Below are 57,671 nucleotides of genomic sequence, written 5' to 3' on the forward strand. Positions count from 1 at the left end.
CCCCTCGCCCCTCGCCCCTCGCCCCAAGCGAAGCAACAGCGCCCGCGGTGAGCCGGCGGACCGCTGGCCGGCGTTTCACCGTTCAGCCACAGCCCGCCGTGTGACAGGAGACGCCCCCCTCGGGCGCTGGGTGCCCAACGCGGGCGAAGAAGAGATGGTGACGAGCGACCCCAGCAATCGTTGTCGCGGCTGACGATTGACTGCGCCGATACAGCGTCGGCAGAGTACTGGCGTGGACCTGCGGGGGATCGACCTCAATCTGTTGCTCGCGCTGGACGCCCTGCTCAACGAGCGCAACGTGACCCGAGCGGCTCAGCGCCTCTCGATCGGACAGTCGGCAATGAGCGCCTCGCTGGCGCGCCTCCGCAGGCACTTCGACGACAGACTGCTCGTCCTCGAGGGCAAGGCCCTGCTGCCGACACCGATGGCCGAAGCGCTCCAGCCTCTCGTCCGGGAAGCAGTGCGGGCCGTGCACACCGTGTTCGACCGTCCCCGCGGGTTCGACGCCTCAGTTGACCGCCGGTCGTTCACGGTGCTCGCCAGCGATTATGCGACCTTGATCCTCCTGCGCCCGCTCATTGCACGGCTCGCACAGGAGGCGCCGCTACAGCGCATCAACGTCCGTCCGATCCAGATGGACTACGTCGGCCAGGTGCGCGATGGGGACGCCGACCTGTTCATCCTGCCCGCGGAGCTGGCCGACCCCCGGCTGCCCTACCCGCACCGTCACCTGTTCACCGATCGATACGTCCTCGTGGCGGACGCCGGCAACAAGGCGGTCGGCGCTGCGGTCACCCGCGAGCAGTTCTCCGACCTGCCCTACATCGCCTTCGACGCCGGCCCGCACCCGTCCTTCGCCGACTCGCAGCTGGAGGCGCTGGACGTGGCCAGGCGGGTGGAGATGACCACGCAGAGCCTGGTGATCATGCCGCTGCTCGTGGTGGGCACGCCGCTCGTCGCCCTGGCGCACGAGCGGCTGGTGCTCCATCTGACGGATCAGGTCGCCCTCAAGGTCGTCGAACCGCCGGTCCCACTGCGGCCCCTTCGGGAGACGCTGTTCTGGCACGCTCGACAGACGGAGGACCCGGGTCACCTCTGGCTCCGCGAGCAGATCACCGAGCAGGCGACGCAGCTGGACGTCGACGCCGTTCCTCACTAGCGGATCGGCCTGTCGCTGCCCGCCCTACACCCGCCTTCAGCCAGATGCGGTCATTCTGCGGACCACGGGCCCGACCGGATCCGAGTTCCTCGCCGATCCGATCGACGTGATCGATGCGGAGCATTGACACCAATCGCTGTTGTCACTGACTGGCTGTGGCTAGCGTCACGCTCGCGTCCTCGGGGCTCGTATCGGTCCCGCCTTCACTGAGTTCTTGGAGTTGCCCCATGCCTGTCGACATCGATGTCGCCATCGTCGGATTCGGTCCCGGAGGCGAGGTCCTCGCTTCGCTGCTGGGCCAGGCCGGGCACCGCGTCGTCGTATTCGACAAGTTCCCGGCGCCTTACGGCCTCCCGCGGATGAGCACGTTGGACGGGGAGATCGCCCGGGTCTTCCAGCACACCAGCGATCCTGTGAAGGCGATGGCGGGCACCATCCCGCAGCCGGCGTACTTCTTCTACGGCGCCGACGGCGACCTGGCCCTCGACGTCGACTGGCGGTTCGACATCGGCGGCCACCCGGCCCGTCTGAGCCTGCACCAGCCCAACATCGAGGCCGCCATGCAGGAGCGGATCGACACCTCCCCGTCCGTCGAGGTCCGCTGGGGTACCGAGGTGACCGCGTTGGAGGACCTCGGCGACGCGGTGCGCGTGACCACTCGCACCTCAGCGGGAGCGGGGGAAGCTCCCGTGGAGCGGGAGGTCGTCGCCTCGTACGTGGTGGGCATGGACGGCGCGTCGAGCTTCGTGCGAGAGGCCCTCGGCATCGAGCTCGAGGTGCTCCGCAAGCACGACGACGTCTGGTTCATGACCGACTTCGACATCATCGACCCCGATCTCGAGCCGCCGCTGACGACGCTGTACATGCTCCCGGAGGGTCCCTACTTCTGGGGTCCCAACGGGGAAAACCGGTGCCGGACCGACGTGCGCCACATGGGCGAGGTCGATCCCGGCGAGCTGATGGACCACGAGCACGGCTACCAGTGGCTGGAGGAGCACATCGGCGTCTCCCGGGACCGCGTGCAGATCACCAGGCGGGTGCTCTACCGGTTCCGCTCCCAATACGCCACGTCTTGGCGACGCGGCCGCATCTTCATCGGCGGCGACGCCGCCCACGCGATGACCCCCTTCATGGGCGAGGGGTCGTGCATGGCGATGCGCGACAGCGTCAACCTGGCCTGGAAGCTCGACCTGGTGCTGAGCGGCCGCGCCCGCCCCGAGCTGCTGGACACCTACCAGGCCGAGCGTCTCCCGCAGGCCATCGCGGTCGTGGAGGGGTCGCTGATGGCGTGGTCGCTGATGGTCGAGGAGGACCCCGAGAAGGCCGCCGGACGGGACGCCTTCCTCCGCTCGGGCCAGGCACCAGGCCCCGTGGTCCCACCGCTGGCGAGCGGGGTCCTGCACCGCGGCCCCGACGGTTCCATCGCCGTCCCAACCGGCACGGTGAGCCCCCAGGGCCGCGTCCGGCTCGGCGGTCAGGAGGACCTGCTGGACAGCATCGTGGGCTTCGGGTTCCAGCTGGTCAGCAGCCAGCCGCTGGACGACGCCCTCACCGAGCGGCAGCGGCAGCGGCTGGCCGAGCTCAGTGTCAAGGTCGTCGTCCTGGGCGAGGGCGACGGTCAGGCGCTGGACCTGGACGGCACCTACAGCCGGTTCTTCGCCGAGCACGGCGTGACCGCCTTCCTCGCCCGGCCGGACTTCGCCATCTACGGGCTGGCCGACGGGCCGCAGGCAACCGCCGCCCTGGTCGACGAGCTTTTCGAGCAGCTGTCCGGGGCCCCGGCCGCGGCTGCGGTCTGATCTCGCGGCCGTCCGCGTCGTCCGACCACCCCACCCTGAACTGAGCCGGCCGGTCGTCCCGACTGGCAGCACCGAGAGGAAGAGCCCACATGACGGAGCCCATCACCGACGCGGTGGCGCACGCAGTCGCCCGGGACCAGATCACCGCGATCCTGCACCGCTACGCCAACATGGCCGTGGAGCAGGCGGACTTCGCCGGCATGGCCGTCCTGTTCACCGCCGACGGGCAGTTCGTCCTGCCCAACGGCACGCCAGTGGCCGCGACCGAGATCGAGAAGGTCGTCGCCGGCGAGGAGCCCACCTTCATCCGCCACCACATCACCACAATCCAGATCGACTTCACCAGCGAGACCACGGCGACGACGGACAGCTTCTTCATCGCCTACACCGATGTGGCCCAGCCCGACCACTGGGGACGCTGGCGGGACGCCTTCCGTCGTGAGGACGACGGTCGCTGGCTGCTGACCAGCAAACACCCCGTCGTCGAGGGGTTCCACCCACAAGGCTGGTTGGCGAGGGTGCTCCTCCCCACGATGCAGACCGAGGAGTGACCGGACCCATCCCGCCCTCCGACGGCCGCCGGGAGGACGAACAGTGAACGACTACCAGGTCTCCGTGACGGCCGGCCTGGCCTACGCCGAGGTGGACGGCCGGGTCCTGCTCGCCGACCTGTACCGGCCGGCGACTCAGGAACCGCCGCCGGTCGTGGTGTTCGTCCACGGAGGCGGCTGGGCGGTCGGGTCACGGTCCGACTTCGCCGAGACCCGTCTCGCCCCGCTGGCCGCGCATGGTGTGGCGGTGCTGTCCATCGACTACCGCCTCGTCGACGTGGCGCACTTCCCGGCACAACTGCACGACGTCAAAGCGGCCGTGCGCTGGCTGCGGGCGTCGGCACGAGATCTCGACGTGGATGCCGAGCACATGGGCATCTGGGGCGCTTCCGCCGGCGCGGTCCTGGCCTCCCTGGTCGGGCTCACGGCCGGCCAGCCCGAGCTAGAAGGGTCCGTCGGCGACGAGCACGCGCACTCGAGCGCCGTGCAGGCCGTCGTGGCCTGGTTCGGCCTCAGTGACCTCAGCGCAACGACGACTCGCAGTCCGTTGGAGGCCCAGCTGCTGCCACCCGGACCGGAAGCTGGGTTCCTCGGCGTCGTCTCCCTCGCGGAGGTGCCCGACGTCCGGGACCTCGCCCGCCAGGCGAGCCCTGTGACCTGGGTGTCCGAGGCAGCTCCCCCGTTCCTGATCGCCCACGGGGACCGCGATCGGATGGTGGCCCCCTCGGAGAGCCGGGCTCTGCACGACGCCCTCGTCCGCGTAGGCGCTCACTCCTCCCTGCTGGTCGTCGGCGGCGCCGGGCACGAGGACCCGGCCTTCGACTCGTCGGCCAGCCTCGCCCTGACTGCCGGGTTCCTGCTCGGCACATTCCGGTCGGTCGCCCGATGAGGGTCGTCGGCATCCGGCGGGACGGCGGCGCGGTCGAGGTCGGTGCGCTGTCCGACGACGGCGCGCAGGTCGCCGTCCTGGCCTCGCTGGAGGACTTCTGGGCCGACGCCGCCGGGCACCTGGCGGCCGAGCCGGCCGGGGAGACCCTCGCCGCGGCCACGGTGGAGCTCGTGCCGCCGGTGCTGCCCGGTGCCCGGGTGGTCTGCATCGGGCTGAACTACCTCAAGCACGTCGCGGAGGGCTCCTTCGCCGAGTCCGGGGTCCCGCCCTACCCGACGCTGTTCGCCCGATGGGCACAGTCGCTGACCGTGGACGGCGCGCAGGTGCCGGTGCCCGCCGATGAGGACGGCCTGGACTGGGAGGGCGAGGTGGTGGCCTACGTCGGCTCGACGCTGGTGGACGCCACCCCGGACGAGGCGCTGGCCGCCGTCGTCGGCTACTCCACCTTCAACGACCTCACCGCGCGGCGGGCGCAGAAGCTCACGTCGCAGTGGATCCTCGGCAAGAACGGCGACCGGAGCGGCCCGCTCGGCCCGCTGGTGCCCGCCGCCGAGGTCGGCGACCTGCGCGACGGGCTGCGCGTGCAGACCCGGGTCAACGGCGAGACCGTGCAGGACGGGGACACCTCCGAGATGGTCTATACCGTCGGCGACACCCTCTCCCTCATCTCCCGCACGTTCACGCTGCGCACCGGCGACCTGCTGGCCACCGGCACCCCGTCCGGGGTCGGCTACGCCCGCACACCCCCGTGGCTGATGCAGCCCGGCGACGTCGTCGAGGTCGAGGTGGAGAAGCTGGGCGTGCTGACCAACACCGTCGTCGACAGTGGGGCCCGTCGTGTCCGGTGAGTTCCGGCAGTACCTGTTCCCGCACGACCACCAGCGGCTGGCCGACGTCCGCGGGCTCGACGCCTACGCCTACCGGGAGCACGCCCGCACGCCGGGCACGTTCACCGGCGGGCTGGTCGAGGGCTGGACACCGCTCTACCTGGCGCCGTTCCGCGGCGTCACCGAGGACGGCACCCTGCGCCAGGGCCTGTACCCGCTCACCCCCGCCGAGCCCGGCGAGGAGGCACCAGTGGCCGCCATGGTCACCGCGGCGCAGGACCTGCTCGCCGCCCTGTCCCCGGAGGACCGCGGCCGGATCAGCTTTCCCGTGGACGCCCCCGAGTGGCAGACCTGGGCCAACCCCGAGTTCATGCAGTTCGACACCGGGCTGCGGCTGGAGTTCCAGCCGGCCGTTGTCCAGCAGAAGGCGTTGGCCCTGATCCGGGCGTCGTTGTCGCCGGAGGGCTACGAGCTCACGCACGCGATGATGGCGATCAACGGCTTCCTCGGCGAGGCCGTCGGGCTGGAGACGGTGCTCAACGAGTTCAGCTACAACATCGCCCTCTACGGCGATCCCGACCTGCGGGCGCCGTGGGGCTGGCAGCTGTTCGGCCACCACGCCGCGGTCAACTGCCTCGTCGTCGAAGGCCGGATGCAGCTCTCCCCGGTCTTCCTCGGCGCCGAACCCGACGAGATCGACACCGGCCCACACGCCGGCCTCACCGCCCCGTTCACCGACCGCATCGACGTCGGCCTCGCCCTCATGGCCACCCTCCCAGCCGACCAGCGCCAAGCAGCCACCGTCTACGAGCAGATGGTCGACCCGGCCATGCCCCCGGGCCGGGTGCACCCCGGCGACGAGCGGCACCTGGCCGGCGCCTTCCAGGACAACCGCATCATCCCGGTCGAGGGCATCCCCGTCACCGCCATGCCGGCCCAGGCGCAACACCTGGCGCTGGCCATCGCCGAGACCTTCGTCCGGCTGCTGCCCGCCGGCCCGCGCGCCGCCCGGCTGCGGGAGATCCAGGCCCACCTGCCCGAGACCACGTTCAGCTGGATCGGCGGACACGCCCCCGGCGACGTCTTCTACTACCGCCTCCAATCACCGGTGCTCATCGCCGAACTCGACCACCACTGCGGCGTCTTCCTCGACTACCGCGCCCCCAAGCCCTTCCACATCCACACGGTCCTCCGGACACCGCACGGCAACGACTACGGCCGCGCCTGGGTCCAGCAGTCACAGGACGCGAACCGGCTTCAGGGGAACCGCTCCTCTACCGCCTGATCGGCCGACCGCGGGGCGCCGCGACATCACACCCGCAGGGCACTACCCACCCAGCCCGCCACAGGGGGCTGCGCCGCATGTCCTACGGTCGGCCGATTGCGTGCCGTACGGATCACCCGCTTCGGCGGCCCGAGGTCATGGACGTCGTCGACCGTGTCCCTGACGGGCTTTCCTTAATGTGCCGCCGTGCACGTCGAGCCGGGACCTGCGGGGAGGGGCTGAGGGTGGGCCGCCGGGCTCGACGAAGTCGACCGGGCAGCGACGCAGCAGGCGGCCTCGACCGCCTACACCTCGACCTTCGCAGACTGGGTCGACCCGCTGCGCCAGGCACCCGAGGGTGACGTCCCGCTGAGTGGTGGATGTAGTCCTCACCGTGTTGGTCAGCGGTGTGGTGACTATGACGCGACCAGGGCCGGCTGCGCCACCTCCTTGGTCGGGGTCTCGGTCCGCTGGAGCAGGATGGAGCCTTCGGAGAGGTAGCGGCGGTCGGAGACCTGCCATTCGTCGTGCGCTTCGACCAGCACCGCGCCGGCCAGCCGGAGCAGGGCGGCGGGGTTGGGGAAGACACCCACGACGTCGGTGCAGCGTTTGATCTCCTTGTTCAACCGCTCCAGCGGGTTGGTCGACCAGATCTTCTTCCAGTGCGCGACCGGGAAGCCGGTAAAGGCCAGCAGGTCCTCGGCTGCATCCCGAAGCATGGCCTCGACGGCTGGGAACTGGCGGCCGAGCATGCCGGCGATGACGTCGAGCTGGGAGCGCACGTGTTGGGCGTCGGGCTGGGCGAAGATCGTCCGGATCGCGGCGGCGACCATCTCGGCGTTGCCCTTCGGGACGCGGGCCAGCACGTTGCGCATGAAGTGCACCCGGCAGATGAGCGCTGCCAGGCCGCGCCCAGGAAGACGGCGGCGATGGCGGCCTTGAGCCCGGTGTGGGCGTCGGAGATGACCAGCTGGGTACCGGTGAGCCCGCGGGCCTTCAGCGAGCGCAGGAACGCGGTCCAGAAGGCGCCGTCCTCGGAGTCGCCGACGGGCGAAGCCGAGGACCTCCCGGTGCCCGTCGGCGGCCACGCCGGTGGCGATGACCACGGCCTGGGAGATCACTCGCCGGTCGACCCGGGCCTTGCAGTAGTTGGCGTCGAGGAAAAACGCCCGGCCCGGCAATATGGTTGCATAATACATCCGTTCCGGCCGGTCGGCTCGCCAAGTTGCAGTCCGGGCGCGGCGTACTCCGTCGTCACCGACAAGCCGGGCACCGGCGGGGTGGAAGGGTGCACAGCCGCTCCACGGCGCACCACGACGCGTCGGTGGCTTCCGCGGTGGCTCGCAGCCCGACCAAGGTGACCTCATGCCGATGCGGCCCCCATCCGCGTGGCGGGTATCGAGGCGTTCACGGCCAGCCGAGGCGCCCTTGCGCCGTGCAAAGCGACAACCATCGAGCTGACGCTCTCCTCGCTCTCCCCCGACCTGCTGGCCCAACCGCGCTCGCGGACCTGCCGCAATTGCGCCAGCAGGTTCGTGCGGCTGCCGACCGAGTGGGCGGTGAGCTGCACGAGTGGCTCTTCCGGGTAGAGCGCCACCACCCCCTCGTGAGCCCGGCGAGCAGCGCCTTGCCGGTGGACGTGCAGTGCGCCGGCATGATCTTGCCCAGCCGGCTCGCGACGCGGAGGGCATGACCGCTCTCGATCGAGTCGATGACGTGCACATCGGCCCCTCGATGCGGCCGATGTGCACCATCGCCATCAAGTCCCGATTCGGCTGCTCCAGCGCCGGGGCGCGCGAGACCGCGCACGTCCATGCCCCTGAGCATCCCGAACGCGACCCCGTGCAACGTCGGACCGGGCACGTAGGTCCGCGTGGACTCCTCCTGCCGCACATGGCCGCCCCTGACCGACCCGGTTCGTCCGCCAGAGGCGGCGCTGCCCCACAGCGCCTGCGTGGGCTGCAGTCGCGACCCGCCGCTGACCCGGTCGCGTGCTGCTGGTCAGGCCGTGCCGCAGCCGGACGCCGTCCGGGCGACGACCGGACGCGGGACAGGCGAGGTCCCTCGAGGGTGGTACGTCCCGGCTCAAGTCACGCGTTGACCTCAGTGCCTGGTACGGGTTCGTGGGTCCGGCTCCACTGACCAGGACTGCCGCCGGAGACGGTCAGCGCGACCGTGGTTCCGGCGGCAGCATGAGATCCGACACCTGTTCGAGGACAGCGAGCAGCTTCGTCTCCGGGTGGGCGAGCCAGTGGCCGTGCGCAGCGACGATGGCTGCGGGCACCGAGTGACCGATCACGCGGGCGAAGAGCTCCATGGTCGGGTGCCGCGCCAGGGCGAACTCGGTGGCGACCCGCTGCCACGGCGCGAGCGTCACCACGAACGAGTGGGCCTGCAACGCCGGTACCGAGCGGACGACCTGGGCCCGCTGCAGGGCCCATTCACGGTCCTCCGGCTCACGGCGGAACGCCTCGATCACCGCTCCGGCCATCGCCTCACGACACGGCTGCTCGGCCGGCGCGCGGTCGAGTGAGTCGCGGAACCGCCGCAGCTCGTCCGGCGCCTCGAGGAAGAGCACATCGGACTTGCTCGCGAAGTAGCGGAAGAACGTGCGCCGGCTGATACCGGCCGCCGTGGCGATGGCGTCGATGCTCGTCTGCTCGAACCCGACCTCGATGAACAACCGCTGGGCCACCGCAGCGAGCTCGTGCGCGCTCGTGGCTGCGGGCCGTCCCGAGCGGACTGCATCGGCTGATCGCACCCGCCCATCGTCCCGCACGGCGGTCCTCGCGTTCACCGAAGACCCGTCCCGAACACGGAGCGGCCGGTCCCGTCAGACGAGAGGACTCGTCCGACGGGGCCCGCCGTCGCCTCGTCGCCGGTCAGATCTTCGTGGCGCCGTGGTCGACGGTCAGCTGCGTGCCGGTGATGGTGCGCGCGTCGTCGGAGGCGAGGAACAGCACGGCGTTGGCGATGTCCTCCGGGCTGGAGATGGGCGGGTCGAACAGGTACTGCCCCATCGCCGCCGGGTAGGAAGGATTGTCCGCGAAGGTCTTCTGCCCGTCGGCTCCCATCTCGCCCATGGCGGTGCTGACGCCCCACGGGTGCACGGTGTTGACCCGGATCCGGTAGGGAGCCAGCTCGATGGCCGCACTGTTGGCCAGCCCGACGACCCCGTGCTTGGCGGCGCTGTAGTGAGACTGCCCGGGAAGTGACTTGATGCCGGCGACCGAGCTGGTGCAGATGATCGAGCCGCCGTTGCCCGCCTCGATCATCGCCGGAGCCGCCGCACGCAGGGTGTTGAAGACACCGGTGAGGTTTATGTCGATCATGTCCCGCCAGCGCTCGGCCGTCATCTCCCAGAACCGTCCCCACGAGACGATGCCGGCGTTGGCCACGACAACGTCCAGCCGGCCCAGCTCGGCGACGCCGCGGGCGACGAGCTGCTCCAGCGCCGGCAGGTCACGGACGTCGGCCTGCGCCCACACGGCGCGCCGGTCCAGCGCCTCGACCTGCCGCACCGTCTCGGCGAGCTCCTCCGCGGTGGCCGCCGCGTAGTCGGTCTCGGTGGGCTTGTCGCAGATGTCCACCAGGATCAGGTCCGCACCCTCCGCGGCCATGCGAACCGCATGCGCCCGCCCTTGCCCCCGGGCGGCTCCGGTGATGAAGGCGACCTTGCCTGTCAGTCGTGCCATGAGCGTCTCGTTGTTCTCGTCTCGGTGTGCACGTCGCCGGTCAGCGGCGGGCAGTTTGGGTGCTGCGCTCGACCGGCACGGCCTCGACGGGGGCCTGCGGCCCGTTGGTGCCCAGCCGGCGCTCGAACCCGGGTGGGACGACCAGGTCACCGCGGGTGAACTGGTCGATCGAGGTGTGACCCAGGCCGATCATCGCCGAGCCCAGGCCGTCACGGAGCAGGTCCAGCACGTTGCCCACACCTGCCTCACCGTTGGCGGCCAGACCCCACAGGTACGCCCGGCCGATCATGACGGCCTTGGCACCCAGCGCGAGGGCCTTGGCGACGTCCCCGCCACGGCGGATCCCGCCGTCCAGGAGCACCTCGACCTGGTCGCCGACCGCCTCGGCCACCGCCGGGAGTGCCCGAATCGCCGCCGGCGTGCCGTCGAGGTTGTTGCCACCGTGGTTGGACACCGAGATCGCGGTGACACCGGCGTCGACGGCGCGACGGGCGTCGTCGACCCGCATGACGCCCTTGAGCATGAACGGCTTGTCATCCCCCCACAGCTCGCGCAGCCAGGCGACGTCCTCCCAGGTCGGCATGGGTGACTGCATCCACTGCCCGTAGGCCTCGAAGAAGGTGGGGGCCTTGTCGCCGGGGGTCGCGACCATGTTGGGCACTGTCAGGTCGGGGATCTTCCCGGTCTTCGCGAAGTCCCACAGCCAGCGTGGCTTGAGCGCCACCTGCGGGGCGTAGCGGCGCACCGCCTCCAGGTTGATCCGCTCGGGGATGAACGGGCTGCCCCAGTCCCGGCCGTAGGAGAACGACCAGTCCAGCGTGGCGATCAGGCCCGCGGCGCCGGCCCGGCGGGCCCGCTCGACCTTGGCGGCCATCACGTCGCGGTCACCGACCCAGTAGAGCTGGAAGAACGTCTTGGGGTTGGCCGCGATGACCTCCTCCATCGGCTTGCTCGCCATCGACGACAGTCCGATCGCCGTGCCGCGGGACGCGGCGGCCCGGGCGACGGCGACCTCACCGTCGGGGTTGACAGCCTGGACGCCGGTCGGGCTGATCAGCACCGGCAGCGAGATGTCCTGCCCCATGACGGTGGTCGCCATCTGCTTGTCGTTGGCCAGACCGGCGGTGTGCGGGGCGAAGCCGAGCTCGGCGAAGGCGGCGATGTTGTCATCGACGGTGAGCCCCCGCTCGGACCCAGCCACCAGCGCGCCATAGACCCCCTTGGGCAATCGCTTCTGGGCCCTGCGCTGCGCCTCAGCCACCGACTCGAACCACGGGTTCGCCATCTGTCACGACCTTCTTCCTTTGTTGCAACGCGTCTGCCGCTCGAGTGCAGTCGCCGGTGACGCGGCCTCGAGCAGCGCCGGTCCCGTACGGGTGGGCGAGCGCCTCGATGGTTGGTAGTTGCATTGTGGCACTCAGTGTCAATATTGTTCCGGGTGACGCAGGCCGCGGATGAGGAGACAACGTGCCCGAGACGACGCAGGACGAGACCCGCACCGAGACCCCGGCCGCCGCCGAGGAGGTGCTGGTCGAGGAGTCCCTGGTCGAGGAGGTCTCGATCGACGGCATGTGCGGGGTGTACTGATCGACGGCTCCCCCGCTTCCGCGGTCGGGCAGCCGGTCGCGGGGGCGGTGACGGTCCCGCCCGGCCCCGTGTCTCCCGATGCGGCCGCGCCCTTCGACCCGTCCGTGCCGTGGCGGAAGTCGCCGTCGGCGGCGCTGCGGCCGGAGCCGTTCGGTGCGCTCGTCTACCACTTCGGGAACCGGAAGCTGTCGTTCCTGAAGTCGAAGCCGCTGGTCGCGGTGGTGACGGCCCTGGAGGCGCACCCCGACGTGCCGAGCACCCTGGCCGCCTGCGAGGTGCCGGAGGCACAGCACCGGGCCTACGTCACCGCGCTGGCCACGCTCGCCCGCTCGCAGATGATCCAACGCCGCACCGAGGAGTCCGCGTGACCGCCGTCCTGCCGTCCCGCCCTGCCGAGCGCCCCACGGGCGGGAAGCTGATCGACCAGTTCGAGTACGGCCTGGACGCACCGATCTGCTTGACCTGGGAGCTCACCTACGCCTGCAACCTGGCCTGCGTGCACTGCCTGTCCTCCTCCGGCCGGCGTGACCCGCGGGAGCTGTCCACCGCCGAGGCCGAGGCGGTGATCGACGAGCTGCAGCGGATGCAGGTCTTCTACGTCAACGTCGGGGGCGGCGAGCCGACCGTGCGGCCGGACTTCTGGCACCTGCTGGACTACGCCATCGGCCACGACGTCGGGGTCAAGTTCTCCACCAACGGCATCAAGCTGGACCGCGCCCGGGCCCAGCAGCTGGCCCGCACCGACTACGTCGACGTGCAGATCTCCCTGGACGGCGCGACCGCCGAGGTCAACGACGCCGTCCGCGGCACCGGCTCGTTCGCCACCGCCACCCGGGCGCTGGAGAACCTGGCCGAGGCCGGGATGAAGGACTTCAAGGTCTCCGTCGTGGTCACCCGGGAGAACGCCGGGCAACTCGATGAGTTCAAGGCGCTCACCGACCGCTACGGCGCGCAGCTGCGGATCACCCGGTTCCGCCCGTCGGGCCGCGGCGCCGACGTTTGGGACCGGCTGCACCCCACCCAGGCGCAGCAGCGCGAGCTGTACGCCTGGCTGCTGGCCAACGGCGACCAGGTGCTCACCGGCGACTCGTTCTTCCACCTGTCCGCCCTCGGCGAGGCCCTGCCCGGGCTGAACCTGTGCGGCGCCGGCCGGGTGGTCTGCCTGATCGACCCGGTCGGGGACGTCTACGCCTGCCCGTTCGCCATCCACGAGCAGTTCCTGGCCGGCAACGTGCGCTCCCCGGGCGGCTTCCAGCAGGTCTGGCAGCACAGCGAGCTGTTCGCCGACCTGCGCAACCCGCAGACCGGCGGCGCGTGCACGAAGTGCGCCCACTTCGACGCCTGCCGCGGTGGCTGCATGGCGGCCAAGTTCTTCACCGGCCTGCCGCTGGACGGCCCGGACCCGGAGTGCGTGCAGGGCTACGGCGAGACCGCGCTGGCCGCCCGCGACCTGGAGCTGGCCACCCCGAGGAGCCACCTGGACCACTCGCACAAGGGCCCGGTCCGCGGCCAGCCGACGATGCTCGGGCTGCCGAGCATCCCGGCCAAGCTCTGCGACGAGTCCCCGCTGGCGGGCGCCGGCCTCCGCTGACAGCGCAGCGAGCCGTCACCACCGCTTCATCACTGCCCCATCACCGCTCCTCAGGAGGACACCGTGAACAGACTGCAGGACAAGTCCATGCTCATCACCGGCGCAGGATCCGGCCTCGGCCGCGAAGTCGCCCTCCTCGCGGCCGCCGAGGGTGCACGGGTGGTCGTCACCGACAAGGTCGAGGCCCGCATCCAGCCCGTCGTCGACGCGATCACCGCGGCCGGTGGGCAGGCCACCGGTTTCCGCGTCGACGTGACCGACGAGAGCCAGGTCGAGGCGGGCGTCGCGCACACCGTGGCGACCTTCGGGCGCCTCGACGTGGCGTTCGCGAACGCCGGTGTCACCGTTCCCGGACAGGGCACCGTGCCACTGGAGGACACCACGCTGGAGAGCTGGAACGAGGTCAACGGCGTCAACCTCGTCGGCGTCTTCCTCACCATCAAGCACGCCGCTCGCGCGATGAAGACCACCGGCGGCGGCAGCATCGTCGTCACGTCCTCCGCCGCCTCGCTGGTCTCCTACCCTGGATTCGGGATCTACGCCGCGGGCAAGGCGGGGGTCAACGGTCTCGTGCGTGCCGCCGCCTTCGACCTGGGGAAGTACGGCATCCGGACGAACGCCGTCTGCCCGACCCACGGGATGTCGGTGAACTTCGGGCTCGACCCGGAGGCGCCCGTCGTCGGCCAGTCCTACGAGGAGGCCGCCGGCGACTGGGACCCCACGCATGCGGTCATGCCGCTCCGGCTGCCGTTCCCGCCGTCCCTGCGGCACAACGCCTGGCCGGTGATCTTCCTGGCCAGCGACGAGTCGCAGTACATGTCGGGAACCTCCTTCGCCACGGCCGACGGCGGTCAGCACGCTCGGGTCTCCATCCCCTTCCCCGAGAACTGGGGACTGGACCAGCAGGCAGAGGCCAGCCTCGCCGACGTGGTCGACTAGCCCCACCTGACCGAGCTGGTTCCCTCAGCGTGGGCCCAGCTGGAGGGGCCGACGATCAGGCCCCCCTCGGGTGCCTGATCGTCGGCTTCTCAGACCGAGAGCCGCTGCATGGTCTGATGGTGACGTCCGTCTCTGCCAGAAGGGACCCGACGATCGCCGTCCTGCAGATGGACCTGGCCCCGGTAGCCAGCCGCACCGCCCACCAGATGTGGCCGCACGACTCCACGGTCGACGGCTACCGCGAACTCGTCGACCGCCTCCTCCGAGAGCCGGCCCGTGAAGACGTCCTCCGCGCGGGCCCGGAAGCGGCGCCGCCCGCGCTGATGCCACAGACCGCTACCAAGAGGACCACTCATGAGCAACAACCCCTTGACGATCGTCACCGGCGGCGGCACTGGCATGGGGCGTGATGTCGCCCTGGACCAGGCGGGACTCGGTCATGACGTGCTCCTCGTGGGGCGCAGACCCGATCCGCTGGAGCAGACCAAGACCCTGGCCAACGATCCGGCACGCCTGTCCGTGGTGGTCGCCGACGCCTCGACCCCTGAGGGTGCGGCCGCCATCGTCGCAGCCGTGCAGGCCCGGCCGGTGCGCGCGATCGTCGCCGCCGCCGGTGGGCAGGGCGACTTCAAGAACACGGGCACCGATCCGTCCGAGGTGGACTCGGCCTGGAGCGATGCGTTGCGCAAGAACCTGTTCAGTGCGGTGCTGCCGATCGAGGCGTTGCTACCGCTCCTGCTGGACGGGGCCGGCCGCATCGTCCTGATCGGGTCCACCGCGGGGCTGGACGGGCAGGGCGGGCCGTACGCCACGGCCAAGGCCGCGTTGGCCGGGTACGGCAGAGACCTCGCTGTGCGACTCGGCCGACGGGGCATCACCGCGAACACGCTCGCGCCCGGGTTCGTCGCCAGCACCGGGTTCTTCGAGGCCGGTGGCTTCGGCGACAGCGCCCCGATGATCGACCGGGCGGCGTCGCAGACCCTCCTGGGTCGGGTCGGCCAGCCCCGTGACGTCACCGCCTGCGCCCGATGGCTGCTCGGCGAGGACGGCGGCTGGATCACCGGCCAGACCATCACCATCAACGGCGGCACCGTCATGGTCCGCTAGTGCGGCGTGTGACCTCCGGTGGAGTCCCGGGCCTACGGCGCGCAGGCCAACTCCGAGTCGTCGTCGCCGGCGGTCACGGCCGGCCGGGTGGTCTGATCCTGCGTCAGCTGCTCGGCGCCGGCCACGACGTCACCGGCCTCGTCCGCCGCCCCGAACACGTGTCCCGCCTGCAGGCGATGGGGGCCACCGGTGTGCAGATGGACCTCACCCGCGCCACGCCTGCTGAGCTGACACGAGTCCTGCACGGAGCCGACGCGATGGTCTTCGCCGCGGGGAGCTCCTACGACAGCACCGCGAAGGAGTCGATCGCGATCAACCTCGACGCGGCCGTCGCGTCCATCGACGCCGCGGTCGAGGCCCGCCTCACCCACGTCGCGATGATCTCCGCGCATCGGGTGGACGAGGACTTCGGCGACGACCAGACCATGACCTACCTGCGGGCCAAGCGTGCCGCCGACGCCCACCTCCGCAGCCAGACGCGGCTGCGCTGGACCATCGTGCGTCCCGATGCGCTGTCCGATGAAGAGCCCACCGGCCACGTGCAGGTCGGGGAGCTGGTACCAGAAGGGCTCCTCCCCCGCGCCGACCTCGCCACCGTCGTCACCGCTGCCCTCACCCGTCCCGGCGCCAACGCGCAGTTCGAGGTCATCGGTGGTTCCACGCCGATCGAGGAAGCTGTGCTCGAGGCCACCCGGGGGCTCTGACGCCGGCCGCGGCGTCGAGGACCCAGTGGTTGGCGGTGCTGACGACGACCAGGGTGGTGATCACCGGGTAACCGAGGCCGAGCACGCGCTGCCAGCGGCGGCGCGCCAGGCCGACAGCACCAGCGCGCACCACAACGCCCAGCCAACGTGCATCGATGGCATGGCCGCGCGGTCGTGACCAGGGCAGCAGCACCGGCGCTCCCGGATCCGTGATCGGACCACCACCCGACATCCGAGGTGGCCAGCAGCGCGTCGGTGTACCCCGACATCAGCCGCGGTGGTGCGGTGGGGTACGAGACGTAATCGATCAGCGCCAGCGCCGTCGCCAGCATCAGTGCCCGGCGCGCCCGCTGGTAGCTCGCCGGCGCGCGCCGGTAGAGCAGGACCAGGACGATCGCCGTCATCACGTAGTGCAGGGTGGCGTACCAGTAGGAAGTCGCCACTGCGAGCCAGCGGACGCTGTCGACCGCGACGTTGACGACGGTCGCCCAGTTCAGCCCCAGGTGCAGCTCGATGCCGAGGTTTCCCGAGGCGTGCCGCGTCGCCACCGAGAGGTCGTCGTCGGCCACCAGTCGGATGAGGCTGTAGGCGACGAAGAACACGGCGACCAGGAAAGCTCGAGAACGGGTGACGGGCGCTCGGCCACCCCGCCGGCCGACCGTGGCCGGACTTGCACGCTCGGCCGCGGGCCGGCGACCGGCCGGTGGCTGTCCGAGGGGCGCCGCGGCTCGTGGACGACGGACATGGGAGGACTCTTGCTGCTGAGCGGCAACGAGGCGGACTGCCGGCCGGCACGGCGGAGGCCCCGCCGGCCGGCCGGCGGTGCCGTCAGGCGGGGACCGGGTCCCGACGCACCTCGTCGGTGTCGGGATCGAGCAGCTTGGTGAGCTGCTCCCCCTCGACGTCGACGTTGGGCAGGGCCTTGTCCAGCCAGCGGGGCAGCCACCAGGCGGAGCGGCCGAGCAGCGAGAGCACCGCAGGGACGATCGTCATCCGCACCAGGAAGGCGTCGACCGCGACGCCGAACGCCAACGCGAAGCCCATCGTCTTGATGATCGGCTCATCGGAGAGGACGAAGCCGGCGAAGACGCTGATCATGATGAGCGCGGCCGCCGTCACCACCCGGGTCCCGTGCTTCATCCCGCCGACGATCGCGTCGTTCGGTGTGGCCCCGTGCACGTACTCCTCACGCATCCGGGTGACCAGGAAGACCTCGTAGTCCATGGCCAGGCCGAACAGCACGCCGATCAGGAAGATCGGCAGGATGCTGATGATGGGCCCGGTCGACTCCACTCCCAGCAGGTCGTTGAGCCAGCCCCACTGGAAGATGGCGACCACCGCACCGAAGGTCGCGATGACGCTGAGCAGGAAGCCCAGGGTCGCCTTCAACGGCACCAGGATGCTGCGGAACACGAGCACCAGCAGCACGAACGCCAGGCCCACGACCACGAGCAGGTAGGGCAGCATCGCCCCGTTCAGCTTCTCGGCGACGTCCAGGGTGATCGCGGTGACGCCGGTGACGGCCAGCGTCACCCCGGTGTCCGCGCGGAGTCCGGGCGCCAGGTCCCGCATCGCCGACACCAGGTCCTTGGTCTCGTCCGAGCCCGGCCCGCTGGCGGGCACGACGGTGAGCAGCGCCGTGTCGCCGGCCTGGTTGACCGTCGGCGGCGCGACGGCTGCGACGTCGTCGAGACCCTCGATCTGGGACTGGAGCCGGGCGGCGGCCGCAGCGGTGCTGGTGTCGGCGTTGCCCTCGACGACGACGAGCAGAGGCCCGTTGAACCCGGCGCCGAAGCCCTCGCTCAACTGGTCGTAGGCCTTGCGCTGAGTGGTGTCAGGCGAGGCCGTGCTGTCGTCGGGCAGCCCCAGCTTCAGGTCGAGGGCCGGAACGGCCACGGCCAGCAGCGCCCCGACGGCGAGCAAGAGGGCGAGAAGGCGGTGCCGGACGACGCCGCGACCCCACCGCCCGCCCATCGGCGTCGACTGCTCTTCCTCGCGCTGCAACCGACCGCGGGCCCGCTTTCCCAGGATGCGGGGTCCGACGAAGCCGAGGAGAGCAGGCAGGAAGGTCAAGGCGATGACGACCGCCAACGCCACGGTGCCGGCCGCGGCCAGGCCCATCGCCGTGAGGAAGGGGATGTTGACCACGGCCAGCGCGACCAGCGCGATGATCACGGTGAGCCCGGCGAAGACCACGGCGGATCCTGCGGTGCCGGTCGCACGTCCGGCCGCCTCCTCGGGTTCGCGCCCGGCGAGGAGCTCGTGCCGGTACCGCGAGACGATGAACAGCGCGTAGTCGATGCCGACGGCCAGCCCCAGCATCGTGGCCAGGGCCGAGGTGCTGGAGCTCAGCTCGAAGAAGCCGGTGGCGATGGCGATGCCCGCGAGGCCCATGCCGACCCCGATGACGGCCGTCAGCAGCGGCAGTCCGGCGGCCACCAACGACCCGAAGGTCACGGCCAGGACGACAGCGGCCAGCAGAACTCCGAGGACCTCCTCGGCGCCCTGCTCGGGCAGGCCCACGGTGGCGTCGCCGCCAAACTCGGCTTGGATCCCGGCGGTCTCGACGCTGCGGCCGGCTTCGGTCAGCGCCTCCCGGTCGGCGTCGGTGACGTCGATCGCCTCGACGTCGTAGCTCACCGAGGCGTAGGCGGTCTGCCCGTCCTGGGAGACCCCCTGCGCCTGGTACGGATCGGTCACCGCGGTCACGTGGTCGAGCTGCGAGAGCTGGGCGACGGCGCTCTCGATCGCCTGCCGGTTGGCGCCATCGGTGAGGGTCTCGTCACCGTCGACGGTGAAGACGACCCGCGCGCTGGCGTTGTCGGCTGCGATGCCGAGCTTGTCCGAGACCACGTCCAGCGCCTTGATCGACTCGACGCCGGGGATGGTGAAGGCGTTGGACGTAGGCCCGGACAGCGTCGCTGCGCCGACGCCGAAGAGCACGAGCAGGGCGAGCCAGATGCCCGCCACGAGCCGGCGGCGCCGGAAGGCGAACCTCCCGAGCTTGTACAGCTGTATTGCCACTAGTGCGATCTCCTCCGTGGAGCTGCGGTCGTCGGTCTCAGCACAGTGGTGCTGTGACCGCGCCGGAGCGAGGCGGGAACCTAGCCGATCGGCTAGTTGCGTACTCAGTGGTAGATTAGGACATCGCTAGCCGATCGGCTAGGAACTTCGGTCGATTTCTCGCAACGTGACGGAGATCGCGACCGCCCGACCCGCACGAGCTGCCGGGGCGTCGAGAGGGGAGCCGAGTGACCACGACGGGGACCGATCGGCGACCGCCGAGCGCCAGCAGGGCACGAGTCGAGGAAGCGGCGCTGCAGCTCTTCGCGCAGGACGGCGTGAGCGGCACGTCCCTGCAGATGATCGCCGACGCGATGGGTGTCACCAAGGCGGCGGTGTACTGGCACTACCGGTCGAAGGACGAGCTCGTGCTGGGCGTGCTGCGACCCGTCCTCGAAGCGCTCGACGTCATCGCGGCCGATGCCGCGTCCCCGCGCGGTCGTCGCGCGCGAGTGGAGACCATCCTCACCGGCATCGTCGACCTGTTCATCAGCAACCGCCGCCGGCTCACCATGGTCCTGGCGGACGCGACCGTGCGACAGTTGCTGGCCGAGCACCCACCGCTGACCAGCTCCGTCGACCGGGTGATTGACCTGATGAGCAGCGGGCCCGGCGACTCCGGCTCCCGCACCGCTGCGGTGATGTTCCTGGCGGGGTTGCAAGGTGCGGCAGCCGACCCGATCTGCACCGGCCTGGGCGACGAGGTGCTGCGGGCTCATCTCCTCGATTGCGGTCGACGGCTGCTGCACGTACGCCGTCCGTCGGACTGAGTCCGACGTCCCGCCAGGGCGGGCGCAGGCCACACACCGAGCCAGTCGCGGGGTCGGCCACCAGCGGGGAACTCGGCCGGCACTCCGGCGTTCGCCTCCACGCGACGGCGAGCTCTCGCCGGTCAGGTCCTCGAGCGCGGTGAACGCCCGCCGCAAGACCTCGTGCTCGACCGGGCGGCTGGCCGCGATCCTAGGTGTGGGGGCGTGCACCATCGGCGCCGTGATCGCGACCGCCGATACGAACACGAACACCCGACAGCCCGCAGCACGGACGTGGAGAAGCTCGACCGCTCTACCTACGGAAGCGGCTGGCGGGTCCACGGCCACGCGAGCACGGCGCGCAGAGTCAGTCGAGGGCGAGGTGACGGTGGATCTCGGCGGCCACGGCCTGCATGCCGGCGGCGTTGGGGTGGAACGACGCCGGAAGGCGGTGGAGCGGCTCCAGGCCGAACACCCAGGGGTCCGGTGCGCCGAGCGCGTGGTCGACGCTGAGCGCCGAGACACGGACCAGTTCGGCGCCGCTCTGCTCGGCGGCGGTTTCGAAGGCTGCGTCCAGCTGTGCCTTGATGCCCCGCAGGGCAGCCAGCTGCTCGGTCGTCAGAGGAACCGAGCGCCCGGGTGCGGTGTCCGGGCCGATGACGGCCAGGTAGTCGACCAGGAGGATCCGGGCCCGCGGCGCTCGAGCGCGAACGTCCTGCACCACCCGCACCAGACCTGTCACGGGAGCGTCCACGGCGGCGGGTGCAACGACCGGCACGCTCGGGCCGGCGAGCACCGCGCCCACTGGCCACGCCCGCAGACGCCCGTGCAGCCGTCCGGCTATAGCCAGCCGCAGCAAGGTCCCGATGTAGTTCATGTCGTTGCCGCCGGCCGTGACGGTGACCAGGTCGGCATCGGCCGGGACACCGTTCACCTGCGGCGGGAACGTCTTGCCCCGCAGGGTGCGCTGAGCCTGCGACGCGATCGTCGCTGTCGTTGCCCCGGACACGGTCAGGTCCGTCAGCCGCCCACCGAGGCGGTCGGCGAGCTGATGCGCGTAATTGGCCCCCGAACGCATGGCCGCCTTCTCGACCACCGGAAGCAACCCCGGGCCGGCCGCGTACGAGCTGCCCAGGGCCACCAGGTGCACGGGAGGCACTCCGTCGATCACCGCGTGATCCCCTCGAACTCTCGGACGTAGCTCAGGTGTTCCGCAGTCGGGGAACGTCGGGGAACAGTCTGCCCTGCGACTCGGATGCTCTCCTCCGGGCACGGCTAGCTGTACTGACCCGCAGCGTTGTTGACGCGGTTGATGGGTGAGCGTCCGCCGATGCCGAGGTGGGGTCGGTTCAGGTTGTAGTGGTCCAGCCAGGTCGGCAAGAGGGCTGCGCGGTCGTCGTTGCTGGCGAAGGGCCGGGAGTAGGCCCACTCGGCGCCGAGGGTGCGGTTGAAGCGTTCGACTTTGCCGTTGGTCCAGGGGGAATGGGGGCGGATGAACTTCTGGCGGGCTCCAATCGCTGCAGTTGCGGCGGTGAAGTCGCGGGACCTGCGGTAGTTCATGGCGTTGTCGGTGATGACCCGCTCGATGGTGATGCCGTGGCTGGCGTAGAAGGCGGCGGCGCGGGTGAGGAAGCCGGCGCAGGTGGCGCCCTTCTCATCGCCCAGGATCTCGGCGTAGGCCAGCCGGGAGTGGTCATCGACGGCGGCGTGGACGAAGTCATAGCCGATCGGCGCCTTCTTGTGCCGGTGGTCGGCGGTGGCCGCCCGCCCACGAGCGCGCCAGCCGCCGCCGTCAGGAATGCGGCCGAGCTTCTTCACATCGACGTGGACCAGTGAGCCGGGCCGGTCGTGTTCGTAGCGGTTGGCCCTGCGCCGGCTGGCGCGGATGACCTGCCCGGTCACCGGATCGCAGGCGGCCAGTGGCGGTGTCTGGTGGCGGGCCAGGACGCGTCCGACCGTGGAGGCCGGCACGTGCAGGTGCGCTGCGATCGCGACCGGCCCACGGCGGGACAAGTGCCGGGAGATCCTGATGCGGGTCTCGGTGCAGGCCGGGGTGCGACGGGGGTGGCTGCGGGCGTGGCTGGGCCGGTCGAGCAGGCCGGCCTTGCCTTCGGCCTGCCACCTGCCCCACCACGTGTAGGCGCACGCCCGGGAGACGCCCATCTCCGCGGCCACGTGCGCCGGCGGGCGACCGGTAGCGATCCGCCGGACCATGATCAACCGTCCGGCGGGAGTCAGGCGGGCATTAGCGTGGGACACGAGCGACCTCCGCGGTCGGGATGGATGCCGTCAGACAGCTCCACCCGACCCGGAGGTCGCTCCTACGTCAACAACGGTCCTGGTCAGTACAGCTAGCCGACAGCGACTGTGGTGACCTTCGCCCGGCGAGTGGTTGAAGGGGCGTCGGCACGTCGTAGCCCCGTGGTCCTTAATTCGATCGGCCGTCCTGCCCTACGCGGAGGTCGACGACTGGCCTCTGCTCGCCGATCTGTACCGCCCGGCGACCGAGGGGCCGCCGCCGGTCGACCATCATCGGGGCGGGAACAAGCGCTCCAGCACTTCGCCCGTAACGACTGACGTCCTCCTTCCTCGAAGTGGAGCGGCCCATACCGAGGGGAGGCAGCGGACCCGTCCCTACGCTGAGCCGGTGGACGATCAACGTCGCGGAGAGCCACTGACGGCACGTCGACGCCAGGCGACCCAGCTGGAGCTCTCCGACGTGGCTGCACGGCTGTTCGTCGAAAGGGGCTTCGCAGCGGTCACGGTGCAGGACATCGCCGCGGCCACCGGCGTATCTCCCCGGACGTTCCACCGCTACTTCCCGTCGAAGGCGGACGTGGTCCACCCCGGTCTGTACGAGGGCATGCGCATCTTCCTGCGGCGGGTCGAGGCGATCGCCCCGGAGACCCCCCTGGTCGAGGGCCTCGTCGACGCCCTCGACGCGATGGTCGAAGAGCCTAGGACGGCCTGGGACGACCAGCTTCGCGAACTGGCCGTCTCCCTCCCTGCACTCCGTCCCGCGTGGCTTCGTGTCCATGAGGAGTGCGCAGGCGACCTCCAGCCGCTGCTGGCGCAACGGATCGGCCTCCAGCACGACCCCGTGGTCGCGCGGTATGTCAGTTTCAGCGTTGTGACCGCCTGCAGACTGGGCATGGAGAGCTGGATGGCATCAAGAGCAGGCTCTCGGCGGCCACACCTGGAGCGGTGCCTGCAGCTGCTCACTCTGCCGGTGCTGCCGACTCCTTGACTCGATGCAGCAGAGACGCCCACCTCGCCTACTCGACGTGTCTGTTTCTGTCATTACGGCAGAAACTGACACCACCCTGATACGTTCGGGTGACGGCCATCACGACGGTTTGCCCGGGCTGCCGAGACGCCCGGCCGCTTCGTGTTCCCGTGGGAGGTCACAGAGATGGACAGGGTCAGCGGGAAGGTCGCCTTCATCACCGGCGCAGGGCAAGGCCAGGGGCGTGCGCACGCCGTCCGCCTGGCGGAAGAGGGTGCCGACATCATCGCGACCGACATCTGCGCTCCTTACCCGGAGCGAGTGCGGTACAACGCGGCGACTCAGGACGACCTCGCGGAGACCCAGCGACTGGTCGAGGCGCTGGACCGGCGGTGCGTCACCGCGGTGGCCGACGTCCGCGACCGGGCGAGCCTCCAGGCCGCTGTCGACGCCGGCATCCGAGAGCTCGGCCGACTGGACATCGTCATCGGCAATGCGGGGGTGATCACCTTCCACCCCGACTCCTTAGAGATCGCCGACGACGTCTACGACCTCATCGTGGACACCAACCTGCGGGGTGTATGGAACACGATCCAGGTGACCGCGCCGGTGCTCAAGTTGCAGGGGCACGGTGGGTCGATCATCCTGACCAGCTCGGCAGCCGGGCTGCGTGGTCAGACGCATTACGCGCACTATGCGGCCGCCAAGCACGGCGTGGTCGGGCTGATGCGCTCCTTCGCCAACGAGCTCGGCGAGTTCGGCATCCGGGTGAACACCGTCCACCCCACCGGGGTGGCCAGCCCTGGCATGGGTTCGAGCTCCGACACCTCAGAGATCTACAACGCCAGCCGCTTCTTCCCGCTCGCCGGCTTGAACGTCCTGCCCGACTTCGACGCCCCTCCCGGGACGCCGTTCAGCCCCATCCCGGCCCTGGCCGAGCGGGAGATCTCCCAAGCCGTGCTGTTCCTGGCCTCCGACGAGTCGCGCTACATCACCGGAGTGACCCTGCCGGTCGACGCCGGCAACACCAACAAGCCCTGACGCTTCCCGGTCGGCCGAGCTGGCGTCGCACCGGTACGCCGGCTCGGCCTCACCGAGCTGAACGTCCTCCCTCGCAGGCCCGGGCGCAATCACTCGCGGAGGGCGAACCGGTGATCGCGCCCGCTCCAGCCATCGCCGCCCACGCTCGAGACGCCTGGCGCAGTCGCCCGTCCTGGACCTGCCGGCCAGGCGGCGCGGTCGTCGTGAAGGCGACCGCGCCGCCGAGCGTCAGTCGAGCCTGAGGGCGCGTAACTATGGGTGGCTTAATGGTGGTCAAAAAGGTGGTCAAAGTCCCTGAAATAACAGTCGGGGCCGTCCCGGATTTCCCCGAAGACGGCCCCTGACCTGCATTTTCTCACTGTCGGGCTGACAGGATTTGAACCTGCGACCCCTTGACCCCCAGTCAAGTGCGCTACCAAGCTGCGCTACAGCCCGAGCTCCGAGCGCCTCGCGGCACTCGAACGCTGCCCGGGAAGATTACCGCACGGCTGTCGGCGACCCGGCGGGGCCTACTTCTTCAGGTCGCGGGCCTTGGACTCCCGCACCTTGACCGACACGTCGATCGGGGTGCCGTGGAAGCCGAACTGCTCGCGCAGCTTGCGCTCCAGGAACCGTCGGTACCCGGCCTCCAGGAAGCCGGTGGAGAAGACCACGAACCGCGGCGGCCGGATGTCCGCCTGGGTCACGTACTTGATCTTCGGGGCGCGCCCACCGCGGGCCGGCGGCGGCGTCTCCTGCACCAGCGCCCGGATGAACGTGTTCAGCTCGGCCGTCGGCACCCGGGTCTCCCAGCCGGCCAGCGCCGTCTTCAGGTGGTCGGCCAGCTTGTTCACCCCGCGGCCGGTCAGCGCCGAGATGTTGACCCGGCTGGCCCACTTCACCCGGGCCAGGTCGCGGTCGATCTCCTTCTCCAGCTGGGCGTGCCGGTCCTCGTCGAGGGTGTCCCACTTGTTGAAGGCGACGACCAGCGCGCGGCCGGCCTCGATCACCTGGGTGATCACCCGCTGGTCCTGCTCGCTGATCACCTCGTCGGCGGCGAGCAGCACGACCGCGACCTCGGCGGCCTCGATCGCGGCCTCGGTCCGCAGGCTCGCGTAGTACTCGGTGCCGCTGGCGGTGTTCACCCGGCGGCGCAGGCCGGCGGTGTCGACGAACCGCCACTCCTCCCCGCCGATCGTCACGATCGAGTCGACCGGGTCCACGGTGGTGCCGGCGACGGAGTCGACGACCGAGCGCTCCTCCTTGCTCAGCCGGTTGATCAGGCTGGACTTGCCCACGTTGGGCCGCCCGACCAGCGCGACCCGGCGCGGGCCGCCGACCTCCTGGGTCTCCCGCGGCGCCTCCGGCATCGCGTCGAGCACCAGGTCCAGCAGGTCACCGCTCCCCCGGCCGTGCAGCGCGCTGACCGGGTAGGGCTCCCCCAGCCCCAGCGACCAGAGCTCGGCGGCGCCGGCCTCGCTGCGCTCGTCGTCGACCTTGTTGGCCACCAGGATCACCGGGCGGTCGCTGCGCCGGAGCACCCGCGCGGCGGCCAGGTCGGTCTCGGTCGCCCCCACGGAGGCATCCACGACCAGCACGATCACGTCCGCGGTCTTCATCGCGTACTCGGCCTGCCGGGCGATCGAGGCGGCCATGCCGGTCGCCTTGGGCTCCCAGCCACCGGTGTCGACGACGGTGAAGTTCTTGCCGTTCCACAGCGCCTGGTACGGGATGCGGTCCCGGGTGACCCCGGGGACGTCCTGCACGACGGCGGCGCGGCGGCCGATGAAGCGGTTGACCAGGGTCGACTTGCCGACGTTCGGCCGGCCGACGACGGCCACCACCGGCAACGGACCGGTGGGCTCGTCGAGGTCGGGGAAGTCGTTGTCGGTCATGCGGGCTCTCCTACTGCTGTGCGGGCCAGGTCGAGCACGCGCTCGACGACGGCCTCACGGTCCAGCCCGGTGCTGTCGACGACCACGGCGTCGGCAGCAGGGCGCAGCGGGCTGTCGGCCCGGCTGCTGTCGTACTCGTCCCGGCGGCGCAGGTCGGCGGCGATCTGCGCGATCCGGGCGGGGTCGGTGACCCCGAGCTGCCCGGCGCGGCGGTCGGCGCGCGCCTCGGGAGCGGCGGTCAGGTAGACCTTGAGGGTGGCGTCGGGCAGCACGACGGTGCCGATGTCCCGGCCCTCCACCACGACGGCGTCCGCGGCGGCGACCAGGGCGCGCTGCCGGTCCACCAGCAGCCGGCGCACGGCCGGGACGGCGCTCACCGGCGAGACCGCGCGGGTCACCTCGGTCCCGCGGATCCGCTCGGCCACGTCCACCCCGTCCACGGTCACCGTCTCTGCGTCGGCCGCCGTCCCGACCCGGATGTCGGCGGCGGAGACGGCGCGGGCGATGCCCTCCGGGTCATCGAGATCGACCCCGGCGTCCAGGACGGCGACGGTGGCGGCGCGGTACATCGCGCCGGTGTCCAGGTAGGCCGCACCCAGCCGGGTCGCGACCGCCCGCGCCACGCTGGACTTGCCCGTACCCGACGGGCCGTCGAGGGTCACCTGCCCCACGAAGGCGCTCACTGGGCGATGTCGCGGCGCAGGGCCACCGCGCCGCGCAGGTACACGTGCTGCACGTCGGCGCGGGCCCGGGGGGTGTCGACGTGCGCCATCAGCCGCAGCACCCGCGGCAACGCGTGCGGCACCGCGATCTCGGTGGCGCACATCAGCGGGACGTCGCCCAGCCCCAGCTCCCGCGCGGCGAGCGCCGGGAACTCCGACACCAGGTCGGGGGTGGCGGTGAACAGGATGCTGATCAGGTCCGCCGGGTCGAGCTCGTTGCGCTCCAGGACGGTGCTGACGAGCTCGCGCGTGGCGTCCAGCACCTCGTCGCGGTCGTCGGCGGCCACCTGTGTCGCTCCCCGGATGGCTCGGACGGCCACAGCACTCTCCTCGATCGACGCGGTGCGCGGGTCGCCGTGCACCTCGGCCGAGTCTACGGAGGCCCCGCCACCTGCCCCGCCGAGCGCCGGAGGGCCAGCGGCACCGCGGTGAGGCCGGCCGCCGCCGCGGCGACCGTCCAGCCCACCGCCGTCCCGGAGAACGGCCCGTACGAGCCGGCCGAGGCGACCAGCACCAGGACGGCGACCCCGATCGCCGTGCCCAGCTGGGCCCCGGTGTTCACGATGCCCGAGGCGCTGCCCTGGATCCCCGGCGGCACCGAGGTGCCGATCTGGTTGGCCGCCACCGAGGCGATGCCGAGGCCGACCCCCAGCACCACGCCCCCGGCCACGATCCCCGCCCTGCTCCCCGCGCTCGCGGCCAGCAGCAGGTCCCCGACTGCGATGAGCACCAGGCCGATGGCGGCGACCCGGCGCAGCGAGGTGCGGGCCGCCAGCGGGCGGGCCAGCGCGGAGCCCGGGACGACCGCGGCACTGATCGACATCAGCACCAGCCCGGCCTGCAGCGGGCTCGCGCCGAGCTCGTCCTGCAGCACCAGGGTGGCCAGCACCGCCGCCGACGTGGTGGTGGCGGTGTTCACGAACGACACCGCCGTCCCGGTGCGCAGGCCCGCCGACCGGGCCGCCGGTGCCGGGACGAGCGGGGCTGCGGCCCGGCGCTGCTGCGCCGCGAACAGCGCACCGACGCCCAGTCCGGCCAGCACCAGCGCCGCCCCGGCGGCCCGGCTCGCGGGGCGCTCCAGCAGCGAGGCACCGGCCACCACGCCGGTGGCCGCGGCCACCAGCAGCACCGCACCGGCGCCGTCCAGCGATCGGCCGGCGTCCCGGGGCGGCGGCGCGGGCAGCGCCCGGACGGCGACGGCGAGCAGCAGGACGCCGACCGGCACGGTCCCCCAGAAGACCGAACGCCAGCCCAGGGCGTCCGTGAGCGCGCCACCGACCAGGAAACCGGTCGACCCCGCCGCGGCACCCGCCGCGCTCCACCAGGCCAGCGCGGTGGTCCGTTCCGGCCCCTCGGCGCTGACGTGCAGGAGCAGCGCCAGCGCCGAGGGCACCGAGACGGCGGCCGCGGCCCCCTGCACCGCCCGCACCCCGACGACCTGGACGACGTCGGCGGCCAGGCCCCCGGCGAGCCCGGCCACGGTGAAGGCGACCAGCCCGGCGAGCAGCACCCGGCGCGGGCCGTACCGGTCGCCGAGCCGCCCGCCGAGCACCAGCAGGCCGCCGAAGGCCGTCGGGTAGGCGATGGCGATCGGCCCGGCGGCGGAGGCGGGGGCGTCGAGGTCGGCGAGGACCGCCGGGATGGCGGTCGTCGCGCTGGTGACGACCAGCACGTCGACGAACTGCACCAGGCACAGCGAGGCGACGACTCCCCTGTGCACGCCGCGGACGCTAACCCGCCGGGACGACAGTTCTGCGTCAGCGACAGGGACGGGGACTCATCCCGCCTGCGGCGCCGTGAGGTCGCGGACCTCGGCGTAGCGCGCGCGGACGTGCGGCACCGGGTCCGCCTCGTAGGTCTCGGTGCTGGTCGCCGGCCAGACCGGCGGCGTGTCCCCGCCGGCCAGCACCCAGGCGGCCTGCCGGGCGGCGCCGTCGGCGACGTACTCCCCCGGCGGCGGCACCAGCACCGGCACGCCGAGGACGGCGGGCGCCAGCCTCCGGACCGCCTCGGACCGGGCGCCGCCGCCGACCAGGAACACCCGGCGGACCGGGTTGCCCAGCGCGGCGATCGCCTTGAGCCCGTCGGCCAGCCCGCAGAGCAGCCCCTCGACCGCCGCGCGCGCCAGGTACGCGGGCTCGGCGGTGGTCAGTGTCAGCCCGTGCACCGCACCGGTGGAGTGCGGGCGGTCCGGGGTCCGCTCGCCCTCGAGGTAGGGCACCAGGACCAGGCCGCCCGACCCGGCCGGCGCGGACAGCGCCAGCCGGGACAGCTCGTCGTGGTCCACGCCCAGCAGCCGGGCGGTCGCGTCCAGCACGCGGGCGGCGTTGAGCGTGACGGCCAGCGGCAGGAAGTTGCCGGTGGCGTCGGCGAACCCGGCGACCGTGCCGGACGGGTCGGCGCTCGGCGTGGTGGAGACCGTCGAGACGACCCCGGAGGTGCCGATCGAGACGACGACGTCACCGGGTTCGGCGTTGATGCCGAGCGCGGCGGCGGCGTTGTCCCCGGTGCCCGGGCCCAGCACCGCACCCCCACCGGCCACCATCCCGGCCTGCTCGGCCGGGCCGAGCACCCGGGGCAGCACCGGCGTGCTGCCGAAGGCGCGCTCCAGCAGGTCGGGCCGGTACTCCCCGGTGATCGGCGACCAGTAGCCGGTGCCGCTGGCGTCGCCGCGGTCGGTGACCAGTGCGTCTAGGCTCTCCCGGCCACCCGCCCCTCCACCCCCGCGATGCCCGGCCAGCTGCCAGGTCAGCCAGTCGTGCGGCAGGCAGACCGCCGCCGTCCGGGCCGCGTTGGCCGGCTCGTGCTCGGCCAGCCAGCGCAGCTTGGTCACGGTGAACGAGGCGACCGGCACCAGGCCGACGGCGTCGGCCCAGGCCTGCCCGCCGCCCAACTCTGCGGTCAGGTCGGTCGCGGCTTGCGCGGAGCGGGTGTCGTTCCACAGCAGCGCCGGCCGCACGACCGCGCCGTCGTCGTCCAGGCAGACCATCCCGTGCTGCTGTCCGCCGACGGCGACGGCGGCGACGTCGGCGAGGCCCCCGGCCTCGCCGATCGCCGTCTCCAGTGCCGACGCCCAGGCGGCCGGGTCGACCTCCGTGCCGTCCGGGTGCGGCGCGCGCCCCTCCCGGACCAGGGCGCCGGTCTCGGCGTCCCGGACGACGACCTTGCACGACTGGGTCGACGAGTCGACCCCGGCCACCAGCGTCATGTCAGCGCGCGCCGAGCAGGTGCTCGACCATCAGCTGGTCGACCCGCACGACACCGGCACCGCGCTTGGCGACGGTCTCGGCGTCGAAGTCCTCGAGGGCCGAGCGGTCGGCCAGCAGGTCCTCGAAAGTCTCACCCTCGCCCAGGGTGGGCTGACGCAGCTCGGGCACCCGGGCCGCGGCCAGCGCCTCCTGCACCTCCGGGTCGGCGCGGAACGCCGCGGCGCGCTCCTTGAGCAGCAGGTAGGTGTGCATGTTCGCCGCGGCCGAGCGCCAGACGCCGTCCATGTCCTCGGTGCGCATCGGCTTGTAGTCGAAGTGCCGGGGGCCGTCATAGCTGGGGCCACCGTCCGGGCCGCCGTTCTCCAGCAGGTCGACGGTGGAGAAGGCCTGCAGCAGGTCGCCGTGGCCGAACACCAGGTCCTGGTCGAACTTCGGGCCGTGCTGGCCGTTGAGGTCGATGTGGAACAGCTTGCCCAGCCAGATCGCCTCGGCGATGCCGTGGGTGTAGTTCAGGTTCGACATCTGCTCGTGCCCGGTCTCGGGGTTGATCCCCACGAGGTCCTTGTGCTGCAGCTTGGAGATGAAGGCGATCGCGTGCCCGATGGTGGGCAGGAAGATGTCGCCGCGGGGCTCGTTGGGCTTGGGCTCCAAGGCGAAGCGCAGGCCGTAGCCGCGGTCCTCGGAGTAGGCGGCCAGGGTGTCGATCGCCTCGGCGTAGCGGTCCAGGGAGGCGATGAGGTCCTTGGCGGTGTCGACCTCGGTGCCCTCGCGGCCGCCCCACAGCACGTAGGTCTTGGCCCCCAGCTCGGCGGCCAGGTCCATGTTCCGCATGACCTTGCGCATCGCGAAGCGGCGCACGTCGCGGTCGTTGGCGGTCAGGCCGCCCTCCTTGAACACCGGGTGGGTGAACAGGTTCGTCGTCACCATCGGGACGACCAGGCCGGTCTCGTCCAGCGCGGTGCGGAAGCGCTTGATGCGCTCGTCGCGGGCGGTGGTGTCGCTGCCGAAGGGGATCACGTCGTCGTCGTGGAAGGTGACGCCGTAGGCGCCCATCTCCGCGAGCTTGTGCACGGACTCGACCACGTCGACCTCGGGACGGGTGGCGTCACCGAACGGGTCGCGGGCGGTCCAGCCGACCGTCCACAGGCCGAAGCTGAACTTGTCCTCGGGGGTCGGCTGCAGGGTGCTCATCAGTGAGTTCCTCTCGCGGGGTGCTGGGGGTGCGGGCGGGGAGCAGGAGTGCGTCGCCCACCCGGGCGATCTTTTGTTCTGTCTCGAAACATAATGCAGGGAGCGGCTAACCTCAACCCGTGACGCAGCGACTGGCCGGGGCGCCGAGCAGTGCCCGGCAGTCCACCGTCCGGACGGCGAACCTGGCCCTGGTGCTCCGCACGGTGTGCGCTGCCGCCGGGCCGCTGTCCCGCGCCGACGTCGCCGCCGTCACCGGGGTGACCCGGGCGACGGCGGCCCGGCTGGTCGACGAGCTGGTGGCCGGTGGCCTGCTCGACGAGGTGGAGCGCGAGGTGCTCCCCCGCCGCGGCCGCCCGGCCACCCCGCTGGTCCCCGGGGCCCGCTTCGCCGCGCTGGGGCTGCAGGCCGACGCCGGGCTGCTCGCCGCCCGGGTCGTCGACCTCCGCGGCCGGGTGGTCGCCGAGCGGGTCGAGCCCGGCGACTTCCGGGGCACCGACCCGGCGGCGACGATGGCCGCCCTCGGCGCACTGGCCGCGGACGTCCTCGCCGGCCTGCCGGCCGACTCCTGCCTGGTCGGGGCCGGCCTGGCCCTGCCCGGGGTGGTGGACGCCGATGCCGGCGTGCTGCTGCGCGCGCCCAACCTCGGCTGGTCCGACCTCTCCCCGGCGGGCCTGCTCGCGCCGTTCCTCCCGGCCGGCCAGGACGTCGTCCCCGGCAACGAGGCCGACCTCGCCGCCCGCACCGTCGCCGAGGAGGCGCCGGGCCGGGCCGGGCCGTACCGCGACTTCGTGTACCTGTCCGGCCAGATCGGCATCGGTGGCGCCGTCGTCCTCGGCGGCCGGGTCACCGGCAGCTCCGGCTGGGCCGGCGAGGTGGGCCACGTGTGCGTCGACCCCGACGGCCCGGCCTGCAGCTGCGGCTCCACCGGGTGCCTGGAGCTCTACGCCGGCCGGCACGCGCTGCTCCGCGCCGCCGGGCTGCCGCTGGACGCCCCGCCCGGCGACCTCGTCCGGCTGGCCGCCGCCGGCGACCCGGCGGCGGTCGCAGCGCTGGACACCGGCGCGTGGGCCCTCGGCGTGGCACTCGCCGGGGTGGTGAACGTGGTGGGCATCCCGACCGTCGTGCTCGGCGGGCACCTGGCCGAGCTGGCCGACCTGCTCGGCCCCGCGCTGGAGGAGCACCTCGCCCGCCGCGTGCTCTCCGCCCGGTGGCGCCGGCCGCGGGTGGCCAGCGTCCCGGGCCCTCCGGCGGCCGGGGCCAGCGGCGCGGCCCTGCAGGCGCTCGGCGACGTCCTCGCCGACCCGGTGCGGTGGCTCGGCTGACCCGGGAACGCGGGCACAGCGACGGCTTCGTCAGGCGCCGGTCGCGCCGTCGAGGCGCTCGCGCAGCAGGCCGGCGTGCCCGGCGTGCCGGGCTTACTCGGCGATCATGTGGCTGGAGACCCAGCGCAGCGTGACCTGCCCGCCCATGAACGGGCTGGTCTCGTCCAGGCCGCGCGTCGCGGTGGCGGTCCGGCTGTGTCGGTGAGCCCGTCGAACTTGCCGATCAGAGTGGCCCGGTAGAAGTCGAGCCAGCTCAGGCCCTCCTGCAGGGGCCCGCCGCGAGCTTGCGAGCGGTGGGGGCAGGAGGGCCCTTCTTCACAGCCCTACGAGTCTTCACAGCCCTACGAGCTCGTGCAGGGCGCCGACCTCCGAGCGGGTCAGCTTCCGGATCGTCCCGGTGCGCATCCGGGCCAGCTCGATCGGGCCGACGGCGGTGCGGGTGAGCCGGGTGACCGGCAGCCCGACCTCGGCGAGCAGTCGCCGGACGATGTGCTTGCGCCCCTCGTGCAGGACGATCTCCACGACCGACTGCCCGGCGTGGGTGTCCACCAGGTCGAACGAGTCGACGGCGACCGGGCCGTCCTCGAGCTCGACGCCGTTGCGGAGCCGGCGCCCGAGGTCCCGCGGCACCGAGCCGCTGACCTGCGCGAGGTAGGTCTTCTTGACCTCGTAGGAGGGGTGCGCCAGCCGGTGGGCGAGCTCGCCGTCGGTGGTGAGCAGCAGCAGGCCCTCGGTGTCCTGGTCCAGCCGGCCGACGTGCACCAGGCCGGCGGCGAGGTCGCCCATCATGTCGCCGACGGTGGGCCGGTTGCGGTCGTCGCTCATCGCGGTGATGACGCCGAACGGCTTGTTCATCGCATAGGTGATCTTGTCGTTCCTGATGTCGATGCGACGGCCGTCGATCGCGATGACGGCGGTGTCCGGGTCGACGCGCATGCCCTGGACGGTGACGACCTTGCCGTTCACGCTGATCCGACCCTCGTCGATCATGTCCTCGCACACGCGGCGGGAGCCGACGCCGGCCCGGGCCAACACCTTCTGCAGCCGCTCCCCCGGGCGGTCGTCGTCGGGCTTGGTGGCCTCGGCGTCGCGGGGGTGCGACGGCGCGAGCTCCATGTCCTCGGACCAACCCTCGCCGCCCTCGGTGGTGGACTCGTCGTCAGGGAAGGTGTTCATCCCCGCCATTCTCCCACCTCCCCGCTGCGACGATCACCGCGCTGCACGCAGCCTCCCGGCGGGTAGCGCCTCCCCACCGCGCACTCCCTCCGCGATCGTTCCCCTCTCGTCGCCTGAAGCACGCCTTTGGCGTCACTCTGTGCCTCGGGCGCCCTGTCAAGGGCCTCTCCCGATCTGTGGACAGGCCTTTGACCTGCGAATTCGTCTTGTTGCGCCTCTCTCGCAGCGCTAGACTCCGTACACGTGTTCGAAGCGGTGGAGGAGGTGTCCGGTGGGGGAGTTGCAGTCCGCGCTGGACGCCCTGGCCGCTGAGGACCTCTTCGCCCTTCCCCCGGGTGCGGTGCTGGACCGGGCCACCCTGCTGGTGACCGTGGTCAACCGGGCCAACGCGGAGTTGACCCGCACCGTCCGGCACGCCGACTCCACGGGCGCCGCTGAGCACGACGGCAAGAAGACGGTGGCCTCCTGGCTGCGCGGGCACGGCCACCTGACCGCCGGTGAGGCCGGGCGGCTGGTGCGGTCGGGCCGGGCGTTGGAGCACCTGCCGGCCACCGCGGCGGCGTTCGCCGCCGGCAGCCTCACCGCCGCCCAGGTCGCGACCATCGCCCCCATCGCCGGGGAGGCGGAGCGGGCCGCCGCCGACGAGCAGGACGTCGACCTCGGGGCGGTGGACCGGGCGCTGGTCGCCGTCGCCGAGGGTGAGGCCCATGACCGGCTGCCGCAGGTGGTGCACCACTACCGGCAGGCCCTGGACCCTGATGGCACCGAACCCGACCCCACCGAGGGGCGCCGGTTGTCGTTCACCCGGCACGCCGAGGGCAGCGGCACCGGCCGCTTCGACCTGGACGCGGTGGGGTTCGAGAAGGTGCGGGCCGCGATCGAGGCCATCGTGCAAGCCGCCCGCCCCCAGGGCGACACCCGGACCCGCGCCCAGCAGCAGGCCGACGCCCTCGTCCAGCTCTGCGACAACGCCCTGGCGTCGGGGAACCTGCCGCTGCTGCGCACCGTCAAGCCCCAGGTGGTCCTCGAAGTCGGGCTGGAGGACGTGGTCGACCCCGCCACCGGCCCGGGTGCGGCCCGCACCGGCTTCGGCGCGCAGATCTCCGCCGCCCGCGCCCGCTGGCTGGCCTGCGACGGTGCCATCTCCCGCATCGTGATGGGCCCCGACGGGGTGCCGCTGGACCTGGGCCGGGACCACCGGGTGGTCACCCCCGGCCTGCGCAAGGCCGTCGAGCAGCGGGACGGGCACTGCGTGTTCACCGGCTGCGACGCCCCGACCCACTGGTGCGAGGTGCACCACCTCATCCACTGGCTGTTCGGCGGGGAGACCAGCCTGGAGAACTCCGGGCTGCTCTGCGAACGCCACCACACCAAGGTGCATCACGGGTTCCGGATCGAACGAGATCCCGGCGGCCGATGGCACACCTACCGCCCCGACGGCACCGAGATCCTCATCGGACCACTCCTCCGGGTCTGACCACAGACGTCGCCGGTCCGCCCGGACATCTGCTCGCCTCTCGACACGGACCTCCCCCACCCCGAGACTGGCCGCGGTGTGAGACAGGTCACCCATCGTCGAGGAGGACTCCATGGACCGACTGCGCTTCGGCACGTTCCTGGCCCCGTTCCACCCGGCCGGGGAGAACCCGACCCTGGCGCTCCAGCGGGACCTCGAGCTCATCGAGCACCTGGACCGGTGCGGCTACGACGAGGCGTGGATCGGCGAGCACCACTCGGCCGGCACCGAGATCATCGCCTCCCCGGAGATCTTCATCGCCGCGGCCGCCGAACGGACCCGCCGCATCAAGCTCGGCACGGGCGTCACGTCCATCGCCTACCACAACCCGCTCTGGGTGGCCGAGCGCATGGTGCTGCTGGACCACCTCACCCGGGGCCGGTCCATGCTCGGCTGCGGACCGGGGTCGCTGCCCACCGACTCGATGATGCTGGGGCTCAACCCGACCGACACCCGCGAGCTGATGGAGGTCGACCTCGACATCATCATGCGGTTGCTCCGCGGTGAGACGGTCACCGAGAAGACCCGGACCCACGAACTGGTCAACGCCCGCCTGCACCTACGGCCCTACACCCAGCCGTGCTTCGACATCTCCGTCGCTGCGGTCGCCTCCCCCACCGGACCGCGGATGGCCGGCCGCCACGGCATCGGCCTGCTCTCGATCGGCGCCACGCTCACCAAGGACGGCTTCGACGCGCTCGCCCACCACTGGAACGTGGTCGAGGAGCGGGCCGCCCACTTCGGGCAGACGGTGTCCCGCAACGACTGGCGGCTGGTGGGGCTCATGCACGTGGCCGAGACCCGTGAGCAGGCCTACCGCGACGTCCAGTTCGGCATCGAGACCTGGTTCCGCTACTTCCAGAAGACCGCCGCGTTCCCGCAGATGGCGGTCGAGGGCGGCGACGCCAAGGAGATGATCGACTTCATCAACGAGGCCGGCGTCGGCGCGATCGGGACCGTAGAGGACGCCCGCGCGCAGGTCCAGCGGCTCTGGGACCAGTCCGGCGGCTTCGGCTGCCTGCTGCTGCTCGGCCACGAGTGGGCGAACCCCGAGGCGACGAAGCGCTCGTGGGAGCTCATCGCCCAGCACGTGATGCCGCACTTCCAGGGCGGGGCGGTCTCGCACGCGCAGCAGACGCTCGACGCCAAGGCCCACGCCACCGGCAAGCGCGAGGACTACGCGGCCGCGCAGATGCAGGCGGTGGCCACCATGACCGAGCGGTACGAGAAGGAGAAGACCGGGTCGAACTGAGCGCTGCACCCCGGACGCCCGAGCCTCCCGCTCAGGCGTCCGGGTGCTCGTCGAGGAGGGAACCGGCGTCCGGCAGCAGCGGCGCGAGCTCGGGCAGCTCGTCCAGGCCGGTCAGCCCCAGCCGCTCCAGGAACAGCGGCGTCGTCACGTACAGCCCACCGCCGGTGTCCGGGTCCGAGCCCGCCTCCCGGATCAGCCCGCGCGAGGTGAGCGTGCGCACCACGGCGTCCACCCCCACCCCGCGGATCGCCGACACCCGCGCCCGGGTCACCGGCTGCCGGTAGGCGATGACGGCCAGGGTCTCCAGCGCCGCCTGGGTCAGCCGGTTGCGCTGGCCCCCCAGCAGGTGCCGCTCGACGACCGGCGCGTGCGCCTCCCGCGTGTACAGCCGCCACCCCTCCCCCACCCGGCGGAGCACGATCCCGGCCCGCCGCTCGTCGTAGTCGGCGGCCAGCGCGGCAAGCTCCCGGCGCACCCGGGGTACCGGGCACCGCAGCGCGTCGGCGAGGGTCACCTCGTCGACCGGCGCGTCCACGACGAACAGCAGCGCCTCCAGGCCGCCCCGCAGCACCACCGGGTCCAAGTCCAGGTCGAGGTCCAGCTCCTGCTGCATCGGCGCGACGTCCGGTGCAGCCTCCTCCACCGCGGCCTCCGGCTCGGGCACCACCTCCAGCTCCACTGGCGGTGCCGCGGGCGCCCGTCCGAAGGACAGCGCCGGCGCCTCCTCCACCGTCGCCGCCTCCTCTGCGGCCGCCGGGTCGACCAACGGGTCGACAGCCAACGGGAGGTCCGCCGGGGCGCCCAGTCCCGCGGCCAGCTGCCGGGCGACGACGTCCCAGCCCTCCGCAGGCAGCGCGTCGTCGTCCTCCAGCCCGGCGGCCACCTCGGCGGCGATCGCGTCCCAGGAGAACGGACGCGGCTGCTCCGGCTCGTCGCTCACTCGTACTCCTCCAGGTCGTCCGCGATCGCGGCCTCGATCTCCTCCGGCAGCCGGCCGCCGACCAGCTGCGGCCCGGTCCACCGCACGTGCAGCTCGCCCAGCGGCGCCACCTGGTCGAAGGTCACCAGCTGCTGCCGGTACAGCTCCAGCAGCGCGAGGAACCGGGCGACCACCTCCAGCGTGTGCGCGCAGTCGCTGCTCAGCGAGCGGAAGGTCGCCGTGCCCGCCGCGGCGATCCGGCTGCGGACGAGCACGAGCTGCTCGGTGACGCTCACCGCCGGCGCGTGCAGGTGCGCGACGCTCACCGTCGGCGGTGGTCTGGGGGTCAGCGCCTCGTGCGCCAGCGCCGCGAACTGCTCCGGGGTCACCCCGAGCAGCACCTCGGGCAGCAGCTGGGCGAAGCGCGGCTCCAGCGCCACGTCCCGCGGGAACCGGCGCGCGGCCTCCGCCTCCCGCCGGCGCAGGAACTCCGCGGCCCGCTTGTACGCGCGGTACTGCAGCAGCCGGGCGAAGAGCAGGTCCCGCGCCTCGAGGACGGCGAGGTCGTCCTCGTCCTCGACGTCGGCCACAGGCAGCAGCCGGGCGGCCTTGAGGTCCAGCAGCGTCGAGCCGACGACGAGGAACTCGCTGGCCTGGTCCAGGTCCAGCTGGTCACCGAGCGCGCGCAGGTGCGCGATGAACTCGTCGGTGACCGTCGACAGCGCGATCTCGGTGACGTCCAGCTTGTGCCGGCCGATCAGCTGCAGCAGCAGGTCGAACGGGCCCTCGAAGTTGGCCAGCCGGACGGTGAACCGCCCGTGGCCGACCCCCTCGGACCCCGCCGCCGTCACCGTCACAGCCTAGAGACGCCCGGGGACCTCGGTCGGTCGACGGCCTACTTGCGCAGCCGGCGGACCAGGACCGAGTCCTCGCCGTGCACCTCGAGGTCGGCCAGCACCACGGCGATCGCCTCGCGGACGATCCGGCCACGGTCGGCGGCCACCCCGTGCTGACCGCGCAGCGCCAGCCGCGCGGTCTCCAGGGCCAGCAGCTCGTCGGCCGAGCAGTAGACGGTGATCTTCTCCTCGTGCCGGGCGCGCCCCTTCGAGCTGCTCGCCCGGGTCACCTGCTTCGGCGGTGCCGCCGGCAGGGTCGACCGGTGCGCGGCCAGCTCGTCGACGACGATCCGCGGCGCACCGCCGGCGACGTCCGGCACCAGGGTCAGCGGCGGGGAGGCCGGCAGCTCGTCCTCGTCCGCCCCCCGGGACGCGGCGCTGCTGCGCAGCGCGGGTGAGGACTGGGCGGCCGCGAGGGTCGACAGCTCGGTGACCGGCGCGGGCGAGGGCGCCGGGACGTCGGTCCGGCGGAACAGCTCGGCGGCACCCGGCAGCACGGGGCGGCGAGTCACAGTGCGATGACCTCCTTGGCGAGATCCCGGTACGCCGCGGCGCCCGACGACGTGGGGGCCCACTGGGTGATCGGCTGCCCGGCCACCGTGGTCTCGGGGAACCGCACCGTGCGGCTGATGACGGTCTGGAACACGGTGTCGCCGAAGGCCTCGACGACCCGGCTGAACACCTCGCGGCAGTGCACGGTCCGCGTGTCGTACATGGTGGCCAGGATCCCGTCGATCTCCAGCGACGGGTTGAGCCGCTCCTTGACCTTGTCGATCGTGTCCACCAGCAGCGCGACCCCGCGCAGCGAGAAGAACTCGCACTCCAGCGGGATGATCACGCCCTGCGCGGCGGTGAGCGCGTTGACCGTCAGCAGCCCGAGCGAGGGCTGGCAGTCGATGAGCACGTAGTCGTACTCGTCGCGGACCGAGGCGAGCACCCGCATCAGGGTCTGCTCGCGGGCGACCTCGCTGACCAGCTGCACCTCGGCAGCGGACAGGTCGATGTTGCTGGGCACCAGGTCCAGTCCGGCGATCTCGGTGGCCACCCGCACGTCGGCCAGCGTCGTCCGCGGCTCCATCAGCGCGTTGTACACGGTCCGGTCCAGGTGCTGGGCAGGGATGCCGAGGCCGACCGACAGCGCGCCCTGCGGGTCCAGGTCGACCAGCAGCACGCGGCGGCCCTGCTCGACCAGCGCGGCGCCCAGGTTGATGGTCGACGTCGTCTTGCCGACGCCGCCCTTCTGGTTGCACATGGCGATGATCCGGGCCGGGCCGTGCGAGCTGATCGGCTTCGGGTCGGGCAGCTTCCGCTGCCGCGCCTTGGCGGGGTCGACGCGGCTCGTCGGGATGCCCATCTCGGCGTCGCCCGCCATGGCCCCTCCGCGCGGGAGCGCGACGGCGGAAGCCGCCGCCTCGGCTCGTGTCGACATCGTCTGTGCCTCTTCCCTGAGTGCTGAGCGGACCGTGGGCCGGGTGCGGCCACGGCAGGAGCCCGCACGACCAGCGGGGAAGCCGCCGACCCGTTCTCCCACTCCTCTTCTCGGCAGGGTGCACGGCTCCCGTGACTGGAACGCCGAGGAAACTTGTCGACATGTTGCTGCTGGCCGTCCCCTACCACCTCGACGAGCGCCTCGACCCCTTCGACCTGGGCGTTCCTGCCGACCGGGAGGTGACCGCCGACCTCCCGGCCGGCGACCCGTGGACCCGGATGGCGGCGCTGTACGAGCAGGTCGCGGACGCCGTCGGCGAGGGAGGTGCGGTCGTCGCCTCCGGGGACTGCACCACGAGCCTCGGGGTGCTGGCCGGGCTGCAGCGGGCCGGGCGGGACCCGGCCGTCGTCTGGTTCGACGCGCACGCCGACTTCCACACCGTGGACACCACGACGTCGGGCTACCTCGGCGGGATGCCGCTGTCGCTGGCCGTCGGCAGGGGCGACCTGGCCCTCCCGGCGGCGCTGGGGCTGCGACCGGTCGCGGAGGAGCGCGTGGTGCTGGTCGACGCCCGGGACACCGACCCCGGCGAGCACCGGCTGCTGGCCGGCTCCGCCGTCACCCGCACCCCGGTCGCCGACCTGGGCGGCGTCGTCCCGGACGGCGACCTGTACGTGCACGTGGACGTCGACGTGTGCACGCCGGCCGAGGTCCCGGACCTGCTGTACCCGGCGGCCGGCGGGGTGCGGGTCGACGAGCTGCTGATCGCGGTCCGGGCGCTGGTCGGCACCGGCCGGGTCGTCGCGCTCGGCCTGGCCGCGACGTGGCACCACACGGGTCCGGCCCGTCCCGAGCACGCGGCCCTGGTCCGCGGGCTGCTGGCCGCCGCGCCCTGAGCTCAGCGCAGCGCGCGGGGGTGGCTGGTCGCGTAGACCTCGCGCAGCCGCTCGACGGTGACCAGCGTGTAGACCTGGGTGGTGGTCACCGAGGCGTGGCCGAGCAGCTCCTGCACCACGCGGACGTCGGCGCCGCCGTCGAGCAGGTGGGTGGCGAAGGAGTGCCGCAGCGTGTGCGGTGACAGCTCCGCGGAGATCCCCGCCCGCTCGGCGGCCTCGCGGAGGATCGACCAGGCGCTCTGCCGGGACAGCGGCCCACCGCGGGCGTTGAGGAACAGCGCTCCCCCGCGCACCCCGGCCCGGGCCTTCGTGGCCAGCGCCGGCCGGGCCCGCACCAGGTAGTCCTCGACGGCGCGGACGGCGTAGCTGCCGACCGGCACGACCCGCTCCTTGCCGCCCTTGCCGGCCAGCCGCACCGCCGCCGAGGCGAGGTCCAGGTCGTCGACGGCGAGCCCGACCGCCTCGGAGATCCGCGCGCCGGTGCCGTACAGCAGCTCCAGCAGCGCCCGGTCCCGCAGCCCGCGCGGGCCCTCGACCGCCGCGGCCGCGGTCAGCAGCGCCTCGACCTGCTCGACCGGGATCGCCTTGGGCAGCCGCCGCGCCGGTGCCGGGGGCTTCACCTGGGCGGCGACGTCGTCGACCACCAGCCCGTCGAGCAGCGCGAACCGGTGCAGGCCGCGGACGGCGACCACCGCCCGGGCCGCCGACGTCGCCGACAGCGGCGGGTGCACGTCGTCGCCCTGCCGCAACGCGACCAGGAACGCGGCGACGTCGGACTCCCCCACCTCGCCGAGCCCCTCGACGCCACCGGCGGACAGGAACTCCGCGTACCGGCGCAGGTCCCGGCGGTAGGAGGCGATCGTGTTGCCGGCGAGGCCGCGCTCCACGGTCAGGTGGTCGAGGTAGCCGGTGACGACCCGTTCGACGGCCGGGCCGGCACTCGTGACGGCCGTCAGGACAGCACCTCCTGCCACCGGACCGATGGCAGCCCGTGTGCCTCGGCGACGCCGGCGTGCACCAGCTGCCCGCCGGCCACGTTGGCGCCGCGGGCCAGCGCCGGGTCGGCAGCCAGCGCCGTCGCGGTGCCGGAGCCGGCCAGGGCCAGCACGTAGGGCAGCGTCACGTTGGTCAGCGCGTAGGTCGAGGTGTGCGGCACCGCGCCGGGCATGTTTGCGACGCAGTAGAAGACCGACTCGTGGACGGTGAACGTCGGGTCGTCGTGGGTGGTCGGCCGGCTGTCCTCGAAGCAGCCGCCCTGGTCGACGGCGATGTCGACGAGCACCGAGCCGGGCTTCATCCGGGACACCAGCTCGGTGCTCACCACCGTGGGCGCCTTCGCGCCGGGCACCAGGACGGCGCCGATCACCAGGTCGGCCTCGAGCACCGCCCGCTCGACCTCCAGGGCGTTGGAGGAGACGGTCTGCAGGTGGCCGCGGTAGAGCTGGTCGGCGGCCCGCAGCTTCTCCAGATCGCGGTCGAGCACGGTGACCTGCGCCTGCATGCCCAGGGCGATCGTGGCCGCGTTCATCCCGGAGACCCCGGCGCCGATGACGACGACCTTGGCCGCGTGCACGCCGGACACCCCGCCCAGCAGCACACCCCGGCCGCCGGAGGCCCGCTCGAGCGTGTGCGCACCGACCTGCGGGGCCATCCGGCCGGCGACCTCCGACATCGGGGCGAGCAGCGGCAGCGCGCCGCCGTCGGTCTGCACCGTCTCGTAGGCGATCGCGGTGGTGCCCGAGGCGAGCAGCGCGTCGGTGCACTCGCGGGAGGCGGCCAGGTGCAGGTAGGTGAACAGCGTCTGGTCGGCGCGCAGCCGGCCGTACTCCTCGGCCACGGGCTCCTTGACCTTCAGCAGCAGGTCCGCCTCCCCCCACACGTCGTCGGCGGTGCTGAGGATCTTCGCCCCTGCCGCGGTGAAGTCCCGGTCCGGGATGGACGACCCGGCCCCGGCGTCGTGCTCGACCAGCACGTCGTGCCCGGCCGCCACCAGCTCGGTCACCCCGGAGGGGGTGAGCGCGACCCGGTACTCGCGGTTCTTGACCTCTCGAGCGACTCCGACCTTCATCCTCAGATCCCAGCTCCCGGTTCGGCGGGCGTCCCCGGGGTTGCCGGCGGCGCTCCAGTGACGGGCGGCCCGGTCGGGGCCGGCCTCGGCCGGAGTGTAGGCATGATCGAGGTCACGTCGGTGTCCCGCCGGGACGTCGGCCCGTCGCCGTCCCCCGGTCGGGGGTCAGGCGGGGGGCGGGGGTCGCTCGACCGTGTACCGCACGCCGACCAGCTCGCCGTTGCGGGCGACCTCCTGCACCGCCAGCTCGACCCGGCGCGGCAGCAGCGGCGCCCCGCCGCCGAGGGTCACCGGGGCGATGGCGACCACCAGCTCGTCCAGCAGCCCGCGGTCGGCGAACTGGCCGGCGAGGTCCCCGCCGCCGACGATCCAGACGTCCCGCCCGGCCGCGGCGGCGACCATGTCGGCGTGCACCCGCGCCGGGTCCTCGGCGGTGAGGCGCAGGTCCACGCCCGGCAGCAGCGGCAGGTCCCGGTGGCTGAAGACCCAGGTGGGCCGCTCCGGCGTCCAGTCCGGCTCGTGCTCGCGGACCCACAGGTAGGTCGTCGCGCCCATCGCCACGGCACCCACCCCGGCGATGAAGCCGTCGTAGCCCATCGGCCCGTCGGCGTCGGTCTGCCGGCTGAGCAGCCAGTCCAGCGAGTGGTCGACGGTGGCGATGAAGCCGTCCAGCGACGTGGCGGTGTAGTAGACGGTCCGGGTCACGAGGTCCTCCTCCTCAACCAGTCGATCGGGTCACCGGCGTCCACCGGCATCCCGGCCTCCCGGAACCAGGCCCGGGCCAGCTGCCGGCGGTGCGCGCCGAAGGTGAGCACGTGGGCGATCACGCTGCCCAGCACGAAGGTCTCCGGCGGGTCGCACAGCGCGTCGACCAGCCGGTCGCCCCAGGCGGCGCGCCGGGACACGTCCCGGACGAACGCCAGCCAGCGGGGCGCGGCCTCGTCGTGCCGGGCGAGCAGGGCGGCCGGGTCGTCCGCGCCGCGCGCCGGGTGGTCGGCTCCCTCGACCGAGGCCAGCCAGACCTCCGTCGTCCGCACCAGGTGCTCCAGCACCGCGGCGAGCGACTCCTCGGGGCCGTCCCAGCTCAGCACCTGCCAGCCCGGCGCGCGGGACCGCCGGTACTCGTCGGCGGGCAGCCCCTTGGCCAGGTCCAGCAGCGCGCGGGTGTCCTCCAGCGCGTGGTGCACCAGCAGCGCGGTGACCTCGTCGCCACCGCGGGCGCCCTGCTCGCCGGTCACCCACAGCGAGGTGGGCGGGTGGAAGTGGACGCCGTTGGGCGCCGGCAGCCAGTGCCCGTCCCGGGTGGTGGGTCCCGGATCGGCCGGCCGGTGCCCGGGCGAGCGGCCGTAGGCCCGGGAGAACGCCCGGCTGAAGCCCTCCACCGACTCGTACCCGGCGGCGAACGCCACCTCGGTCACGCTGCGTCCGCCCTGCAGCTGCCACGCCGCGCGCTCCAGCTCCACCCGCCGGCGCAGCGCCACCGGCGACTCCCCGGCACCCCGGGCCACCTGCCGGCTGAAGTGCCAGGGCGAGGAGAAGGCGTCCCCGGCCATCTCGGTGAGCGTCCGGTTGTCCTCGTCCAGCACCGCGTCGAGCAGCTCGCGCAGCCGGTCGCGGCCGGTGGGCACGTCCTCGGTCATGGGGCGAGTCTCGTGGGTCGGGCCCGCTCCGCGCCCGACCGTTCTTGCTCGGTCCGGATCGCCCCGGACGCCGCGGTGCCGGACGATCCTCAGAACCCGCCCGAGACCCGTCCGACCCCGCCGAGGGAGCCGCACCGATGCGCCTGTACGCCGACCGACCCGACCACCGCACCCGTCAGCTGGCCGCCGACGCCGGGCTGCTGGCCTGGGCGGTGCTGTGGGTGCTGGTCGCCCGGGTGGTGCACGGGGCGGTGCTGGTGCTGGCCGAACCGGGCCGGGCCGTCGCCGACCTGGGCCGGTCCATCTCGGACTCGATGGACTCGGCGGCCGGCGCGGCCGACGGCGTCCCGGTGGTCGGTGACGAGCTGGCCCAGCCCTTCGGTGCGCTGAGCGACGCGGGCGGCTCGGTCACCGGCGCGGGCACGGACGCCTCGGAGGCCGTGCACACCCTGGCAGCGGTGCTGGCCGTCGTGCTGGTGGTGCTGCCGGTCGGCTGGCTCCTGGTGCGCTGGCTGCGCTGGCGTACGGGCTGGCTGCGGGAGGCCACCGCCGCGGACCGGTTGCTGACCTCCGGTGCGGACGGCCTCCCGGACCTCGAGCTGCTGGCGGCCCGGGCGATGGCCACCGCCCCGCTCCCGCAGCTGGCCCGCCTGCCGGCCGGCACCGGGGCCGGCTGGCGGGCGGGCGACCCGGCGGCGCTGCGCGCGCTGGCCGGGCTGGAGCTCCGCAGGATCGGCCTGCGGACACCGGAGGTGAGTCCCGCCGAGGTCAGCTGAGGACCACCTGCGCTGGCGCTCCCTGCGATGCTCCCGGCGTCAGCTGACGGAGTACCCGCTGGCCTCCACCGCGGCGGCGCAGACGTCCTCGTCCTGCTGACCGGTGCCGCCGCTGCCGCCCAGGGCCCCGACCAGCTCCCCGTCGGAGTACACCGGCACCGCGCCGGTCTGCGGGGTGAACCGGCCGTGGGTCATCGCCGTCACCGCCGTGGCGAAGTTCGGCATCGGCTCCATCTTCGCCTTCTGCGCGGCGCTGGGTGCGCCGTACGCGGCCGCCGTCCACGCCTTGCCCTGGGCCACGTCGGTGGAGATCCACGGGGCCCCGTCCATCCGGATCAGCGCCAGGAGGTGGCCGGCGGAGTCCATGACGGCGAAGGACATCGGGACGCCGAGCTTCGTGGACTCCTCGCGGGCGACCTGCAGCAGGGACAGGGCCTGGTCATGTGTGAGCACCCGGCAACCCTCCACCGGTCCCGACGTCCGCGGCAACCCGGGGTCAGCCGCCGCCCCGGTCGCCCCGGCCACCCTGGCCGGACCAGTCGCCGGCCGGCGCGGAGCTGCCGCCGTCCTCCGGCGGGACCACCGAGGAGCTCCCGGCGGACGCCGACCCGGCTGCCGAGGACGACGGCGCAGCCTCGGACGAGGTCGGCGCGGGCGAGGACGTCGGCGCGCTCGAGCCGGCGTCCGACGCGGAGGTGGGGGCCGCGCTGTCGCCGGCGCTCTCCGACGGGGCGGCCGTGGGCGTGCTGCCGGTGGGGGTGCCGTCGGTGGGGGTGCCGTCGGTGGGGCTGCTGTCGGTGGGCGTGCCGTCCGCGGGACCGGTGCCCGTCGACCCGGCCTCGGTCGGGCTGCCCTGGACCGGGCTGCTCTCCGTCGGAGCCGCCGGGGCCGCCGTCCCGGGGGCGCTGTCCGTCGCCGGGGCGGGCACGGTGACGGTGTCCGGGACGGTGCCGGCGTCGCTGCCGGCGTCGCTGCCGGCGTCGCTGCCGGCGTCGCTGCCGGCGTCGCTGCCGGCGTCGCTGCCGGCGGCGGGCCGGGTGTCCGGCGCCTGCGTCGGCGGCGCGGCGACCCCGGTGACCCCGGTCGCCGGGACGTCCACGACGGGAGCGGACGAGCCGTCGGCGAAGAAGACCGTCACGGCGTCCCCCGCGTGCAGCGCACGGCCGATCGGGTCCAGCTGGGTGACGTGCCCGGGGGCGACGTCGGGCGCGTCCTGCGCCTGCCGGTCCACGGTCAGCCCCAACCCGGTCAGCTGGAGGGCGACGTCGTCGACCGGCCGCCCCACGTAGTCCTGACCGTCGAGCTCGATCGTCTGCTGCTGCTGCTGCTGCGCCGCGGTGCCGGACCGAGGCGGGTCGTCGTCGCCGAGCAGCCCCAGCCCGAGGACGCCGGCGATCCCGGCGAGCAGCGCGCAGACGACCGGCAGCACCGTCCGCAGCCGCCGCCGTGAGCCCGCCGGCGGCCGGTGCCGCGCGACCGCCGGTCGCGCGACCAGCGGGACCGCCCGGGTGCGTGCCGGGTCGTCGAGCGGGCGCCCGGCCCGGACCCGGTCGATCGCGGCCACGAACGCGTCGCCGTCCGGGATGCGCGAGCCGGGGTCCTTGGCCACGGCCTCGTCGACGAGCTCGCGGAGCCCGGCCGGCAGGTCGTCGGGCAGCGGTTCGGGCTCCTCGTTGACCTGCTTGAGCGCGACCGTCACGGGGTTGTCCCCGTCGAAGGCCGGCTCGCCGGTCAAGCACTCGTAGCCGACCAGACCGAGGGAGTACACGTCGCTGGCCGGGGTGGGTTGCTCGCCCACCGCGATCTCCGGGGACAGGTACTGCGGCGTGCCCAGCACCTGCCCGGCCTCGGTGAGCGGGACGCTCCCCGCCGACCAGGCGATGCCGAAGTCGGTGATCTTCACCTGCTCGTCCGGGCCGACGAGGATGTTGCCCGGCTTGACGTCGCGGTGGACCAGACCGACGTGGTGGGCCTCGGCGAGGGCGACGGCGGTCTGCCGCAGCACCGACAGCGTCGCCTCGGGGCTGAGCGGCCCCTCCTCGCGCAGCAGCGTGGACAGCGGCGCGCCCTGCACGAGCTCCATCACCAGGTAGGCCAGGTGCTCGCCGTCCCGCTCGGACGTCACCTCGCCGTAGTCGTAGACGGCGGCGATGTTGGGGTGGCTCAGCGCTGCGGCGTGCGTGGCCTCGGCCCGGAACCGGGCGAGGAAGGTCGGGTCGCCGCTGTACTCGCTGTGCAGCAGCTTGACCGCGACCGGCCGGCCGAGCAGGACGTCCCGGCCGCGCCAGACCTCGCCCATCCCGCCCGAGGCGATCAGCGAGTCCAGCTCGTAGCGGTCGTTGAGCACCCGCCTGCCCGGCTCGTCCACGCGGTCGGTTCCCCCGTCCCCTCCGGTCGGCTGCCGCCGACCGGGTCCGGGACCCCGCCGACTGCGTCCGCCGTCTCCCTGGGTCCCCACTGGGCCCCCTCGCTACACCTCCCGGCGCGCACGGAACGGTTCCGGCCGGCACCCGAGCGCCGTGCCGGAGCCGTCCCGGCTCAGGTGGCGTCGAGCGGACGCAGCCTCGGCGAGGTCGCCCGGACCTGAGCGGCCGCGAGCAGGCCGATGACGGCCAGGGCGTTGCGGACCTTGCCGTCGAAGACCCACTGCACCGCCTCGGCCAGCGGCACCCGCTCGACGGTCATGTCCAGCTCCTCGTGCTCCACCACGAACCCGTCGGGTCGGGTGACGTCCGACAGCCCCTCGGCGAGGTAGAGCAGCACCAGCTCGTCGCAGAAGCCGGGCGAGGGGTGCTGGGTCACCAGCAGCGACCACTTCTCCGCGGCCAGCTGGGTCTCCTCGGCCAGCTCGCGGCGGGCGCTGTCGACCGGCGGCTCGTCGTCGACGTCCCGGAGCCCGGCGGGCAGCTCCCACAGGTGCTCGCCGATGGCGTGCCGGTACTGGCGCACCATCACGACCCGGTCCTCGTCGTCGAGGGCGACGATGCCGACCGCACCCGGGTGGTGCACGACCTCCCGGACGCTGGTCCCGCCGCCGGGCATCGCTACGGTGTCCTTGCGCAGCGAGATGATCCGGCCGGTGTAGACCTCCTCCGACGCCACGACCTCGTACTCGTGCGGGCCGTCCACGGTCTCGGTCATCTGTCAGATGCCGATCGGCTCGGACGCGGGAACCGGCAGCCGGGCGGCGTCCTGGTAGCCGACGGCGGCCTGCACGAAGGCGGCGAACAGCGGGTGCGGCCGGGTCGGCCGGCTCTTCAGCTCCGGGTGCGCCTGGGTGCCGACGAAGAACGGGTGGACGTCGGCCGGCAGCTCGGCGAACTCGACCAGCATCCCGTCCGGCGAGGTGCCGGAGAAGACCATGCCGGCCTGCTCGAGCTTGGCGCGGTAGGCGTTCGCGACCTCGTAGCGGTGCCGGTGCCGCTCGGTGATCTCGGTCTCCCCGTAGGCGGCCGCGGCCACCGACCCCTTCTGCAGGTGCGCCGGGTAGCTGCCCAGCCGCATCGTGCCGCCCATGTCCCGGGTGCCGGCGACCACGTCGAGCTGGGTGGCCATGGTGGCGATGACCGGGTGGGCGGTGTCCGGGTCGAACTCGGTGGAGTTGGCGTCCTCGATGCCGGCCAGGTCACGGGCGGCCTCGATGACCATGCACTGCAGGCCCAGGCACAGCCCCAGCGTCGGGATGCCGTTGACCCGGGCGTGCTTGATCGCGCCGAGCTTGCCCTCGATGCCGCGCACCCCGAAGCCGCCGGGGATGCAGACCCCGTCGACGCCGGCCAACGCGGCCGCGGCGCCCTCCGGGGTCTGGCACTCGTCGGAGGGGACCCAGCGGATCTCCACCCGCGAGCGGTGCGCGAAGCCACCGGCGCGGAGCGCCTCGGTGACCGACAGGTAGGCGTCGGGCAGGTCGATGTACTTGCCGACGAGCGCGACGGTGACGGTCTGCTTCGGCGAGTGCACCCGGTCCAGCAGGTCGCCCCAGACCGTCCAGTCGACGTCCCGGAAGGGCAGCCCGAGCCGGCGGACGACGAAGGCGTCCAGGCCCTCGCGGTGCAGCACCTTCGGGATGTCGTAGATCGACGGGGCGTCGGGGCAGGAGATGACGCCCTCGGCCTCGGTGTCGCACATCAGGCTGATCTTGCGCTTGAGGCCCTCGTTGATCGGCCGGTCCGACCGGCAGACCAGCGCGTCGGGCTGGATGCCGATGCTGCGCAGCGCGGCGACCGAGTGCTGGGTGGGCTTGGTCTTCAGCTCACCGGAGGGGGCGATGTAGGGGATCAGCGAGATGTGCAGGAAGAAGCAGTTGTCCCGGCCGATCTCGTGCCGCACCTGGCGGGCCGCCTCGAGGAAGGGCAGCGACTCGATGTCGCCGACGGTGCCGCCGATCTCGGTGATCACGACGTCGACGCGCTCGGCGGTCTCGGCCCCGGCCAGGATCCGCGCCTTGATCTCGTTGGTGATGTGCGGGATGACCTGCACGGTGTCCCCGAGGTACTCCCCGCGCCGCTCCTTGGCGATCACGTCGGAGTACACCTGGCCGGTGGTCACGTTGGCCCGGCCGGTCAGGTCGGTGTCCAGGAATCGCTCGTAGTGCCCGATGTCCAGGTCGGTCTCGGCGCCGTCCTCGGTGACGAACACCTCGCCGTGCTGGAAGGGGTTCATCGTCCCCGGGTCCACGTTGAGGTAGGGGTCCAGCTTCTGCATGGTGACCCGGAGGCCCCTGCTGGACAGCAGGGCCCCCAGGGAACTTGCGGTCAGGCCCTTGCCCAGGGACGACACGACGCCGCCGGTGACGAAGACGAACTTCGTCGGCTGGGAGTTGGGGAGAAGAGGTCCGCGGTCACGAGGTTCTGCCAGTCGACCCACGGACGCCCACGTTAACACGGGGGTCCGCCGGCTCGACCGCCGGACCGGGGGCGCCCGGGGACGTAGGCCGGACCGCGGCGCCGGCGACCAGCTGCACCAGCAGCGGCACCAGCAGGGTGGCGGCGGTGGCCGGCAGCGCCACGCCGCTGTCGTTGACCAGCGCGCCGACAGTGAGGCTGAGCGCGATGGCGGTCAGCCCGGCGCGCAGCACCCGCACGTCCTCGGCCGGCAGACCGGCGGCTGCCCGGCCGGCCCGGCTGCGGAGCAGGCCGCCCGGTCGCAGCAGCCAGCCGGCGGCCAGCAGCGCGACCAGCAGCATCCACGCCAGCGGGCTGCCGAGCAGGATCGCCAGGTTGGCCGCGGCCTTGCGGCTGACCACCGTCCACGCCTGGCCGTCGAGCACCTGCGCGACGAACCGGCCCAGGTGGCTGCGCTGGTCGGCCGGGCGGAGCCAGTCGAGCACCGCGACGACGCCGACGACGAGGACGGCGGTGGCCAGCACGGCGACGAGCCGCGCGACGGTGACCCGGATCCGGGCCAGCAGCATGCCGAGCACGGCGAAGCCGGGGACGGCGGCCAGCACGCCCCCGAAGTCCCGGCCCAGCGACGGGGCGCCGATCAGCCCGGTGCAGACCACCCCGGCGACCAGCACCGGCAGCAGCCACGTCCGGCGGGACGGCACCGCCGAGCGGCGCACCAGCGCGGCGGCACCGGCGGCGGTGAGCAGCAGGGCGCTGACCGACAGCAGGCCGAAGGTGAGGTTGCCGTAGCCGGTGAACCGGCCGGCCACGATCGCGTCGTAGCCGAGCAGGCCGTCGAGCTCCAGGTGCGAGCCGGTGAGCACGTCACCGGCCAGGGTGGCCAGCGTGACGGCGAGGACGACGACCGGCGGGCCCAGCCGCCGGTGGCGCCAGGGCCCGAGCGCGGCCACCGCGGTGACGGCGAGGGCGGCGAGCAGCACCGACCCGGCCAGCGCCCAGCGCGGGGAGCCGCTCCGCTCCCACGGCACGAGGTTGGCCAGGTAGGTCGACACCGGCAGTGCGGCGGCGGCGAGCGCCAGCAGCCGCAGCAGCGGGGGCCCGAGGCGTCCCGGGGTGCGGCGGCGCAGCCAGTCCCGCACCCGGCTGCGGTGCCCGGCCCGGCCGGGCAGCCAGCCGCGGTCCCAGCCTCCGAGCAGCAGCGCGCCGAGCAGCACCACGGCGCCGTTGACCACGACCAGCAGCCAGAAGGTCAGGCCGGTGCTGCGGTAGTGCACCACCGCCCGGGTGTTCGCCCGGTCCAGCTCGGTCAGCGCGTCGGCCAGCGGTGGCCGGCTCCCGGTCACGGTGAACGGCTGGCCGTTCACCGAGTCGGGGGCGGCGAGACCGAGCGCGCGCAGCACGGTGGGCGCGACGTCGATCAGCTGGACGAACGGCGCGCGGCCGGTGCTCGCCGAGGTGAGCCAGCCCGGGCGCGTGCCCGGCCCCTCGGCCATCACAACGTGCAGCTGCGGCCGGCCGCCGTTGACCTCCGAGATCCCCTGCAGCAGGAGCAGCGTCTCGCCCGGGAGCCCGGCGGCCGCGGCCCGCAGCCGGCCGACCTGGGCGTCGACGGCCTCCACCGCGGCCTGGCGGGCGGGAGGCAGCGTGCCGTCGTCGCTGGCGTCGGCGCCCGGCGCGGCGGCGTCGCTGAGCTGGCCGAGCGAGACCAGCGTCAGCGGGCAGTCGGCCAGCAGCCCGCCCAGCTCGGCGTCGTCGGCGGGCAGCGCGTCCCGCACGGTGAACCGGGCGTCCTCCCTCGCCACGGCCAGGGCCGCCGCCCGGCCGACCACGGTGCTGCAGGGGACGGCCTGCCCGAGCAGCCCGGGCTCGGCACCGAAGCGGGTGGTCGCCTCGTCGGCGGCGACCCGGGCCACGGTCCGTCCCGGCTCGGTGAGCCCGACCGCGGCGACCTGCTCCTCGAGGCCGCAGTAGGACAGCCGGGTGTCCACCGCCGCCGGCTGGTCCGCCGCCGGGGCGGGCGTCGTGTCGCCGTCGGTCGTCGGCGCGTCCGGCGCGGGGACCGCGGGGACCGCCTCGACCGGGCCGGGGTAGCGGGCACGGTTGCCCGCGCCCAGGCTGGCCCAGCCGTCGAGCAGGCAGGTGGTGGAGCGGCCGGCGCGCACCGAGAGCGCGCCGATGGCGGAGTCCTCGGCCAGCGACCACAGCTCCGGGGTGCGGTCGGGGTCCAGGTCGGCCCACACCAGCCCGGGGACGCCGATGGTCAGCACCCGGTCGGCGTGCCAGGGGTCGGGAGCCGCCGCGGCGGCCGGCCCGGTCGACCCGGCGAGCAGCGCCAGCAGCACGGCGAGCAGCACCCCGACCAGCGGGCGCCGGTGCACCCGGCTCATCGGGAGCGCCCGGCCGGCCCGAGCAGCTCGGAGTACAGCTCGACCAGCTGCTGGGCGGTGGCCGCCTCGTCCGGCCAGGTGGCCGCCTGCCGCGGGCCGGCGGCGCACAGCCGCCCGGTGAGCTCTGGGTCGCTGAGCACGGCGGTCACCGCCGTGGCCAGGGCCGCGGCGTCGCCGGCCGGGACCAGTGACGCGGCGTCCCCGACGAGTTCCGGGATGCCCCCGACGGCGGTGGCGACCAGCGGCGTCCCGGCGCGCAGCGCCTCCTGGGCGGTGAGCGAGCGGGCCTCCCACACCGAGGGCAGCACGCAGACGTCGGCCGCGCCGAGCAGGTCGGCGACGTCGCTGCGCCGGCCGAGCAGGGTCACCGGCAGCTGATCGGCGCCGATCCGGGCGGCCAGCTCGTCGTGCAGCGGCCCGTCCCCGGCGATGACGACCAGCGGTGCCGGCCGCAGCCGCCCGTCGGCCGTCCAGGCGGCGACCGCGTCGAGCAGCACGTCGTAGCCCTTCTGCGGGTGCAGCCGGCCGACCGCGACGACCAGCGCCCGGCGGTCGTCGTCCAGCCCGAGCGCGCGGCGCACGTCCGGCCGGGAGCGCTGGGCCGGCGGCAGCGGCGGGGCGGCCACCGGCGCGACCCGCACGTCGCGGGCGCCGAGCCGGCGGGCGTTCTCGGCCAGGTCGGCCGAGGCGGCCAGGACGACGTCGGCGCCGCGGATGGTGGCCGCCTCGGCGACCCGCAGCAGCCGGCGCTCCGCCCCGCCGCCCGAGGGGAGGGCGTTGTGCAGCGTGAGCACCAGCGGCCGGTCGCGCTCCCCCGCCAGTCGCCGTGCGGCCGCGGCGACCAGGCCGGCGCGCAGCCCGTGCGCGTGGACGAGGTCCGCGCCTGCGGTGGCCCGGCGCAGCGCGGCCACCGCGCGCACGTCGGCCGCCGGCGCGAGGCCGGCGGAGATGCCGACCGGCCGGAAGTCCGCACCGGTGGCGGTGAAGGCGAACAGCTCCTCGGTGGCCCGCGGTCCGCACACCCGCACCGAGGCGCCGGCGCGGCCCAGCGGGGCCAGCAGCGAGCGCAGGTGGGTGCCGACCCCGCCGGTGCTGGTGGCCAGCACCTCGGCGACCCGGCGGTCGGCGAGCAGACGCCGGTCCGGCTCAGACACCCGCCACCTCCGTCCTCCCCGCGTGCCGCAGCCCGGTCACGGCCGCGAGCAGCGGCCGCCGGGAGGTCCCCATCATGACCGCCGCCGCGACCACCAGCACCACTCCGCCGGCCAGCGCGCCGGTGCCGATCGCGGTGAGCACCCCACCCTGGGGCACCGGGTCCGCGCCCAGCGCCCGGGCGGTCAGCAGCCCGGCCGCACCGGCCAGCACCGCGGCGAGCAGCGCCGGCAGCCCGGTGCGCGCGGCACCGGCGAGCGCGTCGGCGCCGGCCTCGCGGGCGACGACGACCAGCAGGGCGAGCCCGGCGACGGTGACGCCGATGCTGTGGCCGGCGGCCAGCGCCAGAGCCCGGTCCGCCGCCGGCAGCGCGTCGGCGAGCACCAGGTCGGCGACGACGGCGGCCAGCCAGCCCCCGGCGACGCAGGCGGTGGGCGACCGCCACAGCCCGCGGGCGTAGAGCGCCCGGGACAGCAGCGCCACCAGACCGTAGCCCAGCAGGCCGGGGGCGAACGCGGCGATGGTCGGCGCCAGCGCGGCCGCCCGGTCGGCGTCCTCGGCGGAGGCCAGGAAGACCCGGGCCAGCGGCCCTGAGACGGCCACCAGGCCGGCCGCGGCGACCGCGCTGCCCACCAGCGTGAGCACGGCGGCCGGGGCCAGTGTCCGCGCGTACCCCACCTCGTCGCCGAGCCCGGACCGCTCGCTGAGCCCTGGGTAGACCGAGGTGGCCAACGGCACGGCCAGCGCCGCCCACGGCAGCAGGAACACCGTCATCCCGGCGAAGTAGACGACCTGGGTGCCGTCCGGCGCGCCGGCGTTGGCCAGCCGGATCGCCACCACGGCGACCAGCTGCTGTCCGGCCAGGGTGAGCACCCCGGCCAGCGCCAGCCGGCGCACCCGCGGGGCGGCGCCGACCGGGAAGCGGAGCGCCGGGCGCAGGCCCAGCCGCAGGCCGCGCAGGGGCGCCAGCAGCGAGCCGGCGAGCGCGACCACGCCCAGCGTCGTCCCGATCCCGAGCACCAGCTCGGCGGGTGTGGACAGGTCCGCGACGTCCCGGGCCCCGCCGGTGCCGGCGAACACCAGGTAGGACGCGGCGACGACCAGGGTGGACAGCAGCGGCGCCAGCGCCGGTCCGGCGAAGCGGCGGTGCGCCTGCAGGACGCCGGTGAGCACGACCGCGAGGCCGTACAGCACCACCTGCGGCGCGAACACGAGCAGGAAGCGGGCGGCCAGGTCGACCTTCGCGGCGTCGGCGGGGTCGGCGGGGTCGCCGCCGAGCAGCGCGGCGGCGATCGGCCGGGCGAGCACCGCGAGCAGCGCGGCGAGCGGCACCAGCACCAGCAGCGTCCAGCCGAGCAGCGCGTTCGCGGTGCGCCGGACCTGCTCCCGGTCCCCGGCCGCGATGCCGACGGCGAGCATCGGCACCACCAGGCTCGCCAGCGCGCCGCCGGCGACCACCTCGAAGACGATGTTGGGCACGTTGTTCGCGGCCTGGTACGTGTCGCCGGTGCTGTCCGCGCCGACGGCGTTGGTGAACACCACGGTGCGGCCGAACCCGGCGACCCGGGACAGCAGCGTGAGCACCGAGATCAGCAGCGCCGCACCGGCGGCACCGGCCGCGACGCGCCGGGCGGTCACCGCCGTCCGCCGCGGGGATGGCGGGTCACGCCGGGCGGCGGCCGAGCCGGTCGAGCTCCCTCAGCCCGGCGGTCGACTCGATGACCCGGGTGAAGCTGACCTTCTCGCTGGCCAGGGTGAGCGCGGTGACCACGCCGAGCAGGCCGGCCCGGCTGCCCCGGCCGGGCAGGGCGGCCAGCCGGAGCCCGAGGAGCGCACCGACGGCGTTCGCGCCGCAGTCGCCGAGCATCACCCGCTCCCCCAGGTCGTCGGGGAGCACGCCGAGGGCCGCCCCCAGCGGGCCGGCGGCCAGGCCGCCGGCGGGCCCGCCGACCGTCGTCGCGGCCAGCAGGACGGCGGCCTTGCCGGCCCGGCCGGGGCGCAGGTCCAGCAGGTTGAGCAGGTTCGCGGTGCCGGCGACCAGACCGGTGGTGAGGACGCCGTCGACGACCGCCGGCAGCCCGCCGCCCCGGCGGGTGAGCACCGCGGCGACGACACCGGCGGCGCCGATGCCGGCCACCTTGACCGCACCGGCGGAGACCCGGCCCTGGCGGAGGGCCGCCAGGTGACCGGCCAGCCCCTTGTCCCCCGCCTGCTCGGGCCGGGCGCCGGCCAGGTCGTCGTACCCGCCGACCACCCCGGCCACCGAGCCGACGACGGCCGCGGCGGCCCGGTGACCGGTCGGTGCACCGGCCACCGCAGTGGCGGTGGCCGCGGTGGCCAGCACCGGCCCGCCGAGCAGGCTGACCGGGCGCCGGGCGTAGTTGGTGCGCTGCCAGGGCGCGCCGGCCGCCAGCGGGGCCAGGCGTGCGGCGCCGGCCAGCCCGGCCCGCGCGAGGAGCGCACCGGCGGCGGCGAGCGCCGTGCGCCGTCCGGCCGCGGCGGGCCGCGGCACGGCCCGGCTCACGAGGCCGGCGGCGGGACCGGCTGGGTGTCCTCGCCCACGCCGTACTCGCCCGACGTGCCGCGCCGCTCGGCCGCCAGCGCCAGCACGGTGCTGATCCGGCCGGCCGGGGTGTCCACGTTGTCCACCGTCGACACGGCGGCCGAGGCCGTCCGGGCGCTGCGCACCGCCTCGACCAGGCCGCCGTCCCCGGCGGAGGCGAGGTCGCCGGCGACGACGACGCCCGAGCCCTCGGTGTCCAGCGCGGTGGCCAGCTGCCCCAGCGCCGTCGTCCGGGCCTCGGCGGCCTCGCCGCCGGCGACCGTGCCGGAGGTGAGCACGACGGCCAGGTCGGCCGGGCTCACCGAGGAGGTGTCCTGGCTGAGCACGTCCAGCTCGGCCAGCCCGGCGAGCACGGTGGAGGTGTCCGTGGTGCTCGGCGGGATGCCGACGTCGGGGCTGCCCTCGCCGGGGACCATCAGCACCTGGGCGAGCACCGAGGCGACCAGCTCACCGACGTCGTCGGTCGCCGGCCGGGTCACCGTGGCGGGCACACCCGGGCCCGCCAGGTAGCTCTCGACCGTCCCGTCGGCGGAGGGGTCCGCGTAGGTGTCGGTGAGCCGGATGGTCCCGGTGACCGTGGCCCCCGCACTGCCCAGCAACGCGGTCACGCCCTCGACCACCTCGGCGTCCAGGTCCGGGCTGGCCACGACGAGCACCACCCGCTGACCGACGAGGGTGTTCCCCACCAGGGTGGGGCCCACGGCCTCGTCGAAGCTGCCCACGTCGTCCAGCTGGGTCTGCAGCGTCTGCGTCTGGTCCTCCAGCGACCGCTTGTCGTCCTGGAGCGCGGTGACCTGGCCCTGCAGGTTGTCCGTCAGCGGGCCGTTGAGCTGGGTGGTGCCGATGACGATCCCCAGCGCCACCGCGAGGAACACCGCGATCAGCGAGACGAGGTGGTAGCGGAAGTCGATCACGTGAAGAGGTTCTCCAGCCAGAACACGAAGCTGTCCCATTGGTCGACGAGCAGGTCGAAGTAGATGTGGCTGGCCGTGGACACCGCCAGCGCGGCGACGATCGAGGCCAGCGCGGCGAGCACCAGCAGGACCAGCGCGAGGGTCGAGATGCGGCTGCGGTAGAGCCGGCTGACGCCCTTGGCGTCGACCAGCTTGCCGCCGAGCCGGAGCCGGGTGAGGAAGGTCGAGGCCATGCCGCCCCGGCCCTTGTCCAGGAACTCGATCAGGGTGGCGTGGGTGCCGACGGCGACGATCAGCGAGGCGCCCTTCTCGTCGGCGAGCAGCATCGCGATGTCCTCGCTGGTGGCCGACGCCGGGAAGGTGATCGCCTCGACCCCGAGGTCGAGCACCCGCTGCAGGCCGGGGGCGCGGCCGTCGGCGTAGGCGTGCACGACGACCTCGGCCCCGCAGCGCAGCACCGAGTCGCTCACCGAGTCCATGTCGCCGATGATCATGTCCGGCTGGTAGCCGGCCTCGATCAGCGCGTCGGCGCCGCCGTCGACGCCGACGAGCACCGGCCGGTAGTCGCGGATGTAGGGCCGCAGCGCCTGCAGGTCCTCCTTGTAGTCGTAGCCCCGGACCACGACCAGCACGTGCCGGCCCTCGATCTGGGTCGCCACGTCGGGCACGCCCACCCCGTCGAGCAGCAGCGCGCGCTCGCGCTTCATGTACTCCATGGTGTTGGCCGCGAA

At 73.4% G+C, this 57,671-nt stretch carries 53 protein-coding genes, 1 tRNA gene and 4 pseudogenes (1 of these 58 running past the window's edge); 20 read left to right on the forward strand and 38 right to left on the reverse strand.

What is annotated here, in order from left to right; translation table 11 throughout:
* The first annotated feature begins 232 nt into the window (after positions 1–232).
* From FHL80_RS06810 to FHL80_RS06835, 6 genes are all read left to right on the forward strand, one after another.
* Positions 233–1,159 carry a LysR family transcriptional regulator gene (locus FHL80_RS06810; protein WP_216870495.1) on the forward strand — a complete coding sequence of 309 codons (927 nt, stop codon included), beginning with the start codon at positions 233–235 and terminating at the stop codon, positions 1,157–1,159.
* Between the two features lie 227 nt (positions 1,160–1,386).
* Positions 1,387–2,958 carry a bifunctional 3-(3-hydroxy-phenyl)propionate/3-hydroxycinnamic acid hydroxylase gene (locus tag FHL80_RS06815; RefSeq protein WP_138732702.1) on the forward strand — a complete coding sequence of 524 codons (1,572 nt, stop codon included), beginning with the start codon at positions 1,387–1,389 and terminating at the stop codon, positions 2,956–2,958.
* An 89-nt stretch (positions 2,959–3,047) separates the two neighbouring features.
* Complete coding sequence (locus FHL80_RS06820) at positions 3,048–3,509, forward strand: nuclear transport factor 2 family protein (protein ID WP_138732703.1); 462 nt, start codon at positions 3,048–3,050, stop codon at positions 3,507–3,509.
* 43 nt (positions 3,510–3,552) lie between these two features.
* Positions 3,553–4,398 carry an alpha/beta hydrolase gene (locus FHL80_RS06825; protein ID WP_138732704.1) on the forward strand — a complete coding sequence of 282 codons (846 nt, stop codon included), beginning with the start codon at positions 3,553–3,555 and terminating at the stop codon, positions 4,396–4,398.
* Entirely contained in the window at positions 4,395–5,246 is an 852-nt protein-coding gene (locus tag FHL80_RS06830) for a fumarylacetoacetate hydrolase family protein (RefSeq protein WP_138732705.1), read from the forward strand. Before FHL80_RS06825 ends, FHL80_RS06830 begins: the two co-directional genes overlap by 4 nt.
* The gene (locus FHL80_RS06835) at positions 5,224–6,510 is read left to right on the forward strand and encodes a DUF3500 domain-containing protein (protein WP_246078505.1); all 1,287 of its coding nucleotides are present in this window, start codon (positions 5,224–5,226) and stop codon (positions 6,508–6,510) included. Before FHL80_RS06830 ends, FHL80_RS06835 begins: the two co-directional genes overlap by 23 nt.
* A gap of 395 nt (positions 6,511–6,905) precedes the next feature.
* Here FHL80_RS06835 and FHL80_RS06840 read toward each other — a convergent pair.
* The 6 genes and pseudogenes from FHL80_RS06840 to mftD form a co-directional block, all read right to left on the reverse strand.
* Positions 6,906–7,652: pseudogene (locus tag FHL80_RS06840) on the reverse strand (IS256 family transposase); the annotation flags it as partial.
* A 200-nt stretch (positions 7,653–7,852) separates the two neighbouring features.
* A complete protein-coding gene (locus tag FHL80_RS27270; protein ID WP_369333793.1) occupies positions 7,853–8,089 on the reverse strand; it encodes an IclR family transcriptional regulator domain-containing protein in 237 nt (78 codons plus the stop codon).
* Between the two features lie 14 nt (positions 8,090–8,103).
* Positions 8,104–8,316: pseudogene (locus FHL80_RS27275) on the reverse strand (IclR family transcriptional regulator domain-containing protein); the annotation flags it as partial.
* A 337-nt stretch (positions 8,317–8,653) separates the two neighbouring features.
* Positions 8,654–9,184 (reverse strand): acyl-CoA-like ligand-binding transcription factor, encoded by a 531-nt coding sequence (locus FHL80_RS06850; RefSeq protein WP_246078506.1) that lies wholly within the window; start codon positions 9,182–9,184, stop codon positions 8,654–8,656.
* Between the two features lie 187 nt (positions 9,185–9,371).
* Positions 9,372–10,184 (reverse strand): mycofactocin-coupled SDR family oxidoreductase, encoded by an 813-nt coding sequence (locus tag FHL80_RS06855; protein ID WP_138732708.1) that lies wholly within the window; start codon positions 10,182–10,184, stop codon positions 9,372–9,374.
* Between the two features lie 40 nt (positions 10,185–10,224).
* Positions 10,225–11,469, reverse strand: coding sequence for a pre-mycofactocin synthase MftD (gene mftD / locus FHL80_RS06860; protein ID WP_138732709.1), 1,245 nt, complete (start codon positions 11,467–11,469; stop codon positions 10,225–10,227).
* Positions 11,470–11,651: 182 nt separating this feature from the next.
* Between mftD and mftA the strand changes: the two genes are divergently transcribed.
* The 5 genes from mftA (at position 11,652) to FHL80_RS06885 (ending at position 15,408) form a co-directional block, all read left to right on the forward strand.
* Positions 11,652–11,771: a mycofactocin precursor MftA gene (gene mftA / locus FHL80_RS06865; RefSeq protein WP_138732423.1), complete on the forward strand. Its 120-nt coding sequence runs from the start codon at positions 11,652–11,654 to the stop codon at positions 11,769–11,771.
* Between the two features lie 68 nt (positions 11,772–11,839).
* Positions 11,840–12,139 (forward strand): mycofactocin biosynthesis chaperone MftB, encoded by a 300-nt coding sequence (gene mftB / locus FHL80_RS06870; RefSeq protein ID WP_138732710.1) that lies wholly within the window; start codon positions 11,840–11,842, stop codon positions 12,137–12,139.
* Positions 12,136–13,362 (forward strand): mycofactocin radical SAM maturase, encoded by a 1,227-nt coding sequence (gene mftC / locus FHL80_RS06875; protein WP_138732711.1) that lies wholly within the window; start codon positions 12,136–12,138, stop codon positions 13,360–13,362. Before mftB ends, mftC begins: the two co-directional genes overlap by 4 nt.
* A gap of 63 nt (positions 13,363–13,425) precedes the next feature.
* Positions 13,426–14,301 (forward strand): SDR family NAD(P)-dependent oxidoreductase, encoded by an 876-nt coding sequence (locus FHL80_RS06880; protein ID WP_216870497.1) that lies wholly within the window; start codon positions 13,426–13,428, stop codon positions 14,299–14,301.
* Between the two features lie 354 nt (positions 14,302–14,655).
* The gene (locus FHL80_RS06885) at positions 14,656–15,408 is read left to right on the forward strand and encodes an SDR family NAD(P)-dependent oxidoreductase (RefSeq protein ID WP_138732712.1); all 753 of its coding nucleotides are present in this window, start codon (positions 14,656–14,658) and stop codon (positions 15,406–15,408) included.
* A gap of 32 nt (positions 15,409–15,440) precedes the next feature.
* Here the strand turns inward: FHL80_RS06885 and FHL80_RS26675 are convergent, their stop codons facing one another.
* A complete protein-coding gene (locus FHL80_RS26675; RefSeq protein ID WP_281283442.1) occupies positions 15,441–15,566 on the reverse strand; it encodes a hypothetical protein in 126 nt (41 codons plus the stop codon).
* Here FHL80_RS26675 and FHL80_RS06890 point away from each other — a divergent pair.
* Positions 15,516–16,112 (forward strand): NAD(P)H-binding protein, encoded by a 597-nt coding sequence (locus tag FHL80_RS06890; RefSeq protein ID WP_246078514.1) that lies wholly within the window; start codon positions 15,516–15,518, stop codon positions 16,110–16,112. The genes FHL80_RS26675 and FHL80_RS06890 overlap by 51 nt on opposite strands.
* Here FHL80_RS06890 and FHL80_RS27040 read toward each other — a convergent pair.
* From FHL80_RS27040 to FHL80_RS06905, 3 genes and pseudogenes are all read right to left on the reverse strand, one after another.
* Positions 16,054–16,274: pseudogene (locus FHL80_RS27040) on the reverse strand (phosphatase PAP2 family protein). The gene FHL80_RS06890 and the pseudogene FHL80_RS27040 overlap by 59 nt on opposite strands.
* Before the next feature lie 50 nt (positions 16,275–16,324).
* Positions 16,325–16,714: pseudogene (locus FHL80_RS27045) on the reverse strand (phosphatase PAP2 family protein); the annotation flags it as partial.
* 226 nt (positions 16,715–16,940) lie between these two features.
* Entirely contained in the window at positions 16,941–19,136 is a 2,196-nt protein-coding gene (locus FHL80_RS06905) for an MMPL family transporter (RefSeq protein WP_138732715.1), read from the reverse strand.
* A 227-nt stretch (positions 19,137–19,363) separates the two neighbouring features.
* Between FHL80_RS06905 and FHL80_RS06910 the strand changes: the two genes are divergently transcribed.
* A complete protein-coding gene (locus tag FHL80_RS06910; RefSeq protein ID WP_281283441.1) occupies positions 19,364–19,945 on the forward strand; it encodes a TetR/AcrR family transcriptional regulator in 582 nt (193 codons plus the stop codon).
* A gap of 346 nt (positions 19,946–20,291) precedes the next feature.
* Here the strand turns inward: FHL80_RS06910 and FHL80_RS06915 are convergent, their stop codons facing one another.
* Positions 20,292–21,095, reverse strand: coding sequence for an SGNH/GDSL hydrolase family protein (locus FHL80_RS06915; protein WP_216870501.1), 804 nt, complete (start codon positions 21,093–21,095; stop codon positions 20,292–20,294).
* Positions 21,096–21,199: 104 nt separating this feature from the next.
* Positions 21,200–22,183 (reverse strand): IS481 family transposase, encoded by a 984-nt coding sequence (locus FHL80_RS06920; RefSeq protein WP_138732717.1) that lies wholly within the window; start codon positions 22,181–22,183, stop codon positions 21,200–21,202.
* Between the two features lie 388 nt (positions 22,184–22,571).
* Here FHL80_RS06920 and FHL80_RS06925 point away from each other — a divergent pair, with 388 nt between their 5' ends.
* On the forward strand, positions 22,572–23,171 hold the full coding sequence (locus FHL80_RS06925; RefSeq protein WP_216870502.1) for a TetR family transcriptional regulator: 600 nt from the start codon (positions 22,572–22,574) through the stop codon (positions 23,169–23,171).
* Between the two features lie 165 nt (positions 23,172–23,336).
* On the forward strand, positions 23,337–24,191 hold the full coding sequence (locus FHL80_RS06930) for a mycofactocin-coupled SDR family oxidoreductase (protein WP_138732719.1): 855 nt from the start codon (positions 23,337–23,339) through the stop codon (positions 24,189–24,191).
* Positions 24,192–24,552: 361 nt separating this feature from the next.
* Here FHL80_RS06930 and FHL80_RS06935 read toward each other — a convergent pair.
* The 7 genes from FHL80_RS06935 to xylA form a co-directional block, all read right to left on the reverse strand.
* Positions 24,553–24,626, reverse strand: a tRNA-Pro gene (locus FHL80_RS06935).
* 74 nt (positions 24,627–24,700) lie between these two features.
* Positions 24,701–26,065 (reverse strand): ribosome biogenesis GTPase Der, encoded by a 1,365-nt coding sequence (gene der, locus FHL80_RS06940; protein WP_138732720.1) that lies wholly within the window; start codon positions 26,063–26,065, stop codon positions 24,701–24,703.
* On the reverse strand, positions 26,062–26,748 hold the full coding sequence (gene cmk, locus FHL80_RS06945) for a (d)CMP kinase (RefSeq protein WP_138732721.1): 687 nt from the start codon (positions 26,746–26,748) through the stop codon (positions 26,062–26,064). The genes der and cmk overlap by 4 nt, the downstream gene beginning before the upstream one ends.
* Positions 26,745–27,107, reverse strand: coding sequence for a chorismate mutase (gene aroH, locus FHL80_RS06950; RefSeq protein ID WP_138732722.1), 363 nt, complete (start codon positions 27,105–27,107; stop codon positions 26,745–26,747). The genes cmk and aroH overlap by 4 nt, the downstream gene beginning before the upstream one ends.
* 53 nt (positions 27,108–27,160) lie before the next feature.
* Positions 27,161–28,507, reverse strand: a complete 1,347-nt coding sequence (locus FHL80_RS06955; RefSeq protein ID WP_138732723.1) for an MFS transporter — start codon at positions 28,505–28,507, stop codon at positions 27,161–27,163.
* Positions 28,508–28,564: 57 nt separating this feature from the next.
* Complete coding sequence (gene xylB / locus FHL80_RS06960; RefSeq protein WP_138732724.1) at positions 28,565–29,995, reverse strand: xylulokinase; 1,431 nt, start codon at positions 29,993–29,995, stop codon at positions 28,565–28,567.
* 1 nt (position 29,996) lies between these two features.
* Positions 29,997–31,187, reverse strand: coding sequence for a xylose isomerase (gene xylA, locus FHL80_RS06965; RefSeq protein WP_138732725.1), 1,191 nt, complete (start codon positions 31,185–31,187; stop codon positions 29,997–29,999).
* Between the two features lie 119 nt (positions 31,188–31,306).
* Between xylA and FHL80_RS06970 the strand changes: the two genes are divergently transcribed.
* Positions 31,307–32,509 (forward strand): ROK family transcriptional regulator, encoded by a 1,203-nt coding sequence (locus FHL80_RS06970; protein WP_138732726.1) that lies wholly within the window; start codon positions 31,307–31,309, stop codon positions 32,507–32,509.
* 333 nt (positions 32,510–32,842) lie between these two features.
* Here FHL80_RS06970 and FHL80_RS06980 read toward each other — a convergent pair whose 3' ends face one another.
* Positions 32,843–33,685, reverse strand: a complete 843-nt coding sequence (locus FHL80_RS06980) for a pseudouridine synthase (protein ID WP_216870503.1) — start codon at positions 33,683–33,685, stop codon at positions 32,843–32,845.
* 271 nt (positions 33,686–33,956) lie between these two features.
* Between FHL80_RS06980 and FHL80_RS06985 the strand changes: the two genes are divergently transcribed.
* Both FHL80_RS06985 and FHL80_RS06990 read left to right on the forward strand, forming a co-directional pair.
* On the forward strand, positions 33,957–35,162 hold the full coding sequence (locus FHL80_RS06985; protein ID WP_138732727.1) for an HNH endonuclease signature motif containing protein: 1,206 nt from the start codon (positions 33,957–33,959) through the stop codon (positions 35,160–35,162).
* A 112-nt stretch (positions 35,163–35,274) separates the two neighbouring features.
* Positions 35,275–36,453: an LLM class flavin-dependent oxidoreductase gene (locus tag FHL80_RS06990; RefSeq protein ID WP_138732728.1), complete on the forward strand. Its 1,179-nt coding sequence runs from the start codon at positions 35,275–35,277 to the stop codon at positions 36,451–36,453.
* A gap of 31 nt (positions 36,454–36,484) precedes the next feature.
* Here FHL80_RS06990 and scpB read toward each other — a convergent pair whose 3' ends face one another.
* Genes scpB through FHL80_RS07010 form a run of 4 tightly spaced genes read right to left on the reverse strand, consistent with a single transcriptional unit; the run spans position 36,485 to position 39,640 of the window.
* A complete protein-coding gene (gene scpB / locus FHL80_RS26680; protein ID WP_138732729.1) occupies positions 36,485–37,393 on the reverse strand; it encodes an SMC-Scp complex subunit ScpB in 909 nt (302 codons plus the stop codon).
* On the reverse strand, positions 37,390–38,223 hold the full coding sequence (locus tag FHL80_RS07000) for a segregation and condensation protein A (RefSeq protein WP_138732730.1): 834 nt from the start codon (positions 38,221–38,223) through the stop codon (positions 37,390–37,392). Before FHL80_RS07000 ends, scpB begins: the two co-directional genes overlap by 4 nt.
* A gap of 44 nt (positions 38,224–38,267) precedes the next feature.
* Positions 38,268–38,780 carry a hypothetical protein gene (locus FHL80_RS07005; RefSeq protein WP_138732731.1) on the reverse strand — a complete coding sequence of 171 codons (513 nt, stop codon included), beginning with the start codon at positions 38,778–38,780 and terminating at the stop codon, positions 38,268–38,270.
* Complete coding sequence (locus tag FHL80_RS07010) at positions 38,777–39,640, reverse strand: ParA family protein (RefSeq protein ID WP_246078507.1); 864 nt, start codon at positions 39,638–39,640, stop codon at positions 38,777–38,779. Before FHL80_RS07010 ends, FHL80_RS07005 begins: the two co-directional genes overlap by 4 nt.
* Before the next feature lie 218 nt (positions 39,641–39,858).
* Between FHL80_RS07010 and FHL80_RS07015 the strand changes: the two genes are divergently transcribed.
* Positions 39,859–40,593: an arginase family protein gene (locus FHL80_RS07015; protein WP_138732733.1), complete on the forward strand. Its 735-nt coding sequence runs from the start codon at positions 39,859–39,861 to the stop codon at positions 40,591–40,593.
* Positions 40,594–40,595: 2 nt separating this feature from the next.
* On the opposite strand, the gene xerD is transcribed toward FHL80_RS07015, so the two are convergent.
* The 4 genes from xerD to FHL80_RS07035 all read right to left on the reverse strand — a co-directional run bounded on the left by xerD (position 40,596) and on the right by FHL80_RS07035 (position 44,301).
* Positions 40,596–41,567: a site-specific tyrosine recombinase XerD gene (xerD, locus tag FHL80_RS07020; RefSeq protein WP_246078508.1), complete on the reverse strand. Its 972-nt coding sequence runs from the start codon at positions 41,565–41,567 to the stop codon at positions 40,596–40,598.
* The gene (gene ald / locus FHL80_RS07025; RefSeq protein WP_138732734.1) at positions 41,546–42,661 is read right to left on the reverse strand and encodes an alanine dehydrogenase; all 1,116 of its coding nucleotides are present in this window, start codon (positions 42,659–42,661) and stop codon (positions 41,546–41,548) included. Before ald ends, xerD begins: the two co-directional genes overlap by 22 nt.
* Before the next feature lie 165 nt (positions 42,662–42,826).
* Positions 42,827–43,366, reverse strand: coding sequence for a dihydrofolate reductase family protein (locus tag FHL80_RS07030; RefSeq protein ID WP_138732735.1), 540 nt, complete (start codon positions 43,364–43,366; stop codon positions 42,827–42,829).
* Positions 43,363–44,301, reverse strand: a complete 939-nt coding sequence (locus tag FHL80_RS07035; RefSeq protein WP_138732736.1) for a helix-turn-helix domain-containing protein — start codon at positions 44,299–44,301, stop codon at positions 43,363–43,365. Before FHL80_RS07035 ends, FHL80_RS07030 begins: the two co-directional genes overlap by 4 nt.
* Before the next feature lie 137 nt (positions 44,302–44,438).
* Between FHL80_RS07035 and FHL80_RS07040 the strand changes: the two genes are divergently transcribed.
* Positions 44,439–45,077: a hypothetical protein gene (locus FHL80_RS07040; RefSeq protein ID WP_138732737.1), complete on the forward strand. Its 639-nt coding sequence runs from the start codon at positions 44,439–44,441 to the stop codon at positions 45,075–45,077.
* Between the two features lie 39 nt (positions 45,078–45,116).
* Here the strand turns inward: FHL80_RS07040 and FHL80_RS07045 are convergent, their stop codons facing one another.
* The 10 genes from FHL80_RS07045 to steA form a co-directional block, all read right to left on the reverse strand.
* Complete coding sequence (locus FHL80_RS07045; protein ID WP_246078509.1) at positions 45,117–45,530, reverse strand: GlcG/HbpS family heme-binding protein; 414 nt, start codon at positions 45,528–45,530, stop codon at positions 45,117–45,119.
* Positions 45,531–45,573: 43 nt separating this feature from the next.
* Entirely contained in the window at positions 45,574–47,445 is a 1,872-nt protein-coding gene (locus tag FHL80_RS07050; RefSeq protein WP_246078510.1) for a protein kinase domain-containing protein, read from the reverse strand.
* Between the two features lie 170 nt (positions 47,446–47,615).
* A complete protein-coding gene (locus FHL80_RS07055) occupies positions 47,616–48,218 on the reverse strand; it encodes an NUDIX domain-containing protein (protein WP_138732739.1) in 603 nt (200 codons plus the stop codon).
* Positions 48,219–48,221: 3 nt separating this feature from the next.
* A complete protein-coding gene (gene pyrG, locus FHL80_RS07060) occupies positions 48,222–49,943 on the reverse strand; it encodes a CTP synthase (RefSeq protein ID WP_246078511.1) in 1,722 nt (573 codons plus the stop codon).
* Positions 49,918–52,311 (reverse strand): alkaline phosphatase family protein, encoded by a 2,394-nt coding sequence (locus FHL80_RS07065; RefSeq protein ID WP_138732740.1) that lies wholly within the window; start codon positions 52,309–52,311, stop codon positions 49,918–49,920. The genes pyrG and FHL80_RS07065 overlap by 26 nt, the downstream gene beginning before the upstream one ends.
* Positions 52,308–53,465, reverse strand: coding sequence for a glycosyltransferase family 4 protein (locus tag FHL80_RS07070; protein WP_138732741.1), 1,158 nt, complete (start codon positions 53,463–53,465; stop codon positions 52,308–52,310). The genes FHL80_RS07065 and FHL80_RS07070 overlap by 4 nt, the downstream gene beginning before the upstream one ends.
* Complete coding sequence (gene murJ / locus FHL80_RS07075; protein WP_138732742.1) at positions 53,458–55,101, reverse strand: murein biosynthesis integral membrane protein MurJ; 1,644 nt, start codon at positions 55,099–55,101, stop codon at positions 53,458–53,460. The genes FHL80_RS07070 and murJ overlap by 8 nt, the downstream gene beginning before the upstream one ends.
* 25 nt (positions 55,102–55,126) lie before the next feature.
* Entirely contained in the window at positions 55,127–55,975 is an 849-nt protein-coding gene (locus FHL80_RS07080) for a hypothetical protein (protein ID WP_138732764.1), read from the reverse strand.
* Between the two features lie 8 nt (positions 55,976–55,983).
* Positions 55,984–56,940, reverse strand: a complete 957-nt coding sequence (locus FHL80_RS07085) for a copper transporter (RefSeq protein WP_138732743.1) — start codon at positions 56,938–56,940, stop codon at positions 55,984–55,986.
* On the reverse strand, positions 56,937–57,671 hold the 3' portion of the coding sequence (gene steA, locus FHL80_RS07090; protein WP_138732744.1) for a putative cytokinetic ring protein SteA. The gene runs 450 nt beyond the window's last position; the window shows 735 of its 1,185 coding nt (coding positions 451–1,185); its start codon lies off the right edge, out of view; its stop codon occupies positions 56,937–56,939. The genes FHL80_RS07085 and steA overlap by 4 nt, the downstream gene beginning before the upstream one ends.

Source organism: Modestobacter excelsi, assembly GCF_005930495.1.
GTDB lineage: Bacteria > Actinomycetota > Actinomycetes > Mycobacteriales > Geodermatophilaceae > Modestobacter > Modestobacter excelsi.

Excerpts from the sequence above, each read along its gene's own strand:
- FHL80_RS06815 (WP_138732702.1), top strand. The coding sequence starts at position 1,387 with ATGCCTGTCGACATCGATGTCGCCATCGTCGGATTCGGTCCCGGAGGC.
- FHL80_RS06820 (WP_138732703.1), top strand. The coding sequence starts at position 3,048 with ATGACGGAGCCCATCACCGACGCGGTGGCGCACGCAGTCGCCCGGGAC.
- FHL80_RS07035 (WP_138732736.1), bottom strand. The coding sequence starts at position 44,301 with ATGACCGAGGACGTGCCCACCGGCCGCGACCGGCTGCGCGAGCTGCTC.
- FHL80_RS07065 (WP_138732740.1), bottom strand. The coding sequence starts at position 52,311 with ATGAGCCGGGTGCACCGGCGCCCGCTGGTCGGGGTGCTGCTCGCCGTG.
- FHL80_RS07015 (WP_138732733.1), top strand. The coding sequence starts at position 39,859 with ATGTTGCTGCTGGCCGTCCCCTACCACCTCGACGAGCGCCTCGACCCC.
- der (WP_138732720.1), bottom strand. The coding sequence starts at position 26,065 with ATGACCGACAACGACTTCCCCGACCTCGACGAGCCCACCGGTCCGTTG.
- FHL80_RS06855 (WP_138732708.1), bottom strand. The coding sequence starts at position 10,184 with ATGGCACGACTGACAGGCAAGGTCGCCTTCATCACCGGAGCCGCCCGG.
- ald (WP_138732734.1), bottom strand. The coding sequence starts at position 42,661 with ATGAAGGTCGGAGTCGCTCGAGAGGTCAAGAACCGCGAGTACCGGGTC.
- FHL80_RS07040 (WP_138732737.1), top strand. The coding sequence starts at position 44,439 with ATGCGCCTGTACGCCGACCGACCCGACCACCGCACCCGTCAGCTGGCC.
- xylB (WP_138732724.1), bottom strand. The coding sequence starts at position 29,995 with ATGACGCTGGTGGCCGGGGTCGACTCGTCGACCCAGTCGTGCAAGGTC.
- xylA (WP_138732725.1), bottom strand. The coding sequence starts at position 31,187 with ATGAGCACCCTGCAGCCGACCCCCGAGGACAAGTTCAGCTTCGGCCTG.
- FHL80_RS06990 (WP_138732728.1), top strand. The coding sequence starts at position 35,275 with ATGGACCGACTGCGCTTCGGCACGTTCCTGGCCCCGTTCCACCCGGCC.
- FHL80_RS07055 (WP_138732739.1), bottom strand. The coding sequence starts at position 48,218 with ATGACCGAGACCGTGGACGGCCCGCACGAGTACGAGGTCGTGGCGTCG.
- FHL80_RS06930 (WP_138732719.1), top strand. The coding sequence starts at position 23,337 with ATGGACAGGGTCAGCGGGAAGGTCGCCTTCATCACCGGCGCAGGGCAA.
- FHL80_RS07010 (WP_246078507.1), bottom strand. The coding sequence starts at position 39,640 with ATGGCGGGCGACGCCGAGATGGGCATCCCGACGAGCCGCGTCGACCCC.
- FHL80_RS06830 (WP_138732705.1), top strand. The coding sequence starts at position 4,395 with ATGAGGGTCGTCGGCATCCGGCGGGACGGCGGCGCGGTCGAGGTCGGT.
- FHL80_RS06885 (WP_138732712.1), top strand. The coding sequence starts at position 14,656 with ATGAGCAACAACCCCTTGACGATCGTCACCGGCGGCGGCACTGGCATG.
- FHL80_RS06980 (WP_216870503.1), bottom strand. The coding sequence starts at position 33,685 with ATGAACACCTTCCCTGACGACGAGTCCACCACCGAGGGCGGCGAGGGT.
- mftD (WP_138732709.1), bottom strand. The coding sequence starts at position 11,469 with ATGGCGAACCCGTGGTTCGAGTCGGTGGCTGAGGCGCAGCGCAGGGCC.